The 57127-nt window shown below is 71.5% G+C and carries 46 protein-coding genes and 1 tRNA gene; 21 read left to right on the forward strand and 26 right to left on the reverse strand.

What is annotated here, in order from left to right; all coding sequences use genetic code 11:
- Positions 1-17 precede the first annotated feature (17 nt).
- The 8 genes from I5731_RS08280 to I5731_RS08315 form a co-directional block, all read right to left on the reverse strand.
- Positions 18-431, reverse strand: a complete 414-nt coding sequence (locus I5731_RS08280; RefSeq protein ID WP_197310889.1) for a hypothetical protein — start codon at positions 429-431, stop codon at positions 18-20.
- 332 nt (positions 432-763) lie between these two features.
- Entirely contained in the window at positions 764-2611 is a 1848-nt protein-coding gene (gene ilvD / locus I5731_RS08285) for a dihydroxy-acid dehydratase (protein ID WP_197310890.1), read from the reverse strand.
- Positions 2612-2946: 335 nt separating this feature from the next.
- The gene (locus I5731_RS08290) at positions 2947-3549 is read right to left on the reverse strand and encodes a DUF2585 domain-containing protein (RefSeq protein WP_197310891.1); all 603 of its coding nucleotides are present in this window, start codon (positions 3547-3549) and stop codon (positions 2947-2949) included.
- Complete coding sequence (locus tag I5731_RS08295; RefSeq protein ID WP_197310892.1) at positions 3546-4220, reverse strand: septation protein A; 675 nt, start codon at positions 4218-4220, stop codon at positions 3546-3548. Before I5731_RS08295 ends, I5731_RS08290 begins: the two co-directional genes overlap by 4 nt.
- Positions 4217-5455: a signal recognition particle-docking protein FtsY gene (ftsY, locus tag I5731_RS08300; RefSeq protein ID WP_197310893.1), complete on the reverse strand. Its 1239-nt coding sequence runs from the start codon at positions 5453-5455 to the stop codon at positions 4217-4219. The genes I5731_RS08295 and ftsY overlap by 4 nt, the downstream gene beginning before the upstream one ends.
- A gap of 241 nt (positions 5456-5696) precedes the next feature.
- Positions 5697-6980, reverse strand: a complete 1284-nt coding sequence (gene mtaB, locus I5731_RS08305) for a tRNA (N(6)-L-threonylcarbamoyladenosine(37)-C(2))-methylthiotransferase MtaB (RefSeq protein WP_197310894.1) — start codon at positions 6978-6980, stop codon at positions 5697-5699.
- A 144-nt stretch (positions 6981-7124) separates the two neighbouring features.
- On the reverse strand, positions 7125-9692 hold the full coding sequence (locus tag I5731_RS08310; RefSeq protein WP_197310895.1) for an ABC transporter permease: 2568 nt from the start codon (positions 9690-9692) through the stop codon (positions 7125-7127).
- 2 nt (positions 9693-9694) lie between these two features.
- Entirely contained in the window at positions 9695-10429 is a 735-nt protein-coding gene (locus I5731_RS08315) for an ABC transporter ATP-binding protein (protein ID WP_197310896.1), read from the reverse strand.
- A gap of 257 nt (positions 10430-10686) precedes the next feature.
- Between I5731_RS08315 and I5731_RS08320 the strand changes: the two genes are divergently transcribed.
- Positions 10687-11301 carry an arylesterase gene (locus tag I5731_RS08320; protein ID WP_197311169.1) on the forward strand — a complete coding sequence of 205 codons (615 nt, stop codon included), beginning with the start codon at positions 10687-10689 and terminating at the stop codon, positions 11299-11301.
- 148 nt (positions 11302-11449) lie between these two features.
- Positions 11450-12502: an aldo/keto reductase gene (locus I5731_RS08325; RefSeq protein WP_197310897.1), complete on the forward strand. Its 1053-nt coding sequence runs from the start codon at positions 11450-11452 to the stop codon at positions 12500-12502.
- Between the two features lie 286 nt (positions 12503-12788).
- Here the strand turns inward: I5731_RS08325 and I5731_RS08330 are convergent, their stop codons facing one another.
- From I5731_RS08330 to I5731_RS08355, 6 genes are all read right to left on the reverse strand, one after another.
- Positions 12789-13409, reverse strand: coding sequence for a DsbE family thiol:disulfide interchange protein (locus I5731_RS08330; RefSeq protein WP_328838428.1), 621 nt, complete (start codon positions 13407-13409; stop codon positions 12789-12791).
- Complete coding sequence (gene ccmD, locus I5731_RS08335) at positions 13406-13627, reverse strand: heme exporter protein CcmD (RefSeq protein ID WP_197310898.1); 222 nt, start codon at positions 13625-13627, stop codon at positions 13406-13408. The genes I5731_RS08330 and ccmD overlap by 4 nt, the downstream gene beginning before the upstream one ends.
- Positions 13624-14364, reverse strand: a complete 741-nt coding sequence (locus I5731_RS08340) for a heme ABC transporter permease (RefSeq protein WP_197310899.1) — start codon at positions 14362-14364, stop codon at positions 13624-13626. Before I5731_RS08340 ends, ccmD begins: the two co-directional genes overlap by 4 nt.
- A 71-nt stretch (positions 14365-14435) precedes the next feature.
- On the reverse strand, positions 14436-15140 hold the full coding sequence (ccmB, locus tag I5731_RS08345) for a heme exporter protein CcmB (protein ID WP_197310900.1): 705 nt from the start codon (positions 15138-15140) through the stop codon (positions 14436-14438).
- On the reverse strand, positions 15137-15856 hold the full coding sequence (gene ccmA, locus I5731_RS08350) for a heme ABC exporter ATP-binding protein CcmA (RefSeq protein WP_197310901.1): 720 nt from the start codon (positions 15854-15856) through the stop codon (positions 15137-15139). The genes ccmB and ccmA overlap by 4 nt, the downstream gene beginning before the upstream one ends.
- Before the next feature lie 177 nt (positions 15857-16033).
- Positions 16034-16123 (reverse strand) — tRNA-Ser (locus I5731_RS08355).
- 459 nt (positions 16124-16582) lie between these two features.
- Between I5731_RS08355 and rplU the strand changes: the two genes are divergently transcribed.
- The 4 genes from rplU (at position 16583) to I5731_RS08375 (ending at position 18718) form a co-directional block, all read left to right on the forward strand.
- Positions 16583-16900: a 50S ribosomal protein L21 gene (gene rplU, locus I5731_RS08360; RefSeq protein ID WP_197310902.1), complete on the forward strand. Its 318-nt coding sequence runs from the start codon at positions 16583-16585 to the stop codon at positions 16898-16900.
- A 115-nt stretch (positions 16901-17015) separates the two neighbouring features.
- On the forward strand, positions 17016-17294 hold the full coding sequence (gene rpmA, locus I5731_RS08365; RefSeq protein WP_197310903.1) for a 50S ribosomal protein L27: 279 nt from the start codon (positions 17016-17018) through the stop codon (positions 17292-17294).
- Positions 17295-17420: 126 nt separating this feature from the next.
- Entirely contained in the window at positions 17421-18146 is a 726-nt protein-coding gene (locus I5731_RS08370) for a GNAT family N-acetyltransferase (RefSeq protein ID WP_197310904.1), read from the forward strand.
- Positions 18143-18718, forward strand: coding sequence for a GNAT family N-acetyltransferase (locus tag I5731_RS08375; protein WP_197310905.1), 576 nt, complete (start codon positions 18143-18145; stop codon positions 18716-18718). The genes I5731_RS08370 and I5731_RS08375 overlap by 4 nt, the downstream gene beginning before the upstream one ends.
- A 4-nt stretch (positions 18719-18722) precedes the next feature.
- Here I5731_RS08375 and I5731_RS08380 read toward each other — a convergent pair whose 3' ends face one another.
- Complete coding sequence (locus I5731_RS08380; RefSeq protein ID WP_197310906.1) at positions 18723-20108, reverse strand: transaminase; 1386 nt, start codon at positions 20106-20108, stop codon at positions 18723-18725.
- Positions 20109-20446: 338 nt separating this feature from the next.
- On the opposite strand from I5731_RS08380, the gene I5731_RS08385 reads away from it, so the two are divergent.
- The 4 genes from I5731_RS08385 to eutC all read left to right on the forward strand — a co-directional run bounded on the left by I5731_RS08385 (position 20447) and on the right by eutC (position 29456).
- Positions 20447-22339 carry an autotransporter assembly complex protein TamA gene (locus I5731_RS08385; RefSeq protein ID WP_197310907.1) on the forward strand — a complete coding sequence of 631 codons (1893 nt, stop codon included), beginning with the start codon at positions 20447-20449 and terminating at the stop codon, positions 22337-22339.
- Positions 22339-27018, forward strand: a complete 4680-nt coding sequence (locus I5731_RS08390; RefSeq protein ID WP_197310908.1) for a translocation/assembly module TamB domain-containing protein — start codon at positions 22339-22341, stop codon at positions 27016-27018. Before I5731_RS08385 ends, I5731_RS08390 begins: the two co-directional genes overlap by 1 nt.
- Positions 27019-27180: 162 nt before the next feature.
- A complete protein-coding gene (locus I5731_RS08395; RefSeq protein ID WP_197310909.1) occupies positions 27181-28569 on the forward strand; it encodes an ethanolamine ammonia-lyase subunit EutB in 1389 nt (462 codons plus the stop codon).
- Between the two features lie 110 nt (positions 28570-28679).
- Positions 28680-29456 carry an ethanolamine ammonia-lyase subunit EutC gene (eutC, locus tag I5731_RS08400; protein ID WP_197311171.1) on the forward strand — a complete coding sequence of 259 codons (777 nt, stop codon included), beginning with the start codon at positions 28680-28682 and terminating at the stop codon, positions 29454-29456.
- Between the two features lie 14 nt (positions 29457-29470).
- Here eutC and I5731_RS08405 read toward each other — a convergent pair whose 3' ends face one another.
- Both I5731_RS08405 and I5731_RS08410 read right to left on the reverse strand, forming a co-directional pair.
- Positions 29471-29977 (reverse strand): hypothetical protein, encoded by a 507-nt coding sequence (locus I5731_RS08405; protein ID WP_197310910.1) that lies wholly within the window; start codon positions 29975-29977, stop codon positions 29471-29473.
- A gap of 426 nt (positions 29978-30403) precedes the next feature.
- On the reverse strand, positions 30404-31435 hold the full coding sequence (locus I5731_RS08410) for an aspartate-semialdehyde dehydrogenase (protein ID WP_197310911.1): 1032 nt from the start codon (positions 31433-31435) through the stop codon (positions 30404-30406).
- 410 nt (positions 31436-31845) lie between these two features.
- On the opposite strand from I5731_RS08410, the gene I5731_RS08415 reads away from it, so the two are divergent.
- The gene (locus I5731_RS08415; protein ID WP_197310912.1) at positions 31846-32457 is read left to right on the forward strand and encodes a hypothetical protein; all 612 of its coding nucleotides are present in this window, start codon (positions 31846-31848) and stop codon (positions 32455-32457) included.
- A gap of 63 nt (positions 32458-32520) precedes the next feature.
- Here I5731_RS08415 and I5731_RS08420 read toward each other — a convergent pair whose 3' ends face one another.
- The 7 genes from I5731_RS08420 to I5731_RS08450 all read right to left on the reverse strand — a co-directional run bounded on the left by I5731_RS08420 (position 32521) and on the right by I5731_RS08450 (position 43765).
- Positions 32521-33789 carry a DUF1963 domain-containing protein gene (locus I5731_RS08420; RefSeq protein WP_197310913.1) on the reverse strand — a complete coding sequence of 423 codons (1269 nt, stop codon included), beginning with the start codon at positions 33787-33789 and terminating at the stop codon, positions 32521-32523.
- A gap of 175 nt (positions 33790-33964) precedes the next feature.
- A complete protein-coding gene (gene acnA / locus I5731_RS08425; protein ID WP_197311172.1) occupies positions 33965-36664 on the reverse strand; it encodes an aconitate hydratase AcnA in 2700 nt (899 codons plus the stop codon).
- 898 nt (positions 36665-37562) lie between these two features.
- Complete coding sequence (locus tag I5731_RS08430) at positions 37563-38237, reverse strand: hypothetical protein (RefSeq protein WP_197310914.1); 675 nt, start codon at positions 38235-38237, stop codon at positions 37563-37565.
- Positions 38234-38830, reverse strand: coding sequence for a type II secretion system protein GspM (gene gspM / locus I5731_RS08435; protein WP_197310915.1), 597 nt, complete (start codon positions 38828-38830; stop codon positions 38234-38236). Before gspM ends, I5731_RS08430 begins: the two co-directional genes overlap by 4 nt.
- Positions 38827-39915, reverse strand: coding sequence for a PilN domain-containing protein (locus I5731_RS08440; RefSeq protein ID WP_197310916.1), 1089 nt, complete (start codon positions 39913-39915; stop codon positions 38827-38829). The genes gspM and I5731_RS08440 overlap by 4 nt, the downstream gene beginning before the upstream one ends.
- A gap of 176 nt (positions 39916-40091) precedes the next feature.
- A complete protein-coding gene (locus I5731_RS08445; RefSeq protein ID WP_197310917.1) occupies positions 40092-41759 on the reverse strand; it encodes a reprolysin-like metallopeptidase in 1668 nt (555 codons plus the stop codon).
- Positions 41760-42049: 290 nt separating this feature from the next.
- Positions 42050-43765: a GspE/PulE family protein gene (locus tag I5731_RS08450; RefSeq protein WP_235981640.1), complete on the reverse strand. Its 1716-nt coding sequence runs from the start codon at positions 43763-43765 to the stop codon at positions 42050-42052.
- A 211-nt stretch (positions 43766-43976) separates the two neighbouring features.
- On the opposite strand from I5731_RS08450, the gene gspD reads away from it, so the two are divergent.
- From gspD to I5731_RS08490, 8 genes are read left to right on the forward strand one after another with little or no spacing between them, the layout of a single operon-like run.
- Entirely contained in the window at positions 43977-46208 is a 2232-nt protein-coding gene (gene gspD, locus I5731_RS08455; RefSeq protein ID WP_197310918.1) for a type II secretion system secretin GspD, read from the forward strand.
- Positions 46205-46834 (forward strand): prepilin peptidase, encoded by a 630-nt coding sequence (locus I5731_RS08460; protein WP_197310919.1) that lies wholly within the window; start codon positions 46205-46207, stop codon positions 46832-46834. The genes gspD and I5731_RS08460 overlap by 4 nt, the downstream gene beginning before the upstream one ends.
- Before the next feature lie 49 nt (positions 46835-46883).
- Positions 46884-48095: a type II secretion system F family protein gene (locus tag I5731_RS08465; RefSeq protein WP_197310920.1), complete on the forward strand. Its 1212-nt coding sequence runs from the start codon at positions 46884-46886 to the stop codon at positions 48093-48095.
- Between the two features lie 60 nt (positions 48096-48155).
- Positions 48156-48635, forward strand: coding sequence for a type II secretion system major pseudopilin GspG (gene gspG, locus I5731_RS08470; protein WP_197310921.1), 480 nt, complete (start codon positions 48156-48158; stop codon positions 48633-48635).
- Positions 48636-48643: 8 nt separating this feature from the next.
- Positions 48644-49138 carry a prepilin-type N-terminal cleavage/methylation domain-containing protein gene (locus I5731_RS08475; protein WP_197310922.1) on the forward strand — a complete coding sequence of 165 codons (495 nt, stop codon included), beginning with the start codon at positions 48644-48646 and terminating at the stop codon, positions 49136-49138.
- On the forward strand, positions 49135-49611 hold the full coding sequence (locus I5731_RS08480) for a prepilin-type N-terminal cleavage/methylation domain-containing protein (RefSeq protein WP_197310923.1): 477 nt from the start codon (positions 49135-49137) through the stop codon (positions 49609-49611). Before I5731_RS08475 ends, I5731_RS08480 begins: the two co-directional genes overlap by 4 nt.
- Entirely contained in the window at positions 49608-50414 is an 807-nt protein-coding gene (locus I5731_RS08485) for a hypothetical protein (RefSeq protein ID WP_197310924.1), read from the forward strand. Before I5731_RS08480 ends, I5731_RS08485 begins: the two co-directional genes overlap by 4 nt.
- Positions 50414-51340, forward strand: coding sequence for a type II secretion system minor pseudopilin (locus I5731_RS08490; RefSeq protein WP_197310925.1), 927 nt, complete (start codon positions 50414-50416; stop codon positions 51338-51340). Before I5731_RS08485 ends, I5731_RS08490 begins: the two co-directional genes overlap by 1 nt.
- A gap of 130 nt (positions 51341-51470) precedes the next feature.
- Here the strand turns inward: I5731_RS08490 and I5731_RS08495 are convergent, their stop codons facing one another.
- Entirely contained in the window at positions 51471-52385 is a 915-nt protein-coding gene (locus tag I5731_RS08495; protein ID WP_197310926.1) for a ferritin-like domain-containing protein, read from the reverse strand.
- A 263-nt stretch (positions 52386-52648) separates the two neighbouring features.
- Here I5731_RS08495 and I5731_RS08500 point away from each other — a divergent pair, with 263 nt between their 5' ends.
- Positions 52649-53572 (forward strand): SMP-30/gluconolactonase/LRE family protein, encoded by a 924-nt coding sequence (locus I5731_RS08500; protein WP_197310927.1) that lies wholly within the window; start codon positions 52649-52651, stop codon positions 53570-53572.
- 327 nt (positions 53573-53899) lie between these two features.
- Positions 53900-54766, forward strand: coding sequence for a formyltetrahydrofolate deformylase (purU, locus tag I5731_RS08505; protein ID WP_197310928.1), 867 nt, complete (start codon positions 53900-53902; stop codon positions 54764-54766).
- Between the two features lie 82 nt (positions 54767-54848).
- Here purU and I5731_RS08510 read toward each other — a convergent pair whose 3' ends face one another.
- The gene (locus I5731_RS08510) at positions 54849-57014 is read right to left on the reverse strand and encodes a S8 family serine peptidase (RefSeq protein ID WP_197310929.1); all 2166 of its coding nucleotides are present in this window, start codon (positions 57012-57014) and stop codon (positions 54849-54851) included.
- Between the last annotated feature and the right edge of the window lie 113 nt (positions 57015-57127).

Here is a 57127-nt window from a genome sequence, read left to right on the forward strand (position 1 = left end):
ATCACGGCGGATCGGCGTCAGACCGGCGGGGCGCGGGCCTGGTATCCGGCGGCGGCGCTCGCCGCGGCGGCGCGGGCCGGGGTCTCGCCCGGACGGGCGGCGGGCAGGTCGAGGAAGGCGCCGGCGAGCGTGGGGATGAGCGCCGGGCCGGTGTCGCCGCCCGGGGCGGGCTGGCTGTCGCGGCGCTGCACCACGATCGCGGCCTGCCGGCTTTCGCGCGGCACGAACTGGCGGCCGGCGTCGGCGGTGGCGATGCGGCCGGTCTGGGCGGTGCCGGACTTGCCGCCGAGGCGCAGCAGGTCGGTGGAGCCGGCACCAAAGCCGAGGCAGACCAGCAACGCCGCAAACACCGCCAGCGCCAGCCGCACCGACGCCGTCGGCGCACGCGGCGCCGGCGGGGGTGGCGGAGGGAGGTGGCGGTCGTCGGTCACGCTGGTTCCGGTCTGGATTTGATATCCCTCCCCCTTGTGGGGCTGCGAAGCAGGCAAAGGAGACACGTGGCTCCGTCGCAGGGGTGGCCCGGCCGGAGGCCGGGTCGGGAGGGTACTGCGGCGCCTCGGTTTCGAGAAAGCCGCAGTATCATTATCTTGGCACGCCCTCTCCGGCCGTCATCCCCGCGAAAGCGGGGATCCACCGTGCCGCAGGGGTGGACGTGCGGCGAGACTTCGGCGCTACCACATCGGCCTCACTCGGGGTGAGTTGGATCCCCGCTTTCGCGGGGATGACGGCCGATGGTTCCAAGAACCTCGCCCCCGTCTCCCCCTCACCCCTTCTCCACCTGGCTCACATCCCGCACCGCACCGCGAGCGGCCGAGGTCGTCATCGCGGCGTAAGCCCTGAGCGCCGGGGTCACGTTGCGCTTGCGCGGCGCCTCGGGGCGCCAGGTGCCGGTGCCCTTGGCGGCGCGGCGGGCGGCGAGCACCTCGTCCGGCACCGCGACGCGGATCGAGCGGTTCGGGATGTCGATCTCGATCAGGTCGCCCTGCTCGACGAGGCCGATGGTGCCGCCTTCGGCGGCTTCCGGCGAGACGTGGCCGATCGAGAGGCCCGAGGAGCCGCCCGAGAAGCGGCCGTCGGTGACGAGGGCGCAGGCCTTGCCGAGGCCTTTCGACTTCAGGTAGCTGGTCGGATAGAGCATTTCCTGCATGCCCGGGCCGCCCTTCGGCCCCTCGTAGCGGATCAGCACCACGTCGCCGGGCGCGATGCCGCCGTTGAGGATGCCGTCGACCGCGGCGTCCTGGCTCTCGAAGATGCGGGCCGGGCCGGAGAACTTCAGGATGCTCTCGTCGACGCCGGCGGTCTTCACGATGCAGCCGTCCTCGGCGAGGTTGCCGTAGAGCACGGCGAGGCCGCCGTCCTTCGAGAACGGATGCGCCGCCGAGCGGATGACGCCGGTCTCGCGGTCGGTGTCGAGATCGTCCCAGCGCGACGCCTGGCTGAAGGCGACCTGGGTCGGCACGCCGCCGGGGGCGGCGCGGTAGAACTCGCGCACGCTCTCGGAACTCGTTCGGGTGATGTCCCAGCGATTGAGCGCGTCGGCCATGGTGGTGCTGTGCACGGTCGGCAGCGTCGCATCGATCAGGCCGGCGCGCTCGAGCTCGCCGAGGATCGACATGATGCCGCCGGCGCGGTGGACGTCCTCCATGTGCACGTCGGCTTTCGCCGGGGCGACCTTGCAGAGCACCGGCACGCGGCGCGACAGCCGGTCGATGTCGGCCATGGTGAAGTCGATCTCGGCCTCGTGGGCGGCGGCGAGCAGGTGCAGCACGGTGTTGGTCGAGCCGCCCATGGCGATGTCGAGCGTCATCGCGTTCTCGAAGGCCTTGAAGCTCGCGACCGAGCGCGGCAGCACGCTGGCGTCGTCCTGCTCGTAGTAGCGCTTGGCGATGTCGACGGCGAGGTGGCCGGCCTCGACGAACAGACGGCGGCGGTCGGCATGGGTGGCGAGGGTCGAGCCGTTGCCGGGCAGCGCGAGGCCGAGCGCCTCGGTCAGACAGTTCATCGAGTTCGCCGTGAACATGCCCGAGCACGAGCCGCAGGTCGGGCAGGCCGAGCGCTCGATGGTCCGCACGTCTTCGTCGGAGATGCGGTCGTCGGCGGCGGCGACCATGGCGTCGACGAGGTCGAGCGCCACCGTCTTGCCGTGCATCACGACCTTGCCGGCTTCCATCGGGCCGCCGGAGACGAACACGGTCGGGATGTTGAGGCGGAGCGCCGCCATCAGCATGCCGGGGGTGATCTTGTCGCAGTTCGAGATGCAGACCAGCGCGTCGGCGCAGTGGGCGTTGACCATGTACTCGACGCTGTCGGCGATGATCTCGCGCGACGGCAGCGAATAGAGCATGCCGTCATGGCCCATCGCGATGCCGTCGTCGACGGCGATCGTGTTGAATTCCTTGGCGACGCCGCCCGCCTGCTCGATCTCGCGCGCCACCAGCTGGCCGAGGTCCTTCAGGTGGACGTGGCCGGGCACGAACTGGGTGAAGGAATTGGAGATCGCGATGATCGGCTTGCCGAAATCGCTGTCCTTCATGCCCGTCGCGCGCCAGAGGCCGCGGGCGCCGGCCATGTTGCGGCCGTGGGTGGTGGTGCGGGAGCGATATGGCGGCATGGATCTCGTCCGGTCGGCGGCGGGGCGGCCGATCGTCGGCGCCCGGCCCGGTGCTGCTGGCACGCGCCGGCCGGGTGCCGGCCGCGCGCGAAGTCCGACGCCTATAGCAGAAACACCGGCGCGCGGCGAGGGTGAACGGCGGTGGTGACGGGGGCGTGATGGAGATCCGAGGGCGCCGCCGATCCCTTCTCCCCTCGCGGGAGAAGGTGGCCGCGGAGCGGCCGGATGAGGGGGGCGGCAGCCGCTGACGCCGATGACTCGGTGAGGCTGTACCCCTCATCCGCCCTTCGGGCACCTTCTCCCACAGGGGGAGAAGGGAAAAAGTGGTCGTGCCGTCAGGCGCCGCCTTGCCAGGCTTTCACGGCGTCGAGCGGCCAGAGCAGCATGATGACGTTCAAGGTGAGGTTGTCGCGGATCAGAGCGCCGACGACGAGTTCCATGCCAAGGGCGAGCAGCACGGTGAGCCAGACCGGCAGCCAGCGGGCGAGGAAGAAGCCGGCGAGCATCGCGACGATGTCGGCGACCGAGTTGATGATGCTGTCGCCGAAATAGTCTAGCGCGATGGTCGCCTCGCGGTAGCGGTTGATCACCGCGTCGGTGTTCTCGGTGATCTCCCAGGCGGCCTCGATCACCACGGCGAGCGCGGCGCGGGCGCCGAGGCCGATCGGCCAGCGCTTCGCGAGCAGCCAGGTCGCGAAATAGAACAGGAAGCCGTGGATGACGTGCGACGGGGTGTACCAGTCGGAGAGGTGCTGCGAGTTCTCCGAACTCACCACGACGCCGTGCCAGAGCTTGACCGTGCCGCAGGTGCAGATCGGCACCCGGCCCATGGCGTAGAGGATCGCGGCGGTGGCCGCGATCAGCCCGGCGCAGACGAGCGTCCAGAACAGGGGTCGGCCGGCGGGACGGCCACGCGGAACCGTGCCGGCGAAACTCACGCGCCGCCCCCGCGGCCGTCGTCAGCCGGCTCGGGCAGCGTGTGGCGCATCAGCAACGGCACCTGCGTCGCCGAGAACAGCAGTGTCAGCGGCATGATGCCCCAGACCTTGAAGCCGACCCAGAAGTCGGTGGTCTGGGTGCGCCAGACCACCTCGTTGAGCACGGCGAGGATCAGGAAGAAGACGCCCCAGTTGCGCGTCAGCTTCCACCAGCCGGCGTCGTCGAGGCGGAAGGCGCTGTCGAAGACGTAGCCGAGCAGCGGCTTGCCGAAGGCGAGGCCGCCGAGCAGCACGGCGCCGAACAGCGTGTTGACGATGGTCGGCTTCATCTTGATGAAGGTGTCGTCCTGCAGGAGCAGCGTCAGCGTGCCGAAGACGAGCACGACGACGCCGGTGACGAGCGGCATGATGGCGAGCCGCCGCGTCATCGACCAGGAGATCGCCAGCGACACCGCCATCGCCGCCATGAACACGGCGGTGGCGAGGAAGATCGGCCCGCCGAGCCCGCCGAGTGCCGGCCAGCGCGCGACCAGGGATTCGGCACGCGAGTTCACGAAGAAGAAGATCACCAGCGGCCCGAGCTCGAGCGCGAGCTTCAGCAGCGGGTTTTCCGCCTTGCGTCCCGGCTCGTTCGGACCCGGCTCGATCGTGGATCCCGGCTTCGAGGTCATGATCTTCCTTCCAGGCCCGCGATCGCCTCGGCGAATTCGCGCGCGTCGAACGGCTCGAGGTCGTCGACGCCCTCGCCGACGCCGATGAAGTGGACGGGGAGTTTGTGCTTCGCCGCGATGGCGACGAGGATGCCGCCGCGGGCGGTGCCGTCGAGCTTGGTCATCACCAGGCCGGAGACGCCGGCGACGCGGCCGAATACCTCGACCTGGGCGAGCGCGTTCTGGCCGGTGGTGGCGTCGAGCACCAGCAGGGTGTCGTGCGGCGCGGTCGGGTCGACCTTGCGGATGACGCGGATCACCTTTTCGAGCTCGGCCATCAGCTCGGTCTTGTTCTGCAGCCGGCCGGCGGTGTCGACGATCAGCACGTCGACGCCCTTGGCGCGCGCTTCCGTCAGCGCGTCATAGGCGAGGCCCGCGGCGTCGGAGCCGACGGCGCGCGCGATCACCGGCGTGCCGGTGCGCTCACCCCAGACTTTGAGCTGCTCGATCGCGGCGGCGCGGAAGGTATCGCCGGCGGCGAGCATCACCGAGCGGCCCTCGGCGCGGAATTTCGCGGCGAGCTTGCCGATGGTGGTGGTCTTGCCCGAGCCGTTGACGCCGACGACGAGCAGCACGTGCGGCTTTCGCGCCCCGTCGAGTACCAGCGGGCTGGCGACGGGGCTGAGCACCCGCGTCACCTCCTCGGCGAGCACGGCGCGGACTTCGGCGTCGGAAATATCCTTGCCGAAGCGGCCCTTCGCCAGCGCCTCGGTGATCGCGGTCGCCGTCGTCACGCCGAGGTCGGCCTGGATCAGGACGTTCTCGAGTTCCTCCAGCGTCTCGTCGTCGAGCTTGCGCTTGGTGAAGATCGAGACGATGCCGTCGCCGATGGCGGACGAGGAGCGGGAGAGGCCATCCTTCAGCCGCTGCAGCCAGGAGCGTTTTGGCGCGGGCGGTTCGGCAGCCGGGGCGGGTGTGGGCGGGGCGACGATCGGCGGCGGCGGCGGGGGAGCCACGACGACGGGCGGCGGCGGAGGGGCCGCGACGACGGGCGGAGGGGTGGGGGCGGGTGCTGCCACCGGGGGCGCAACCGGCTTCGGCGCCGGGGGCGTCACCTCGGCCGCGGGCGGGGCGGGGGCTTCGTCGGCCGGCTTGCGGCGGGGGATCGGGTCTTCCTGCGGCGGCGGGCTCGGCGCGGGCTTCGCGACGACGAAGTCCGCCAGCTTCTTGAAGAAGCTGGATTTTTCCTCGCTCATGCGGAGCTCCTGATGAGGGTGTGGATCGGGTCGTGCCGGGTCGCCTCCCCCCTCCCTGTCCCTCCCCCGCTGCGCAGGAGAGGGGACGAAGGAGGCAACTCCGCCATCGCAATCAGCGATGCGGTTCGGCGCAGTCTTCGTTTGGCGAAAGTCCCATCGCCCATCGTCCCCTCTCCTGCGAAGCGGGGGAGGGACAGGGAGGGGGGGAGCCCCACGGCAGGACCCGAACCGAAGAACCCCCTCATGCCGCGCACCCGTCCAGCATCGTCGCCGTCAGCGCCCGTCCGGTATGCCCGGTGATGCGGGCGGTGACGATCTCGCCGGCGTCGCCGCCGTCGATCTCGGTCAGCGTGAACTGCTCGGTGCGGCCGAGGCCGGGCTTTTCGACCAGCACCTTGCGGGTGCGGCCGGCCTCGGACGCGAGGTGGCGGGCGAGGGCCGCGTCGCCGGCGGCGCGCAGGCGGGCGGCGCGGTCGCGGATCACCGCCTTCTCGACGGGCGGCATTTTTGCGGCCGGGGTGCCGGGGCGGGGAGAATAGGGGAAGACGTGCAGGTGGGTGAGGCCGCACTCGTCCACGATGGCGAGCGAGTTCTCGAACATCGCCTCGGTCTCGGTCGGGAAGCCGGCGATGAGGTCGGCGCCAAACACTGCGTCGGGGCGCAGGCGGCGGACGTCATGGGCAAAGCGGATGGTGTCGGCGCGCAGGTGCCGCCGCTTCATGCGCTTCAGGATCAGGTCGTCGCCGGATTGGAGCGAGAGGTGGAAGTGCGGCATCAGCCGCTCCTCCTCGGCGATCGCGGCGAACAGCTCCGGGTCGACCTCGATCGAATCGATCGAGGAGAGGCGCAGGCGCTTCAGCTCCGGCACATGGGCGAGCACCTGGCGCACCAGCCGGCCGAGCTTCGGCGCGCCGGGCAGGTCCTGGCCCCAGCTCGTGAGGTCGACGCCGGTGAGCACGACCTCGGCGTAGCCGTTCGCCACGATGCGCGCGACCTGCTCGACGACGGCGCCGGCCGGCACCGAGCGCGAATTGCCGCGACCATAGGGGATGATGCAGAAGGTGCAGCGGTGGTCGCAGCCGTTCTGGACCTGCACGAAGGCGCGAGTGCGGCCCTCCAGCCCCTCGATCAGGTGGCCGGCGGTCTCGGTCACGCTCATGATGTCGTTGACGCGCACCTTCTCGAAGCCGTCGAGGCCGAAGGCGTTGGCGCCGGGGGCGACCGACCGGTAGGCGGCCTCGCCGAGCTTCTCCTCGTTGCCGACGACGAGGTCGACCTCGTCCATGGCGGCGAACATCTCGGGGGCGGTCTGGGCGGCGCAGCCGGAGACGACGATGCGGGCCGACGGGTTGTCGCGCCGCGCCTTGCGGATCGCCTGCCGCGCCTGGCGGACGGCTTCGCCGGTGACCGCGCAGGTGTTGACCAGCACGGCATCGGTGAGGCCCGCCGCGGCGGCGCGGGCTTTCATGACTTCGGACTCCACCGTGTTGAGGCGGCAGCCGAAGGTGATGACGTCGATGGGCATCGGTTTGCTGGATCCTCGGGCCGCGGCGCGGCGCCGGCGTCGGCATTGGTCGCTATATGGCGGAAAACGGCGGCGATTGAAAGCCGCGGCGGCGCGGGGCCGTTGCCGCGCCGCCGCCCCTGCCGATGCGGCCCGCCGCGGCCGTCACATGTCGCGCAGCACCGGGGCCGCCTTGCGGCCGAGGATGCGCCAGGTGCCGGCGAGGCCGAAACCGACGGTGAGCACGAGCGCGACGAAGGCGGCGCCGATCGCGACGACGGGGTCGAACACCGCGTCGATGTTCATCAGCCCTTCGAGCACGCCGAAGGCGGCGATGCCGCCGGCGACGACGCCGAAGATCGCGGTGGCGAGGCCGAGCAGCAGATATTCCGCCGCATAGGCGCCGAGCACGCGGGCGCGGGTGGCGCCGAAGGTCTTGAGGATCACCGCGTCGTAGATGCGCTGGCGGTGGCCGGCGGCGAGCGCCCCGGCGAGCACCAGCACGCTGGAGACGAGGGCGATCGAGGCGGCGGCGCGGATCGCGAGTGCAAGGTCGGAGACGATGCCGTTGACGGCGTCGAGCACCTCCTTGACCCGCACCACGGTGACGGTCGGGAAGCTCTCGATCACCGCCTTCATCAGGCCGATCTCTGCCGCCTCGCCGGGCTCGTCGGCGAAGGTGGTGGTGGCGAGCACCGAGTGCGGCGCGCCGGCGAAGGTGTTGGGCGAGAACACCATGACGAAGTTGATCGCGAGCGATTCCCATTCGAGGCTGCGGGTGTTGGCGATCCGCGCTGTGATCTCGCGGCCGAGCACGTTGACGGTGACGAGGTCGCCGATCTCGAGGTCCAGCAGCTCGGCGAGCTCGTCCTCGAAGGAGACGAGCGGCTCCCCGGTGTAGTCGGCCGGCCACCAGCTGCCGGCCGCGAGGGTGGAGGCCTCGGGCAGCGCCGCCGAATAGGTGACGCCGCGCTCGCCTTCCAGCGCCCAGCGCGCGTCGGCGGGCGGGGTGATCTGGTCGGTCGGCACGCCCTTCAGCGCGGTGATCCGGCCGCGCAGCATCGGCACGCGCTCGATGGTGACGCCGGGGGCGACCTCGCGCACTCGCGCCTCGAAGGCATCGGCCTCGGACGACTGGATGTCGAGGAAGAAGAAGCTCGGCGCGACCTCGGGGATGGTGCCGGTGAGCTGGCGGCGCAGGTTGCCGTCGATCAGGGCGAGGGTGACCAGCAGCGCGAGGCCGAGGCCGAGCGACAGCACCACCGAGACGGTGAGCCCGCCGGGGCGGTGGATGTTGCGGATCGCGAGGCGGAGTTCCGCCGAGCGCACCGTCGGCGCGCGCCGGGCGAGCGCCATGATGCCGAGCGCGACGCCGTAGAGCAGCAGGAAGGCCCCCGCCGCCGCGCCGACGAAGACGACGGCGACGTAGCGGTCGTAGGCGAGCAGGATGGCGAGGCCGGCGAGGGTGGCGACCGACGCCACCGTCGCGGCGATGTAGATCAGCCGCGGCCGGTGGGTCTCCGGGGCGACGCGGTCGCGGAACAGCGCGCTCACCGGCACGTCGTGGGCGCGGCCGAGCGACCACAGCGCGAAGGCGAGCGCGGTGAGGATGCCGTAGAGCGCGGCGAGCACCAGTTCGACCGGGTAGATGCCGATCACGATCGGCAGGTTGAGCACGTTCGCCAGCGCGTCGCCGCCGAAGTAGGGCGCGAGCACGCCGACGGCGATGCCGATCACGACGCCGACGAGGGTGATCACGAGGATCTGGGCGAGGTAGACCGCGACGACGAAGCCGCCCGGCGCGCCGAGCGCCTTGAAGGCGGCGATGCTGTCGCGCTTGCGGTCGAGGAAGCTCTTCACCGCGTTGGTGACGCCGACGCCGCCGACGACGAGGGCGGTGAGGCCGACGAGGGTCAGGAACTGGGCGAAGCGGTCGATGTTGCGCTGCAGGCCGGGCGAGGCGTTGTCGCGGCTGCGCACGCGCCAGCTCGCCTCGGGAAAGGCGGCAACCACCGCGTCCGCCACCGCGGTGACCCGGTCCGACGTCACCGGCTCGGGCAGTTTCAGCCGCGTCTCGTAGCGGATGATGCTGCCGGGCTGGATCAGTCCGGTGGCGTCGAGCGCTTCGCGCGACAGCATCAGCCGCGGGCCGAAGTCGATGCCGCTGCCGACCTTGTCGGGCTCGGCGGCGATGGAATCGGCGATCCGCACCGTCGTGCGGCCGACCTCCAGCGTGTCGCCGACTTCGACGTCGAGGCGGGCGAGCAGCAGCGGATCGACCACGGCGCCGAAGGTGCCCGCCGCATCGGCGGCGAGGGCCGCGTCCAGTGGGCCGCCGGCGCCGAGCTGCATCGTGCCGGTGAGCGGGTAGGCGTCGTCGATCGCCTTGATTTCGACGAGGGTCTGGGTCGTCGGGCTGCGGGCCATGGCGCGCAGTTCGGCCAGTGTCGAGATCCGCCCGAGCCCGGCGAGGAAGGCGGCTTCCTCGGGGGTCGGCGCGGTCATCGAGCGGTTGAACGACAGGTCGCCGCCGAGAATGGTGCCGCCTTCGGCCTCCAGCCCGGCGGTGATCGCCCGGGTGATCGAGCCGACGCCGGCGATCGCCGCGACGCCGAGGGCGATGCAGGCGATGAAGATGCGAAAGCCGGCGAGGCCGCCGCGCAGTTCGCGCAGCGCAAAGCGCATCGCGGTGGAGAGCGGCGGCTTGCCGGCGACGGGGGCGAAGGCCGCCATGCTCAATGCTCCGCCGCGAGGGCGGTTTCGGCCGGAGTCGAAACGGGATCTGCCTCGCGGCGGACGTCGCCGACGACCTCGCCGGAGCGCATGGTGACGGTGCGGTCGCAGCGGGCGGCGAGCGCCCGGTCGTGGGTGACGAGAACGAGGGTCATGCCGCGCTTGGCGCGGGCCTCGAACATCAGCCGGACGATCTCGTTGCCGGTCTCGAAGTCGAGGTTGCCGGTCGGCTCGTCGGCGATCAGGATCGCGGGCTCGGGGGCGAGCGCCCGGGCGATCGCGACGCGCTGCTGCTCGCCGCCGGACATTTCCGCCGGATAGTGGTCGAGCCGGTGGCCGAGGCCGACGGCGGTGAGCTCGGCGCGGGCGCGGTCGAAGGCGTCGCGGCGGCCGGCGAGTTCCAGCGGCACGGCGACGTTCTCGAGCGCCGTCATCGTCGGCATCAGGTGGAACGACTGGAAGATGATGCCGACGTTGCGGCCGCGGAACCGCGCGAGGTCGTCCTCGCCGAGCGTGTCGAGGCGCTGGCCGGCGACGGTGACGGCGCCGCTGTCGGAGCGCTCCAGCCCGGCGGTGACCATCAGCAGCGTCGACTTGCCCGAGCCGGACGGACCGAGGATGCCGACGGTCTCGCCGGCCGGAACGGTGAGGCTGACACCCTTCAGGATATGGACCCGGGCGGCGCCCGATCCGAGGCTGAGGTCGACCTTTTCGAGCTCGATCACTGGTTTCGCCACGCCGTACCACCCTATATGCCTGCAAGAAGGGCTCGCCGCGCCACTGTGCAGTGCAGCGGGCCCTTGAGCCATATGGGACGGTGGGAGCCCCGGCGCCATTCACGGATTCGTGTCCGGAACGGCGGCCGGGCTCGGCGCCGATGCAAGCGGAGACGACGCGAATGACGATGCGCGACACGGCGCAAACCGGCCGCCCGACTTCCCGCCCGCGGCGGTCCACGCTGCGTGAGGCCGGGGTGGCGGTGGCCGGCTTCGTGATGGTGATGCTCGCCGGCGCCTGCGCCGCGACCGTGCGCGCCGATGCGGCCCCGGTGCGGATCGTCGCCTTCGGCGACAGCCTGACCGCAGGCTACGGCCTCAGCGGCGCGGAGGCGTTTCCGGCCCGGCTCGAGGCGGCGCTGCAGGCGAAGGGGCACGACGTCACCGTCGTCAACGCCGGGGTTTCCGGCGACACGTCCAGCGCCGGCCTCGCCCGGCTCGACTGGTCGATCGGCGCCGACGCCGACGCCGTCATCGTCGAGCTCGGCGCCAACGACGCGCTGCGCGGCGTCGACCCCGACGTGCCGCGCCGGGCGATCGACCAGATCCTCGGCCGGCTCAAGGAGCGCGGGCTCGAGGTGCTGCTCGCCGGCATGTACGCGCCGCCCAACCTCGGCGACGATTACGTCCGCCGCTTCAACGGGCTCTATCCGGAGCTCGCCGAAAAGCATGGCGCGCTGCTCTATCCCTTCTTCCTCGACGGCGTGGTCGGCAATGCCCGGCTGAACCTGCCCGACGGCATCCACCCGACCGCCGCCGGCGTCGACATCATCGTCGAGCGCATCCTGCCGTCGGTCGAGCAACTGGTGGCGCGGGTCGCGGCGAAGCGCTGAGCCGGCGCGCCGGCGCAGGGGAGGGGTGCGGTCCGCGGCGCAGATGCGGGGTTTTCGGCGCGGGCGTGATGGCGTAGACAGCGATCATTCGTGATCGCACGATAATTTCTCCCGCCGTTCCCGCCCGCCCGATTCCCGGAGCCCTGCCATGGACCTGCGCCGCCTCGGCCGCACCGATATACGCGTCAGCTCGATCTGCCTCGGCACGATGACCTTCGGCGAGCAGAACACCGAGGCCGAGGGCCACACCCAGCTCGACCTCGCCGCCGACCGCGGCGTCAATTTCCTCGACGCCGCCGAGCTCTACCCGGTGCCGCCGAAGCCCGACACGCAGGGGCGCACCGAGGAGATCGTCGGCTCCTGGCTGAAGGCGCGCGGCAACCGCGACAAGATGATCGTCGCGACCAAGGTGGTCGGCCGCACCGCGATGACCTGGTTCCGCGACGACGGCTCGCCCGGCCGGCTCGACCGGCGGCAGATCGAGGAAGCGGTCGAGAAATCGTTGCGCCGGCTCGGCACCGACTACATCGACCTCTACCAGCTGCACTGGCCCGACCGCGAGGTCGCCTCCTTCGGCAGCAACGCCGCGCGCTTCGTGCCGCTGGCGCCCGCGCCGGACGAGACCTCGATCGAGGAGACGCTCGCCGTCCTCGCCGACCTCGTCACCGCCGGCAAGATCCGCCACATCGGCCTCTCCAACGAGACCGCCTGGGGCACGATGCGCTTCGTTTCGGCGGCGGAACGCGGCGTCGGCCCGCGCGTGGTCTCGATCCAGAACGCCTACAACCTCGTCAACCGCAGCTTCGAGGTCGGCCTCGCCGAGGTGGCGATGCGCGAACAGGTCGGCCTGCTCGCCTATTCGCCGCTGGCGCAGGGCTACCTCACCGGCAAGTACGAGAACGGCGCGCTGCCGGCGGGCAGCCGCAAGCAGCTGTTCAACCGGCTGCAGCGTTACGAGAAGCCCGGCGCCGCCGCGGCCTTCACCACCTACATCAAGATCGCGCGCGACTTCGGGCTCGATCCGGCGCTGTTCGCCAACGCCTATGTCACCAGCCGGCCGTTCGTGACGTCGAACATCATCGGCGCGACCTCGATCGCGCAACTCGAGGTGGCGCTGGCGTCGGCGGAGGTGGTGGTGACGGCGGAGATGGAGGCGGCGGTGGATGCGGCGCACCAGCTGATCGGCAATCCCTGCACGTGAGGGGTTTTGTTGGGATCTTTTTCAAAGTGCGGGCTGAGTTCGCGGCAGCGCCGCTGACCCCTCCCGACCCCGCTCCGCGGGGCCACCCTCCCCACAAGGGGGAGGGATGTCAGACCCGCGGGCGCTGAGAGAGTGGCAGACGCTGCCAAGTCAGCGGCCTCGATGTCAGAACTCATCCTCGCAGCGGAACCATCCCTCCCCCTCGTGGGGAGGGTGGCCCCGCGGAGCGGGGTCGGGAGGGGTCAGCGGCGGTGCAGCAGTTCACCGCCCTCGCCGCAAATCAGACCTAGGACCCCGCCGTCTCCAGCGGCCGTGCCGCCTTCTCCACCTCCGGCAGCAGCTTCTCCGTCACGTCCTCGGGCGTCAGCGGGCCGATGAACTTGAAGCGGATCAGGCCGTCGGCGTCGACGACGAAGGTCTCGGGCACGCCGTAGACGCCCCAGTCGATGCCGGCGCGGCCGGTGCGGTCGGAGCCGACGGCGGCGTAGGGGTTGCCGAGGTCGCCGAGGAAGCGGGCGGCGTTGCCGGGGTCGTCCTTGTAGTTGAGGCCGACGAGGCGGAAGCGCGGGTCATCCGCCATCTCCATCAGCACCGGGTGCTCATCGCGGCACGGTACGCACCACGACGCCCAGACGTTGACGAGGGTGACGCCGCCGCCGACGAGATCGGCGCGGGCGAGCGCCGGCGTCGGCTGCCCCTCGCGGGCAAGGCCCGGCACCGGCGGCAGGGCGAAGTCGGGCGTGGGGCGGCCGATCAGCGCCGAAGGCAGCGTCTGCGGGTCGCCGGCGTAGAGCTGGACGTAGAACAGGCCGGCGAGGCCGAGGAAGAGGGCGAGCGGCAGGAAGGCGAGCACGCGGCGGCGGCGGATCTCGCTTGCCGTGCGCACCGGCGGGGTCGGCTGGGTCACGGGCGCGGCTCCGGGGCGGCGGTTGCGGTTGCGGCGGCGGCCTCGCCGCGGGCGGCGGCGGAGCGGCGGCGGACGCCGCGGGCCTCGAGCTCGGCGAGGCGGGCGCGCTGGGCGCGGTGGTCGGCGCGCACCCAGAGGATCAGTCCGGCGATCACCGCCAAGGTGATCGCGTAGGACGCGAGGATGAAGCCGGCGTGCGGCCCGAGCAGCCCGGTCATGACGCGGTGCCCGCGGCGGCGGCGAGGCCGAGGCTGCGGATGCGCCGGCGCAGGATCTCGTTGCGCATGGCGTAGAGGTGCAGCGTCGTCAGCAGGCTGGTGAAGGCGAGCGCCATCACCAGCAGCGGCCACAGCATGCTCGGATCGATGGTCGGCCCGTCGAGGCGCATCACGCTCGCCGGCTGGTGCAGCGTGTTCCACCAGTCGACCGAGAACTTGATGATCGGCAGGTTGACCGTGCCGACGAGGATCAGGATCGCGGCGAGCCGGGCGGCGCGGGTCGGGTCCTCGATGGTGCGCCAGAGCGCGATCAGCCCGAGATACATGATGAAGAGCACCAGCACCGAGGTGAGGCGCGCGTCCCAGATCCACCAGGTGCCCCACATCGGCTTGCCCCAGAGCGAGCCGGTGACGAGGGCGAGGAAGGTGAAGGCGGCCCCGAGCGGGGCTGCGGCTTTCGCCGAAACGTCGGCGAGCGGATGGCGCCAGACGAGGGTGCCGAGCGCCGAGACGGCCATCAGCGCGTAGGTGAACATCGCGAGCCAGGCGGCGGGGACATGGATGAACATGATCCGCACGGTTTCGCCCTGCTGGTAGTCCGGCGGGGCGAGCACGAGGCTGCCGTAGAGGCCGACCGCGAACAGCGCGAGGGTGAGCCCGACCAGCCACGGGCCGAGCCTCTCGACGAGGCCGAGAAAGCGGGTCGGGTTGGCGAGGGCGGTCAGGCGCTGGAACATGAGCCCGTATGTAGCCCTGCCCCCGGCGCAAGGCAATGAGACCGGACGTCCCGGTCTGCGCGCGCTGCCGCTCAGTCGAGCCCGCTGCGCAGGGCGGCGGCGGCGGCGATCGGGGCGAGCACCAGGGTCGCGAGCGTCAGGGCGCAGAGCAGCAGGAACGGGGTCGCGAACGGCGCCGGATCGAGCGCCGGGGCGCCGGCCGCCGAGACGCCGAAGATCAGCACTGGCACCGCAAACGGCAGCACCAGCACCGCGAGCAGCAGGCCGCCGCGGCGGAGACTCACCGTCAGCCCGGCGCCGATCGCGCCGATGAAGGTCAGCGCCGGGGTGCCGACGGCGAGCGTCAGCATGGTGGCGCCGATCACCAGCGGCTCCATGGCGAGGAACAGCGCGAAGAACGGCGTCGCCAGCACCAGCGGCAGGCCGGTCGCCGTCCAGTGCGCGAGGCATTTCACCAGCACGACGAGTTCGAGCGGCTGGCCGCTGCCGACGATGATGTCGAGGGCGCCGTCGTCGCGGTCGGCCTCGAACAGGCGGTCGAGGCCGAGCAGCGTCGCGAGCAGCGCCGCGATCCACAGCACCGCCGGGCCGAGCCGGGCGAGCAGGTTCATGTCCGGGCCGACGGCGAAGGGAAACACCGTCACCACGATCAGGAAGAACAGCACGCCCATGAAGCCGCCGCCGCCGATGCGCACGGCAAGGCGCAACTCGCGGCGGTAGAGCGCGGCAAGCGGAGCCAGCAGCGGGGCCGCGCGCTCCGTGGGGGCGTCGCTCATGCGAAGGCCTCGCGCGCCACGGCCGCCGGCCGCAGCACCAGCGAGCGGCCGGGAAGATTGATCGGCAGGTGTGTCGCGGCCATGATCAGTCCGCCGGCCGCGGCGTGGGCCGCCATCAGCGCGACGAGGCGGGCTTCCGAGGCGGCGTCGAGGGCGGAGGTCGGCTCGTCGAGCAGCCAGAGCGGCCGCTGCACCACCAGCAGCCGGGCGACGGCGAGGCGGCGGCGCTGGCCGGCGGAGAGCAGCCCGGCCGGCAGGTCGGCGAGCGCGTCGAGGTCGACGGCGGCGAGCGCCTCGTCGAGCTCGAGGGCCGGATGCCCCGCCCCGGCGCCGACAGGCGGCGGCGCCAGGAAATCACGCCAGAAGGCGAGGTTTTCCGAAACGGTGAGCGCGGTTTTCAGCGCGTCGCGGTGGCCGAGGTAGTGGCAGGCCTCGGCGACTTCGGCCCCCGTCACCGCGCCGCCTCCGGCGGTGAGGCGAATCTCGCCCGATTCCAGCGTGCCGAGCCCGGCGACGAGCCGGAGCAGCGTCGACTTGCCGACGCCGTTCGGCCCCGTGACGAACAGCACGTTGTCGGCGGCCGTGTCCCCGCCGACGGCGAAGCTCGCGCCATCGAGCACCCGCCGCCCGCCGCGGTCGCAGACGAGTTCGGTCGCGAGAAGCCGGGGCGTGATCGGGGCGGTCGAGGGGTCGGCGCTGGTCGGGATGTCGGACATGGCACCGTGGTAGCAACTGCGCCGCAAGGGGTCGAGGCTCTTGATCGCCGCGGATCTGGCCGTAGCAAGGCGCGGGGATAATAGAGAGCGATTACAGAAGCTTCGACAATTCGCGGATGGACCGCGCCGTCGCCCGGCAGGCGAAGATCGGCGGCGTACCCGGAGAAAAGGGAGGAGTGGCGGAGAGGGAGGGATTTGAACCCCCGATGCCCTTGCGAGCATGCCGCATTTCGAGTGCGGTGCAATCGACCACTCTGCCACCTCTCCGCAAAAGAAGGGCCAGACGAACGGGTCGTGAGCGGCGCGGACCATACACAGCGGAGTCCGGCACGGCAAGGGCCGGGGCCGCGAAATTCGGGCACCGGGTTTCGTCGCCGCGGCGAGAGAGTTTCGCGGCTGGCTTGCAAAGCGGTGCGTTGACGCGGGGTTGGACAGCATGTAGAAGACCGCCATCGAGCGAAATGGCGGAAATCCGCCTTCGTAACGCAGCCCGAGGCCATGATGGCGCGGGCGCCGCAGCCGGGCAACGTCCCGGCCGACGCGCCCATCCGCGCCATCGACCCCATGCTTTCCCTCGAAAGCGTTGGAGTCCTCGAAGTCCGCTGCCGTCTCATGGGACGGTCCGCGGCGCCGCAGGGCGCGGTCGAGCGGGAGAACCGGCGGATGCGTCCGCCGTCTCCCGGTCCAACAAGGTGCCGAAAGCGCCGCATAAAAAGGAATACGAGAATGTTCGCAGTCATCAAGACCGGCGGCAAGCAGTACAAGGTCGCCGCCAACGACGTGCTCTCGATCGAGAAGCTCGACGCCGAAGCCGGTGCCGCCATCACGTTCGGGGAAGTTCTCCTCATCGGTGGCGAGGCCGGCACCACGCTCGGCGCGCCGCTGGTCGCGGGTGCCACCGTCACCGCCGAGGTCGTCGGCCAGGTACGCAACAAGAAGGTGATCTCCTTCAAGAAGCGCCGCCGGCAGAACTCGAAGCGCAAGATCGGCCACCGCCAGCACCAGACGGTGGTGAAGATCACCGGCATCAGCGCCGGCGCCTGAGCGATCCGATTTCGGGGACCGGCAGCGCCGGTCCGAGTGCGACAAGCGGCCGTGAACGGTGTGTGGACCAGGGGTCCCGCCGGATCGGCCCAACAGATTCGATAGGAGAATTACGATGGCCCACAAGAAAGCGGGTGGCTCCTCGCGCAACGGTCGCGATACGGCTGGCCGACGTCTCGGCGTGAAGAAGTTCGGCGGCGAAGCGGTCGTACCGGGCAACATCATCCTGCGTCAACGCGGCACGCAGTGGCATCCGGGCAAGAACGTCGGCATCGGCCGCGATCACACCATCTTTGCCCTCATCAATGGCAACGTGTCGTTCGATTCCAAGACCAACGGCAAAGTGTTCGTCTCCGTCCTCCCGACGGCCGCCACGATGGAAGCTGCAGAGTAGCGCCGAATGGTCCAACCGACCCTCCGGCGTCCCACGGACCCGGAGGATCGCGCAAGGTCGTGAATTCCGAGGGGAGGTGGGCCGCCACCTCCCCTCGATTCGTTTTTGCGACCGGAGACCCAAGGCATGACCGGAGATCTCGAAAGACCCGGGGAAAGTCCGTCGGCGCTGCGCGGCGTCCACGGCGAGAAGGGCGCGGCCGGCCCGGGGCGGCCGCCGTCGCGGCCGGTGCTCGAAACCCGCCGCCTGCTGATCCGCCCGCCCGTCGCGACCGACGCGGCCGCGCTGGCGCTGATCGCCGACAATCCGCGCATCGCGCAGAACCTGACGCGCATGCCGCATCCCTACGGCGTCGCCGATGCGGAAGCCTTCATCGCCGAGGACTGCCCGGCCGACGGCCTCAAGCACCTGATCCTCCGCAAGCGCGGCGACGACGCGCCCGAACTCGTCGGCGCGCTGGCGCTCGACCATCGCCGCGGCCCGATCCCGGAGCTCGGCTACTGGATCGCCGAGCCGTGCTGGAACCGCGGCTATGCGACGGAGGCGGCGCATGCGGCGATCGATTTCGCCTTCCTCGTCCACCGCCACCCGCGCGTCAACGTCACCTGCCGCGTCACCAACGGCGCGTCGCGCCGGGTGATCGAGAAGTGCGGCTTCCAGCACACCGGGCAGGACCTCTCGCCGTCGAGCTTCTTCAAGGCGGTGGTGGCGATCGACCGCTTCTCGCTCGACCGGCGCGCCTGGGAGAGCCTCAGGCGCTGGGGCGGGGTCGAGGTGCGCGACGATCCGGAGCGGGCCGAGCCGGCGCCCGGCAATCGCGGGCGGCGCGACGTCGTGCTGGACGGGGCATGAGCGTGGCAAAGCCGGGCGCAATTTCCGGGGCCGTGCCGGGCGTGGCGCTCGCCACGGCACGGCTTTGGCTCGATCCGCCGCAGCGGAGCGACGCGCCGGCGCTCGCCGAAGCGCTCGCGGATCTCGGCGTTGCGCGCTGGCTGTCGCGCGTGCCGCATCCCTACAGCCTCGCCGACGCCTATGCCTTCATCGACGGCTGCGCCTTCGCGGCGATGCTGGGCGAGGCGCACACCTTCGCGGTGCGGCTCGTGGCGGACGGCGGCGCGCGGCCGCTCGTCGGCATGGTCGGGCTGCAGGGCCTGCCGGCCGACCCGGAACTCGGCTACTGGATCGCGCCCGCCCACTGGGGCCGGGGCCTCGCCAGCGAGGCGGCCGCCGCCGTGGTGGCGTTCGGGTTCGAGACCCTGGGGGTTGCGGCGATCCGCAGCGGCGTGTTCGAGGGCAACGCCGCCTCGCTCGCCGTGCAGGCGAAGCTCGGCTTTGCCGTCACCGGGCGCTCGCGCGTCTTCTGCCTCGCCCGCGGCTGCGATCTCGACCACATCGATACGCGGCTCGCCCGTCCCGCCGGCTGAGCCGTCAGGCCGCGGCGGCGACCAGTGTTCCCAGCACCGCGTCGAAGGCGGCGACCAGCCGTTCGCAGTCCGCGATGCTGGCGGCCGGCGAGACGAGCATCATGTTGTGGAACGGCGTCAGCAGGAAACCGCGGTTGAGCAGGGCGAGATGCAGCGCCGCCTCGATGGCGTGCGAGGCGGCGGCGCGGGCGTCGGCGGCGTCGACCAGCGGCGCGGCGCGTAGCACGAGTTCCAGCCGGGCGCCGACGCGGGCAACGTGCCAGGGCAGGGCGTGGCGGCGGAGCGCCGCGGCAAGGCCCGCCTCGATCACGTCGGCGCCGGCGTTCATCGCGGCATAGGCTTCGGCCGTCATCACCTCGGTGAGGCAAGCCTCGAGGCAGGCGAGTTGCAGCGTGCTGCCCGACAGCGTGGTGCCGATGCCCGAATGGCCGCCCGGAACGACGGCGCGCACCGCGGCGAGCCGCTCGGCCACCGCCGCACTCAATCCCCAGACGCTCGCCGGAATGCCGCCGGCGATCGCCTTGCCGACGACGAAGAGGTCGGGCTCCAGCCCGTGCAGGGCGGTGTAGCCGCCGAGGCCGGAGGAGATCGTGTGGGTCTCGTCGATGAGCAGCAGCGTGCCGGCGTCGCGTGTGAGGCGGCGCAGCGCGGCGTGGAAGCCGGGCTGCGGCGCGATCATGCTGCAGTTGGTCATCACCGGCTCGGCGAGGACGCAGGCGATATCGCCGCCGGCCAGCGCCATGGCCAGCGCCGCCTCGTCGTTGAACGGCACCACGGTGGTGGTGGTGGCGAGGTCGACGACCTGGCCGAGCAGGCTCGCCCGCGTCAGCGTCGCGCCGTCCGGCGCCCGGTCGACCAGCGTGTCGTCGACCGCGCCGTGGTAGCAGCCCTCGAAGACGAGGATCTTCGGCCGGCCGGTGACGGCGCGGGCGACGCGGATCGCGAAGCGGTTGGCGTCGGAGGCCGTGGTCGCCACCTGCCAGTGCGGCAGGCCGAAGCGCTGGCTGAGCAGCCGCCCGACCCGGGCCGCGGCGGGGGAGGGCAGCATGGTGGTGAAGCCGGCCGTGGCACTGCGGGCGAGCGCGGCGACGACGGGCGCCGGGGCGTGGCCGAACATCGCGCCGGTGTCGCCGAGGCAGAAGTCGGTGAGGACATGGCCGTCGATGTCCTCGAGGCGGGCGCCCTCTGCTGCGGCGAGCACCAGCGGGAACGGCATCGGCCAGTCGCGCATCCAGTGCAGCGGCACGCCGTCGAGGAATCCCGGGCCGGTGGCCGCGCCGCAATCGCGGCCGACCGGCCGGACCGCCGCATAGGACGCCGCCTCCTCTGCGAACATCGCCGTGGCCGCCCGCTCCAGCGCCGCCCGGTCCAGCGCCTCGCCGCCGTTCATCCCCGTCTCCCGTTCCAGTTCATTCGATTCAGTCTTCATAAAGCAAGCTGGGGCGAAATGGTCGAGCGCCGTCGTTCCGCCCCGTGCCGCTTTTTCGCGGGTCGGGAACGCCGCGTCGCCGCCGGCGTTCTCGGCCTGCGACGGGTCGATGGCATTTGTGCATCAGGTGCGTACCGCCTCGTTCCGGCGGGTGAATTTGAGGTTTGGAAATGGTTCGACCTACCTTAAGTTCGTCCCCCGGGGCCGACGGAAGAGACAACGTGGCGTATTTCGATCGAAACGCAGCCGGTGAGGCGGCATCGGTCTTCGGCAGCGGCCGTGGGCGAACGAGCCGGTTCATGCGGGGCGCGGCCGTCGGGGCGATGGTGCTGGCGGGCGTCGGCGCGGCCTCGCCGGCGACGGCGTTCGAGATCTTCGGCTGGCGGCCGTTCGGCGGCGAGGAGCCGGCCGAGGAGGTGTCGCCCGACGCCCAGCCCTATGCCATCGCGATCGATGTGCGCGGCGTCGACGACGATCTCGCCGGCACGATCCGCGGCGCCTCGCTGCTCTGGCAAGAGCGCGAGCAGCGCCCGCCGCCCTCGACCGCCGCCTTGCTGTCGCGCGTGCGCGCCGAGTATGCCCGCGTCGTCGCCGGCCTCTATGCCGAGGGCTTCTACGGCGGCAGCGTCGAGATCACCGTCGACGGGCGCGATCCCGCGACGATCCTGCCCGACGCCGACTTGCCGAGCCCGGTGCAGGTCGCGATGACCATCGAGACCGGGCCGCGCTTTGCGTTCGGCCGGGTCGAGCTCAGCGGCCGTGCGCCGGCGACCGGCTATCCGCCCGACCAGGTCCGGCCGTCGCCGGAAGGCCTCGGCCTCGTGCCCGGCGGCACCGCGCGCTCCGGCATCGTGCTGCAGTCGGAGCGGGTGCTGATCGACGAATGGCGCGAGCAGGGCTATCCGAAGGCGGCGATCGGCCAGCGCGAGGCGGTGGCCGAACATCCGAGCCGCACCCTCGACGTCGCCGTCGCCGTCGACTCCGGCCCTGCCGCCGTCTACGGCCCGATCGAGGTGACCGGCACCGAGCACATGGACCCCGAGTTCGTCGCCTGGCAGAGCGGGCTGCAGCCGGGGGCGCAGTTCGACCCGGACGACCTCGACCGTGCCCGCCGGCAGCTGCAGCGGCTGCAGGTGTTCAATGCGACCCGCATCGTCGAGGGCGACATGGTTGCGCCCGACGGCTCGCTGCCGATGACGCTCAACGTCGTCGAGCGGCCGCGCCGGGTGATCGGCGGCGGCGTCTCCTATTCGACGATCGACGGCGCCGGTGTCGAGGGCTACTGGGAGCACCGCAACCTGTTCGGCCGGGCCGAGCGGCTGCGGCTCGAGGCGCGCGTCGCCGGCATCGACGGCGTCGACCCGGAGGACTTCACCTATTCGGCCGGGGCGACCTTCACCAAGCCCGGCGTGATCACGCCGCTGACCGACCTCGTCGCCGCGCTCGAGGCGCGCCGCGAGGTGCTCGACAGCTACACCGAAGACACGATCACCGCCCGCGTCGGCCTTGCGCACGAGTTCTTCGAGGGGCTGACCGGCACCGCGGGGGTCCAGTTTTCCTATGCCTCCACCGACGACGCGCTCGGCACCCGCGACCTCCTGATGGCGAGCCTGCCGCTCGGCCTCGTCTACGACGGCCGCGACAACGAGCTCGCGCCGCGCTCGGGCTGGCGCGGCGAGGTCAAGCTCGAACCGTTCCACGAGATCGAGTTCGGCAACACCGGCCTCATCGCCGAGGCGAGCGCCGCGACCTATCTCGCGCTCGGCGACAGCCTGGTGATCGCGGGCCGCGTCGGCGCCGGCTCGATCGTCGGTGCGCCGGCGGACGAACTGCCGGCGAGCCGGCTGTTCCTGCTCGGCGGCAGCACCTCGATCCGCGGCTACGGCTATCGCAACGTCGGCCCGCGCGATGCGAACGGCGACGTCTTCGGGGGCCTGTCCTACGTGCAGGGCACGCTGGAGGTCAGGGCCAAGGTCACCGAGTCGATCAGCGTCGTGCCGTTCGTCGACATCGGCTCGGCGTTCGATTCGAGCTTCCCGGACTTTTCCGAAGACATGAAGATCGGCGCCGGCATCGGCGTGCGCTACGCGACCGGCATCGGGGCGATCCGCGCGGACATCGCGATGCCGCTCGATCCCGGCCCGGACGACCCGTCGTTCGCGATCTACATCGGCCTCGGGGAGACCTTCTGATGCGCCGTCCGCTGCTCGGCGCCCATCGCGCCCTCGCCCTCGCCACGGCGCTCGACCGCATCGCGATCGCGGTGTTTTCCGCGGCGATGCTGCTCGCCGCCGCCTGGTTCTTCGGCTCGGCCTACGCCCAGGAGGACGAGAGCGCCGAGCGCGGCGCCTTCATCGGCTTCGTCGAGAACCAGATCTCCTCGCCCAACATGCGGATCCGCCTCGGGCGGATCGACGGCGCGCTGTCGTCCGACGTGCGCATCGCCTCGATCACGGTCGCCGACCGGGAGGGCATCTACCTCACGATCAACGGCGCCCGTCTCGTCTGGAGCCGCCTCGCGCTCTTGCGCGGCCGGCTCGACGTCGACCTGCTCGAAGCCGAATCGATCGACTTCACCCGGCCGCCGGTGCCGGCCGAGGGCATCGACCCGGCGGCGCCCGCGCCCTTCGCGGTGCCCGAGTTGCCGGTCTCGATCGAGATCGACGCGCTGCGCGTGCCGGTCGTCAACCTCGGCGCGGCCGTCGTCGGCGGCACGGCGGCGACGCTCGCCATCGACGGTGCCGTCAGCCTCGACGGCGGCGCGCTCGACGCCCGGCTCGCGATCGACCGCACCGACGGCGTCGGCGGCCGGCTGGCGCTCGCCGCGACCTACGCCAACGACACCGAACAGCTCGGGCTCGACCTCGACTTCAACGAGCCGCAGGGTGGCCTGCTCTCGACGGCGCTCAACATCGAGGGCCGGCCCGCGATGCAGTTCACCATCAAGGGTGACGGGCCGCTCAACGATTTTGCCGCCGACATCATGCTCGCCGCCGACGGCCGGCGCCTGCTCGGCGGCCAGACGACGATCAACGCCGCAGGCGAGGACGGCCTGCGCCTGCGCACCGACCTCACGGGCACGCTGGCGCCGCTGGTGCCGGCCGCCTATGCCGACTTCGTCGCGGGCGAATCGACGCTGGCGATCGACGCGACCCGCTCGGGCGACGGCACCATCCGGCTCGACCGCGCCAACGTCGTCTCCGGCGTCGTCGCGCTCGACATCGACGGCGCCCTCGCCGCGGACGGCTTCCCGACGGCGATCAATATCGACGGCCGGGTCGGCTCCGCCACCGGCGCGGCGGTCAACCTGCCCGGGTCCGAGCGTTCGAAGCTCGACCGCGCGAGCTTCATCGTCGCCTTCGGCTCCGGCGACACCTGGCGCGCCGAGATCGACATCGACGGCCTCGCCACCGAAGACCTCGACATCGACAGCGCGGTGATCCGCGCCGGCGGCAACGCGCGCAATCTCGCCGATCCGGCGACCCGCAGCCTCGACTTCGACCTCACCGGCCGCATCGCGGGCCTCGCCTCCGACGATCCGGGCCTCGCCCAGGCGCTCGGCGCGCAGTTCGATCTCGCGACGCGCGGCACCTGGACCGCGGGCCAGCCGGTCGAGATCGCGCTGGTCGACTTCAAGAACCCGAATGCCGCCGCCGGCTTCTCCGGCACCTGGGGCGACGAGGGCATCCGGGGCGATTTCCGCCTCAACGCCGCCGATGTCGCCGCCTTCGCCGGGCTCGCGGGCCAGGAGCTCGCCGGGGCGGTCGGCCTCACCGCCTCGGGCCAGGTATTCCCGGTCGGCGGCCGCTTCGCGCTGCGCCTCGACGGCTGGACCGGAAACCTCTCGATCGGCAACGAAACCGTCGACCCGCTGCTCGCCGGACGCACCACGCTCGGCGGCGTGCTGTCGCGCTCGGAGTTCGGCCTGCACTTCACCGACCTGACGGTGGCCAACGAGCAGCTGCGCGCCCGGCTCGAAGGCACCTTCGGCAGCGAGAACTCGCAGCTCGACGTCGACGCCAGCCTCACCGACGTCGGCCTCGTCACCGACCGCGCCAGCGGTGCGGTGGTACTCGACGCCCGCCTCACCGGCTCCAACGCCGCGCCGGTGATCGCCGCCGCGATCAGCTCGGACGAACTGGTGCTCAACGGCCGGCCGCTGCGCAACGCGCGGATCGGCTTCGACGGCACCGCCGGCGCCGAGCGCGTCGACGGCCGCGTCAGCATGGCGGGCGACCTCGACGGCGTGCCGCTCGACGCCGCGGCGGTGATCGCCACCGACGACGACGGCACGCGGCGCATCTCCGACCTGGTGCTCAACGCCGGCGCGACGCGCCTTGCCGGCGCCGTGGCGATGAGCCCGGCCGGGCTGTTCGACGGCCGGCTGACCGCGAACTCGCCCGACATCTCGGTGATCGCGCCGCTGCTGCTGATCGACGCCGCCGGCGCGATCGACGCCGACATCGCGCTCGCCAACGCCGAAGGCAAGCAGGGCGCCGACGTCACCGCCAGCGTGCGGGGCATCCGGGTCGAGACGATCTCGGTCGACGAGGCGGACATCGACCTTGCCGCTGCCGATCTCTTCGGCGTGCCGGCGCTGTCCGGCCGGCTCGGCGCCAGCGGCATCGGCGCGGGGGCCGTGCGGATCGACCGGCTCGACCTCGGTGCGAACCGCACCGGCGACGACACCGACTTCACCCTGACGGCCGATCTCGAACAGGGCCGCCTCGCCGCGGACGGGCGGCTCGCCACCGCCGACGGCGGCTATGACGTCACGCTGTCGGCGCTCAGCCTGACGCGGGCACCCGACCTTGCCGCACGCCTGTCGAACCCCGTCACGGTGGCGGTGCGCGGCAGCGAGGTGACCATTCCGACCGCCGAGCTCACCGTCGGTGGCGCCGGCGGCAGCGGCCGGGTGCGCCTCGGCGGCCGGGTCGGCGAAACGATCGCGCTCGACGGCGTCATCGAGGCGCTGCCGCTGGCGCTCGGCAACGCGTTTGCCCCCGACCTCCGCCTCGGCGGCACACTGTCGGGCACGCTGTCGGCGACCGGCACCAGCGCCGACCCGAGCGCCCGCTTTGCGCTGCAGGCGAGCCGCGTCTCGGCCGCGCCGCTGAGCCAGGCCGGCATCAATGCCCTCGACGTGACGCTGAGCAGCACGCACGCCGGCGGCGTCACCACCATCGATGCGGCGACCGACGTCGGCGGCGGCCGCGTGACGCTCGCCGGCAGCATCGGCGGCGGGCCGGGCGGCGACCGCCTCGGCCTCGACGCGGCGGTGCGGGCGCTGCCCGTGTCGCTGGCGAACGCCTTCGTGCCCGATCTCGGCGCCGCCGGCACGCTCGGCGGCACGGCGCGGATCGCCGGCACCATCGCCGCGCCCGACGTCACCTTCGACATCCGCGGCGAGGGCCTTTCCGCCAACGTGCTGCGCGACAACGGCGTCGCGGCGCTCGGGCTCACCGCCAACGGCCGCTTCCAGAACGACACCGTCACCCTCGAGGCGGCGGCGACGGGCAGTGGCGGGCTGGCGATCCGCGCGAGTGGCACCGTGCCACTCAGCGGCGGCGGCCTCGGCCTCGACGTCACCGGCAGCCTGCCACTGGAGGCGGCGAACAACGTGCTCGCCACCCGCGGCGCCCGCCTCGCCGGCACCGTCGCCGTCGACGCGCGCGTCACCGGCTCGCTCGCATCGCCGCAGGTGAACGGCCGCGCCACCGCCTCGGGCGCGAGCTTCATCGACCCCGACACCAACACCCGCATCGGCGACATCGCGATCGCGGTCGCTTTCACCGGCGAGCGCGCGGTGATCGAGCGCTTCTCCGCGGTGACCCAGGGCGGCGGCACGGTCTCGGTGTCGGGCTCGGTGGGCTTTGCCGATCCGACGCTGCCCGCCGACCTCGCCATTGCGCTGCGCAATGCCCGCGCCTCGGACGGCAACATCGTCACCGCCCAGCTCACCGGCGACCTCACCGTCACCGGGCCGCTGCTCGGGCGCTCGACGGTCGCCGGCCGGATCACCATCGACCGGGCGGAAATCACCATCCCCGAAAGCTTCCCGACCAGCGCCGCGCTGCTCGACGTGCGCCACGTGCTGCCGCCGCCGAACGTGCAGCGGACGCTGGAGCGGGCGCGGCTGACGGCCGAAACCCGCGAGCGCGCCAGCGCCGGCGGCATTTCGCCGGTGCTCGACGTGCGGATCGACGCGCCGGCGCGCATCTTCGTGCGCGGCCGCGGCGTCGATGCCGAACTCGGCGGCAGCATCACGCTGCGCGGCGTTCTCACCAACGTGGTGCCGATCGGCAGCTTCGAGCTGATCCGCGGCCGGCTCGACATCATCGGCCAGCGCGTCACCTTCGACAGCGGCAGCGTCACTCTCGCCGGCGATCTCGACCCTTATGTGCAGCTCTCCGCCAGCACGCGCGGCAACAACATCACCGTCACGGTGACGGTGGAGGGCCGGGTCTCCGACCTGTCGATCCGGCTGTCCTCGACGCCGGAGCTGCCGCAGGACGAGATCCTGGCGCAGTTCCTGTTCGGCCGCAGCATCGACGACCTGTCGCCGTTCCAGATCGCGCGCCTCGCGGCCGCGGTGGCGCAGCTCGCCGGCGGCGGTGGCGGCGACATCATCGGCTCGATCCGCAGCGCCACCGGCCTCGACGACCTCGACATCGTCACGGAAGACGACGGCGGGGTCGGCGTGCAGGCCGGCCGCTACATCGCCGACAACGTCTACCTCGGCGTCACGGCGGGAACCTCGGGCGCCCGCGTCTCCGTCGACCTCGACATCTCGAACGACGTCAAGGCACGCGTCGAGGCGGGCGGTTCGGGCGAGGCGAAGGCCGGCATCTACTACGAGCGGGAATACTGAGAAGGGGGCCGGCCTCGGCCCCCCGGCCGCATCCCTGCCCTGCGCCGGCGCCATGCCCGCGCCGGCATGTCCCTTGCTAAGAAACACCGGTCACAGACACGAAACTTCGCCCGCTCCTCCGGCCCGGAGGCGCGGGCCGTCGCCGTTTGCCGGGGTATGAGGATGATCCGACGTCACGTCGCAGGAGGCCGCAGCTGGGTCTTCGCCGATCTGAAAGAGCTGATGGCGAAGGCGACGCCGCTGCGCTCGGGCGACCTGCTCGCCGGCATCGCCGCAGGATCGGCGGAAGAGAGCGTCGCGGCGCGGATGTGCCTCGCCGAGGTGCCGCTGAAGGCGTTCCTCACCGAAGTGCTGATCCCTTACGAGACCGACGAGGTGACGCGGCTGATCATCGACAGCCACGACGAGCGGGCGTTTTCCTCGATCGCCCACCTCACGGTTGGTGATTTCCGCGACTTCCTGCTCTCGGATGCGGCAACGCCCGAGCGGCTCGTGGCGATCGCCCGCGGCGTGACGCCGGAGATGGCGGCGGCGGTGTCCAAGCTCATGCGCAACCAGGACCTGATCCTCGTCGCGCGCAAGTGCCGCGTCGTCACCCGCTTCCGCAACACGATCGGCCTTGCCGGCACCATGGCGGTGCGGCTGCAGCCGAACCACCCGACCGACGATCCGCTCGGCATTGCCGCCTCGACGGTGGACGGCCTGCTCTACGGCTGCGGCGACGCGGTGATCGGCCTCAATCCGGCGACCGACAGCGTGCCCGGCCTCACCCGCCTCGTGCACCTGCTCGACGAGGTGATCCAGCGCTTCGAGATCCCGACGCAGTCCTGCATCCTCACCCACGTCACCACCTCGATCGAGATGGTGGAGCGCGGCGCGCCGGTCGATCTCGTGTTCCAGTCGATCGCCGGCACGGAGAAGGCGAACGCCTCGTTCGGCATCGATCTCGCCGTGCTCGGAGAGGCGCAGGACGCCGCCCGCTCGCTGGGGCGGGGCACCGTCGGCGACAACGTGATGTACTTCGAGACCGGGCAGGGCTCGGCGCTGTCGGCCGACGCGCATTTCGGCGTCGACCAGCAGACGCTGGAGGCGCGCGCCTATGCGGTGGCGCGGAAGTTCGAGCCGCTGCTGGTCAACACGGTGGTGGGGTTCATCGGGCCCGAATATCTCTACGACGGCAAGCAGATCATCCGCGCCGGCCTCGAAGACCACTTTTGCGGCAAGCTGCTCGGCCTGCCGATCGGCTGCGACATCTGCTACACCAACCACGCCGAAGCCGACCAGGACGACATGGATACGCTGCTGACGCTGCTCGGCACCGCGGGCGTCACCTTCATCATCGGCGTCCCCGGCGCCGACGACGTGATGCTGAACTACCAGTCGACCTCGTTCCACGACCAGCTCTACGTGCGCGAGGCGCTCGGCCTGAAACGGGCGCCGGAGTTCGAAGCCTGGCTGCAGCGGATGGAGATCACCGACGTGGCGGGCCGGCTGAAGCCGCAGACGGCGCGGTCGTCGCTGCTGTCGCTCACCCGGGGGATGGCGGCATGAGCGCGGGTCCGGTGCGCCCGGCCGAGGACGACGGCCGGCCGGTGACCTCCCCAGCCGGTGAAGACCGGCCAGCCTGTGTTCTTTCCGGCGATGCCCGGCCGGTGTCGGGCATGCAGGCCGACCCCTGGCACGACCTCGCGGCGGCGACGCCGGCGCGGATCGCGCTCGGGCGCAGCGGCGGCAGCCTGCCGACGCGCCAGGTGCTCGACTTCGGCCTCGCCCACGCCCGCGCGCGCGACGCGGTGCATACGCCGCTCGACGTCGCGGCGGTGACCAAGGCGATCGAGACGCTCGGGCTTGAGACGCTGCTGATCGACAGCGCCGCGCCGGACCGGCCGACCTATCTCCGCCGCCCCGACCAGGGCCGCCGGCTGTCTGCCGCCGGCCGCGCCGCGCTGACGGCGCGGGCCGGCGCCGAGATCGAGCCGGCGCCCGATATCGTGTTCGTCGTCGCCGACGGGCTGTCGGCCGCGGCGATCCACGCCAATGCGGCGGCGATGCTGGCGGCGTTCCTGCCCGAGGCGCGCCGGCGCGGCTGGCGGGTCGGTCCCGTGGTGATCGCGCGGCAGGCGCGGGTGGCGCTCGGCGACGAGGTCGGCGAGATCCTCGGCGCCCGGCTCGTCGTGATGCTGATCGGCGAGCGGCCGGGCCTTTCCTCGCCCGACAGCCTCGGCCTCTACCTCACCTTCGCGCCGAAGCGCGGCCGCAGCGACGCGGAGCGCAACTGCATCTCCAACGTGCGCAGCGGCGGCCTCGGCTTTGCCGAGGCGGCGGCGACGCTGAGTTTTCTCGCGCAGGGCGCGCTGCGACTCGGGCTGACGGGCGTGAAGCTGAAGGACGCGGGCGGCGACGCGCTGCCGGCGCCGGACGCCAGCCCGGTCCTGTAATTGACGGCCCCGTCTCAGGCGAACTCGTCGGCGTAGCGGCCGAAGCCCGCGAGGCTGCCGACGAAGCTGCGGCTGACGGAGAAGCTCTGCACGAGCGCGACGCCGTCGTCGGTCTCGACGCGGGCGAGGGTCAGTTCGGCGGTGGACTGGTAGATGCCGTCCGGGCCGACCTCGAGGGTCGAGCGCGAGGCGGTGGCGGCGAAGCCCTCCTCGGTGACGGTGATCGCCGTCTCGCGGTTCTCAGCGGACAGCGTGGCGGTGCCGGCAGGGGCGGCTTCGGCCTTGGTGGCGGACGGCTTTGGCCGGTCGTAGGTCACCTTGCGGTCTTCGCCGCGTTGGGCGCGCACCGCGGCGTCGAGGGCGTCGACCACCACCGCGGTCTCCTCGGCCGCCTTGGTGGCGACCTCGAGGGCGGTGGGCACGGCGGAGTTGCCGGCGCTGCCGGATGTCGACTGTCCGGTCGCCGACATCAGCATCGCGGCCGAGCGGGCGACGGATTCCGTGGAAGAGGCGATCTGCATGGCGGGCCGACCCGGGCTGGCGGCGCCGGGAGGCGCGGCGCGTCCCCGATCAGAGCCACGGCATGGTTAACGCGAGGTAAACGGGGACTCCGGGGGATGGGCGAGGGGTGGATTTCGGGGTGAGGCCCTGGGTGGGCCCGTCGTGGGGCTTACCCCTCTCCCTGTCCCTCCCCCACAAGGGGGGAGGGGACGCAGGAGGTGAGGCTACCGCGGTCACCCACGCTGTGCCCCGGCACGACGATCGTTTTGCGAAAGCCCCATCGCCCATCGTCCCCTCCCCCCTTGTGGGGGAGGGACAGGGAGAGGGGTGGGGCCGCACGGCACACCCCCACCAGCCCAGCGCCAATCACGCCCGCATATAAAAAAGGGGCGCGGCCACCGTCGCGGCCGCGCCCTCGCATCAGTCCATCAAACTCTTGCGTCCGCTCAGGCGGCCTTCGCCGGCTTGATCAGGCCGCGGTTCACCAGCACTTCGGCGATCTGCACCGCGTTGAGCGCGGCGCCCTTGCGCAGGTTGTCGGCGACCACCCAGAGGGCGAGGCCGTTCTCGACGGTCGGGTCTTCGCGGATGCGGCTGATGTAGGTGGCGTCCTCGCCGGTCGCCTCGTAGGGGGTGACGTAGCCGCCGGGCTCGCGCTTGTCGATGACGAGGCAGCCGGGCGACTCGCGCAGGATGTCGCGCGCCTCGTCGGCGGAGATCGGGTTCTCGAACTCGATGTTGACCGATTCCGAATGCGAGACGAACACCGGCACGCGCACGCAGGTGGCGGTGAGCTTGATCTTCGGATCGAGGATCTTCTTCGTTTCCGCCATCATCTTCCACTCTTCCTTGGTGAAGCCGTCTTCCATGAAGACGTCGATCTGGGGAATGAGGTTGAAGGCGATGCGGGCCGGGAAGGTCTTGGTCTCGACCGGGTCGGAGACGAAGATCGCGCGGGTCTGCTGGAACAGCTCGTCCATCGCTTCCTTGCCGGCGCCGGAGACCGACTGGTAGGTCGAGACCACGACGCGCTTGATCGTCGCCTTGTCGTGCAGCGGCTTCAGCGCCACGACGAGCTGGGCGGTCGAGCAGTTCGGGTTGGCGATGATGTTCTTCTTCGAGAAGCCGGTGATCGCGTCGGCGTTCACTTCCGGCACGATCAGCGGCACGTCCGGATCCATGCGGAAGGCGGAGGAGTTGTCGATCACGACGCAGCCGGCGGCGGCGATCTTCGGCGACCACTGCTTCGAGGTCTCGCCGCCCGCCGACATCAGGCAGATGTCGATGGTCGAGAAGTCGACGAACTCGAGCGCCTGCACCTTGAGCGTCCGGTCGCCGAAGGAGACTTCGCGCCCGAGGCTGCGCCGCGAGGCGACGGCGATGACTTCGTCGGCCGGGAAGCCGCGCTCGGCGAGGATGGAGAGCATTTCCCGGCCCACGTTGCCCGTGGCGCCGACGATGGCGACCTTGTAGCCCATGATTTTGAGATCCTTCAGGATGATGACCGTCTGATCTCCCCGCCCGGCACGTTTCGGCGGGTTCGGGCGAACCGCCGCACGCTCCCCCTCAGGACCCGGGGGAGACTGGTGCGGGTCGGAGAGGGTCGATCACGTCGTGGTCGTTTTCGTCGTGGCGATCGTCTTCGTGCGCATGGCGAGACCGTCGCGGCGCGAGGCACCGGCGCGGGTCGGGACAATGCGGCAGAAGGAAAACAGGGCCACGGCGACCATTCCTCTCGAACGGGCGATGCTATGGGCGAGGACGCCGGCAAAGTCAACGCAAATGCGCCAATTCCCGCGGCGCGGATGTAGGATCGGCGGACCGTAAACCGGGGCGACGGCGGGATGGCGCGCGCCGCGCGGCAGGTCAGGCGGGGGAGGGACGACCAATGATCAAGAACTGGATCGGCACGGTCCGATCGAAGGGCAAGCTCAGGGTGGCGGCCGAAGGTCTTTCGGGGGGAGCCTGGGGGACGATCTTCGACAAGGCGCTGAAGAACTTCAATCAGCTGATGAAGGACAAGGGCATCAACCTCGAACTGGTGGCGACGACCAAGGAAGCGCCGGCGGCGGATGTCACCGTGCGCAGCGCGGCGAAGCAGGCGAGCTTCAACTACTCCGGCGGCAGTTATTCCAAGGCCTTCGACGGCAACGGCAAGCACGGCCTCACCGTCCAGCTTTCCGATTCCATCACCAAGGAGATCACCGAGGCGCATATCTTCGTGCCGGCGACGCCGCGGATCACGTCGTCGGATCCGAAATCGCGACTGCTCGGTGCCGACGGATGTCTCTTCATCCTCGTGCACGAGCTGATCCACGCCGCCGGCCTCGACAACGACGAGCACACCCTCGACGACGTGTTCTGCTATCCGGGCGAGCTCGTCGAGGGCAAGACCGCCGCCGACGACAAGTTGCAGCCGTGGGGCGGCCTCGGCAAGCCGATGCCGCCGTTCGTACTCTCCTCGAAGACCATCGCCAGCCTGCAGCAGGCCTGGCCCTGAGGGGGCGGCAGGGACCGGTCTGAAGGTGGTGGCCGTCGCCGTCGTCAAGACGGCGCGGTCGGCTCAGTTCGACATATTGACGATGATCTTGTCGAACCGGCCGGCCGCAAGGTCTGCCTTCTTGATCGTGACGACGAGATCATCGACATCGCCAAAAACCCAGCCGAGCAACTGGCTGCTCGGCAGTTCGAGCAGGATGACATCGACGGCGGGATCGAAGCCGTCCACATAGTTGGTCGGCTGATCGCCCATCGATGCCATTTCATGCGCGGCGACGTCTCGCCAGAGCGCCTCGAAGTGATTGCGGACGGCCGGTGGCAGCGCCTCCGGCGCCTCGACGTAGAGGTGCTTCGCGCGGTCGAAGCGCAGCATCTCGTTGTAATAGTTCCACATCAGCGTTTCGCTGTTCTGCAGGGTCAGCGGAACCGGCCCGCTTGGCGTCATGTGTTCGACTGCCGCGAGCTCCCGCATCACTCGATCGATGGTCGCGTTCGGTGCAAGTCCTGATGCCGACTCGGCGCGTGCGCGGCCGGCAATCTCCCTGACAGCGGTCAGCGCCCGCGGTACCACCGGTTCCCGTCGTTGGAGAAACTCGATCCGGGACACGAGAGAGGCGGCTTCCGCCTGTAATGCAGAAAGATCGGGCGACGACCCGGTGGCTGCCGCCGTTGCCATCTTGTCGTCAATATCGGCAAGCTTCCGCCGGAGATCTGGCTCCGCGTCGGAAGCCGCGAACTTCGACAGGTTCAATTCCGCAAAATCGAGCATTTCCAGCAGCGTCTGCCAGTCGAATGGGCGATACGCCGGATCCGCGACATCATAGCCGGATTTGAGAAGTTCCCACGACCGTTTGCTGAAGCCGGGCTTGCGCGCGTATGGATCGCCTTCACACACCGCTACGAGATCGGCTGGCCAGTACGGGTGAGCCCGCTTCGGTCCGTGGGCCTGTTTCCGGAACAACAGCGCATGGTACCAACAATTCGCCCAGTCATCCTGGTCATCGCACCACTCCGGCGCGGTGCGACGGGTGCCGAGTTCGAGAGTATGCAAAACCCACATCTCGGTCTCGGACGGATCGATATAGGCGACCTCCGTTGGATTGATGAAGAAGAGCAGCCAACCATCGCGCGGTCCAAGCCCTTCCCAAAGGCCGGCAGGCAGGTCGGCGCAACAGATCTGGCAGAGGAAACGCGCGGGTCGCCGGCCGACGGGCCACTCGACATCGTGGGGCAGAGACGGGCGTCCGCCGAGCCAGCTGCGGGCGTCCTCCCCGTCGCGAAGCGGGATCTGCGGCATTATCCGGACCACGACGGGTGGAGTAGCGATGCTCATCGTTGCAACCGGCTAGGGAAAACCGGACGATTTCAGCAGTTTCGGCATCGACGCACCGGCACGATCGTTGAGGCCTGCCCGCGTGCGCTGATCCTGTGCCTGCCGAGTTCCGGGGAAGCCGGCACAACTGTCTACCGGCTTCCCCGTTCTTTTCCGCCGCAACCGGCGCCAGCCGTCAGGCCGCGAGCTGGCGCAGCACGTAGTGCAGGATGCCGCCGTTCTTGTAGTAGTCGAGCTCGTCCAGCGTATCGATCCGGCAGAGCAGCGGCACGGTGAGGGTGCTGCCGTCGGCGGCGGTGATCTTCGCCTCCAGCGTCTGGCGCGGCTTCACGTCGGCGAGGCCCTCGAGGGTGACGGTCTCGTCGCCCTTGAGGCCGAGGGTCTGCCAGGAGGTGCCGTCCGCGAAGGTCAGCGGCACGATGCCCATGCCGACGAGGTTGGAGCGGTGGATGCGCTCGTAGGACTGCGCGATCACGGCGCGGACGCCGAGCAGGTTGGTGCCCTTGGCCGCCCAGTCGCGCGACGAGCCGTTGCCGTACTCGACGCCGGCGAAGACGACGAGGGGAACGCCTTCCTCCTTGTACCGCATGGCGGCGTCGTAGATGTACATCTTCTCGCCCGACGGGTGATGGATGGTCCAGCCGCCCTCGACGACGTTGCCGTCCGGACCCTTCACCATGAAGTTCTTGATGCGGATGTTGGCAAACGTGCCGCGCATCATGATGTCGTGGCTGCCGCGGCGGGTGCCGTACTGGTTGAAGTCCTGCGGGCGCACCTGGCGTTCGGTCAGGTACTTGCCGGCGGGGCTCGCCGCCTTGATCGACCCGGCCGGCGAGATGTGGTCGGTGGTGATCTTGTCGCCGAACAGGCCGAGGATGCGGGCGCCGACGATGTCGGTGACCGGCTTCGGCGTCTTGGTGATGCCCTCGAAGTAGGGCGGGTTCTGGATGTAGGTCGAGGTGTCGTTCCAGCGGTAGGTCTTGTCCGACCCCGCCTCGACGGCGCGCCACTTCTCGTCACCCTTGAAGACGTCGGCGTACTTCGACTTGAACATCTCGTTGGTGATGTAGGTCGCGACGAAGTCGCTGATTTCCTTGTTGGTGGGCCAGACGTCGCGCAGATAGACCGGCTGGCCGTCGCTGCCCGTGCCTAGCGGGTCCTTCGAAAGGTCGAGCTGCACCGAGCCGGCGAGGGCGTAGGCGACGACCAGCGGCGGCGAGGCGAGGTAGTTCGCCTGCACGTCGGGCGAGACGCGGCCCTCGAAGTTGCGGTTGCCGGAGAGCACGGCGGCGGCGATCAGGCCGTTGTCGTTGATCGCCTTGGAGATTTCCGCCGGCAGCGGGCCGGAGTTGCCGATGCAGGTGGTGCAGCCGAAGCCGACGAGGTTGAAGCCGAGCGCGTCGAGGTCCTTCTGCAGGTCCGCGCGGGCGAGGTACTCGGCTACGACCTGGCTGCCGGGCGCCAGCGAGGTCTTTACCCAGGGCTTGGTCTTCAGGCCCTTGGCGAGCGCCTTGCGGGCGAGCAGGCCGGCGCCGATCAGCACCGAGGGGTTCGAGGTGTTGGTGCAGGAGGTGATCGCCGCGATCACCACGTCGCCATGGCCGAGGTCGAAGTTCCGACCCTCGACCGGCACGCGCGCCGCGATCTCGGCGGCCTTGCGGTATTCGGTCTCCATGGCGGCGGCAAAGCCGGCCTTGGCATCGGTCAGCGAGACGCGGCCCTCGGGGCGCTTCGGGCCGGCGAGCGAGGGGACGACGGTGGAGAGCTCGAGATCGAGCGTGTCGGTGAACACCGGGTCGGGCGTCTCGGCGAGGCGGAACATGCCCTGCGCCTTCGAATAGGCCTCGACGAGTTCGATGCGGTCGTCGGTGCGGCCCGACATGGTGAGGTAGGCGATCGTCTCGTCGTCTACGGGGAAGAAGCCGCAGGTGGCGCCGTATTCCGGGCCCATGTTGGCGATCGTCGCGCGGTCGGCGAGGGAGAGGTTGTCGAGGCCGGGGCCGAAGAACTCGACGAACTTGCCGACGACGCCTTTCTTGCGCAGCATCTGGGTGACGGTGAGCACGAGGTCGGTGGCGGTGACGCCCTCGTTGAGGCGGCCGCCGAGGCGGAAGCCGATCACTTCCGGGATCAGCATCGACACCGGCTGGCCGAGCATCGCGGCCTCGGCCTCGATTCCGCCGACGCCCCAGCCGAGCACGGCGAGGCCGTTCACCATCGTGGTGTGGCTGTCGGTGCCGACGCAGGTGTCGGGATAGGCGGTGACGCTGCCGTCGGCCTCGGTCTTCGTCCACACCGTCTGCGCCAGGTACTCGAGGTTGACCTGGTGGCAGATGCCGGTGCCGGGCGGCACGACGCGGAAGTTGTCGAAGGCGTTCTGGCCCCACTTCAGGAAGTTGTAGCGCTCGCCGTTCTGCTCGTACTCGCGGGTCACGTTCTGGGCGAGGGCGGAGGCGGAGCCGAAGTAGTCGACCACCACCGAGTGGTCGATGACGAGGTCGACCGGCACCAGCGGGTTGATCTTCTCGGGATCACCGCCGAGGGTCTTCATGCCGTCGCGCATCGCGGCGAGGTCGACCACGGCGGGCACGCCGGTGAAGTCCTGCATCAGCACGCGGGCCGGGCGATAGGCGATCTCGACGTCGGCCTTGCCCCGATTGTCGATCCAGCCGGCGACGGCGCGGATGTCGTCGGCGGTCACCGTGCGGCCGTCCTCGAAGCGCAGCAGGTTCTCGAGCAGCACCTTCAGCGAGAACGGCAGCCGGGAAATCCCCGGAAGACCGTTCGCCTCGGCATCGACGAGGCTGAAATAGACGTAGGTCTGATCCCCCACGTTCAGCTCTTTGCGGCATTTGAAGCTGTCGAGCGACTGCATGGACACGGCGGAGATTTCCTCGCGGTTGGCGGCGGCAGGCCGATAGGGTCGGATGGGATGGCGACGTGGTGCGGCCGCGTCGTCGCGCTCTCCATCCGAAACGCGTCACCGGGCGGGCGCCCGGAGGAGCGGATGACGGTTTCGGCCGCTGTCGCGCCGGCCTTGGGCCGGACGATCGTTGGCTTGTCCGCGGCCGGCCGGGCCGTGCGGACGACCCCGAGTCTATAGGGAATTTTGCACTGCAATGCCAGCATCGGAGCCGCCGCAAAACGGCTCAGACTGGATTTCTTCCAATTTATGTGCACGGCCGCCGGGATGGCGCGACGGCTGGTGCGGACGCGGCGCCGCCGCCGCGCAAGGCGGCCGCGGGCGGATTCGCGCCGATCGTGACGGGCGGCGGCGTGAGCGCGCTATTCCGGGCGGAGCGTTACGCAAGAGGATCGGCCGGACGCCCGCCGCGGCGGCGAGGGCCGGGGGTTTTGCGCTGCAACACGCGAGGCCGAGGGCGGGCCGGCCGCCGCAGGCGTGCGGAGGACAGGAGTGTCCAGCGGAGTGCACGTCGCGTGGCGGAGGAGGCGTTTCCCTCCCCCCCTCCGTCGTCATTGCCGGGCTTGACCCGGCCACCCAATGGCCGTGCCGCTCGGCCTTAGTCATCGGGTCGAAAAACGCCGCGATCAGAGCGCCCCGACGTCGCTCGCCGCGAGGCTAGTGGGTCGCCGGGTCAAGCCCGGCGATGACGATCGAGGGGGAGTTGCCCGGCGGAGCGGCACCCCCCGGAGAGGGGGAGCCGCGCGGCGGAGGGGTGTCGCGGGGCGGAGGGGGCGTTACCCGCGCGCGCAATCTCTCCATGGTCCTTGCCGCGCCAGGCCCCGCCGAACCGGCAAATACTCTCGCCCGCTCACCAGTCGCTGGCGGGATCGGGCTGGTCGGCTTCTTCGCTCCAGTCGTCGTCGACGGTGCCGTCCTCCGGGCTGTCGCCGGGGGCGCGCCATCCGCTGCCGGGCGGCGGGCGGTCGAAGGCGTCGCCGGGGCCGGCCCCCGGCGGCGCCGGCTCGCCCGGCACGAAGATGCGCAGTTCCTGGCTTTCCGTGCCGTCCTCGAGGCGGATGTGGTCGGCGGCGACGGCGGCGAGCCGCCAGCGGCCGAGGCTTTCGCCGAGGCGCAGCGACGTCACCGTGCCGGCGTCGAGATCGCGCACCACGGCAAAGGCGGTCGGTCCCGCCTCGACGATGCCGACGAGCGCGAGGTTCGGCGGCGGCTCGGGCATCGGCTCCTCGGGTTCCGGCTCGACGTAGGCCGGTTCCTCGATCACCTCTTCGACGAACGGCGGCGGCGGTCGCCGTGTCGGCGAGAACAGCGGGCGGTCGCGGAAACCGGCGAGGTCGTCCGCGCCGAACGCCGCCAGCGGATTGAGCAGCAGCAGGTCGGCGGCGTCGGCGGCGTCCGCCCCGTCGCCGGCGGGCTCGGTGTCCTGCGCGCGCGCAGCAAGGCTCGAGAGCAGGGCGAGGACGAGGACCGCGGCCGCGGCGGCGCGGACGGTCCGGAAGGGGGAGAGCCTTCGCGGCATCGTCATGGCGCCGCCGCTTTCCAGTGCGCGCCGATCACGAGGTCGACCCGCAGCAGCGGATCGGCGTCGTCGTCGGCGCCGGTGCGGGAGAGGCGGCGGATCTGCAGCTGTTCGACGGTGAGCAGCGGCAGGCCGCCCTCGATGGCGGTGAGCAGGGCGAGCAGGTCGGCGTTGGCGGCGTCGAGGCTGACGCGGAGCTGGACGGTCTCGTCGGTGGGCGCGGCGGCCCCGGCGGGCGCGGCGCGGCTGAGGTCGACGAAGCGGTCGAGCGGCTGCGTCTCGATCAGCCGCACGCCGGCGGCGTCGGTGAGGCGGATCACCAGTTGCTGCAGGGTGGCGGCGGCAAGTTCCGGGGTCGGCGCGGCAAGGTAGATCGCGCCGGTGTCGATCTGCCGGCCCTCGCCGCTGATCGCGGCGGCGAGGCGGCGCTGCAGCTGCGCCACGGTGGCGGCCTGGCGCGCGGCGAGCACCCCGGTCGCCTCGGCCTGCAGCAGGAGCCCGCCGGCGGCGGCGAACAGCGCCAGCGGCACGCCGATGAAGACGAGCACCGCGAGCGCGCGCAAGGTCCGTCCGGCGGGGGCGGCGGGCGCGGGGGTCACGGGGCGCCTCCCGCCGGGACGCTGCCGGCATAGGGGTCGCCGGCCACCGGCTCGGCCGCGGCATCCGCGCCGCCAACGCGCCGGGCGGCGATGTCGAAGCTGTAGCGGCCGTCCTCGCCGCGGGCGACGGGGGCGGAGAACCGCACGTTCTCCAGTGCCGGGTCGGCGTCGATGCGCGCGATCAGCGCCGCGGCATCGCCGGCGCTGCCGACGAGGCGGACGTCCTCGGCGCGGATGTCGAGCTCGTTGAGGAAGGTGTCGTCGGGCAGGGCGCGGGCGATCCGGTCGACCAGCGTCACCCCGGATGTCTCGGGCCGGCGCGCGGCGATGATCGCGAGCGCCCGGGCCTCGCCGTCGCCGGCGCCGAGGGTGCGGCCGAGGGCCGCGCGCTGGGCGGCGAAGCGGCGCTCGACCGCGGCGAGCTCCTCCTGCCGTTCGCCGTGATACCAGAATGCGGCCGAGACCGCGGCGATGCCGGCGATCCAGAGCACGGCGAGCAGCCGGGCCGAGGTGCGGCGCAGGCGGCTGCGGGCGAGACTGCGCGTGCCGCGCAGCAGGTCGATCGGGGCGGGCGTTTCGGGCGCGCCGGCGACGGCGGCGAGCCGGGTCGGGCGAAAGCCGGCGGCCTCGGCGCGGGCCAGCGCCGCGTCGGCGATCGTGCGCGAGGTGGCCTGGACGTCGACGGCGATGGTGCCGGCCGGGGCGTCGGCGGCGGGGTCGGCGACGGCATAGCCGTAGACCACCTTCTCCGGCGGCCAGGGGGTGAGCCGGTCGAGCCGGTGCTCGACGATGGCGCCGAGATAGTCGCGCGCGGCGGCGGGCAGGTGCAGCCGCTGGCCGACGGCGACGGCGGGATCGAGGCGGAGTTCCACCGGGCGCAGCCGGTCGGCGCGGCGCGGGCCGGCGTTGTCGGCGCGGCGGCGGGCGGTGGCGCCGTCGACGTCGAACACCGCGGGCGGGCCGCTGCCGTCGTCGGCGAGCACGATGCGCCGCCGCGGCTCCCGGCCGCCGACCAGCGGCGCGACCGCATCGACGAAGGCTTCGTGCAGGCGCTGGAGCTGCGCGGCGGCGGATCCGAATTGCAAAGGCGGACGATCCTCGTGCCGGCTGCGGGACGTCGCCGCCGCGGGTGGCGGTCCGCGCCGGCGCGCGGGTTGGCGCGCCGGCAGGTTGCCTCGCCGCGAAGGGTAGTCGCGGCGAGGCGCGCGTCAAGTCCGGCGTCGGCTTCCGTGACGGGCCACCACGGCAGGGCCCGTCGCCGTCAGCGGGCGGCGACGGTCGTCGCCGGGGCGGCCGCGGGGGCGGCGGGGGCGACGAAGCGCAGGCGCACGTTGCCGGTCGCCCCGTTCTTGCCGCCGATCTGCAGGTAGTAGAGCGTGTTGGCGGTGGCGACGAAGCGGAGCCGGCTCTGGGTGCCGTTGCCGCCGTCGTCGTCGACCGCGACCGTCGCCAGCGTGGCGACGTTGTTGCCGCGGTAGAGGCCGAGCGTGGTGTCGAAGGTACTCTGGTTGGTGTCGATCACCCAGACGCCGGCCGCGCCGGTGCGGAAGCGGTACCAGAGGGTGGCGCCCGCCGCCTCGAAGGGCTCGCCGGTCTCGCGGGTGGCCCCGGCGTTGGTGAAGCGGAAGGCGCGGGCGGTGCCGGGCGTCACCGAGACGGTCTTGGCGGTGGCGAAGGTGTCGTGCGGCGGCGGCGGCAGCGTCGGCGTGCGATAGGCGGCGATGGCGAAGCGGGTCTCGTCGAGGCGGCGGGCGGCGTCGGAGGCGCCGGCGGTGCCTTCGGGAATGCCGGTCGGCCGGCCCTCGTAGGCGACGTCGGGATTGGAGAAGTTGTTGAGCCGGGCGCAGCGGATGTTCGCGTCGTTGCAGCGGTTGGCGTAGGCCATGATGGTGCGGAACTGGCCGGGCACGCTGGCGAAGCCGTAGTTGTACTTCGTCGCCGGCGCCGCGGGCTCGACGTAGCGGTCGTGGCGCAGGCCCATGTTGTGGCCGGTCTCGTGGGCGAAGGTCTCGTTGGTGACGCAGCCGACCGTGGTCACCGACATGCCGTAGCGCGCCTCGATCGCCGCCGGCTCCTCGACCAGCCAGGCCATGCCGCAGTATTCGGGCCGCTCGATCAGCAGGGCGACGAGATCGGCCGACTTGGCGTCGCGGTCGGCGTGCACATGGCGGAAGGGGCCGCTCGTGGTGCCGTTGGTGAGATCGCGCAGCACGCTGTCGTAGCTCGGCTGGCTCTGCTCGTCGTAGCCGACGACGAGGCGGGTGCCGACGAGGCGGAAGCGGATCTGGACGTTGCTGCGGGCAAAGGCGCTGTTGGCGCGCGAGATGGCGAGGTTCGACTGCGCCACGATGTCGGCGACGGCGCCGCGGGCGCGGTTGGTGTAGGCGATCAGCACGGTGATCTCGGTGACGGCGGCCCGCGCCGCCTCGTCCGGCTGCGGCGCCGGGGCCGCCTTCGTCGGTTTCACCGGTACCTGGACGTCGACGGGGAACGCGCTCTGGTCGACCTCGGTGATCCGGTGCAGGCCGGCCGCCGGCAGCGGGTCGATGCGGTAGCGGCGCGAGCCGACCGTGACGATGCCGGAGACGGCGCCGCCGCGCACGACGAGGTCGGCCTCGGCCGGGCGGCCCTCGGTGTCGGCGCCGGCCCAGACGAAGCCGCCGCCGGTCGCTTCGGAGATCGCGGTGCGCTGGAGATCGGCGACGATGCCGGGGAAGAGCTCGATCCGCACCGGGGCGGCCGGCGGGGCGAGGGCGAGCCGGTCGGCGGCCTGGTCGGTGCCGAGCGGCGCGATGCGCGATGCGAGATAGGCGGGATCGAGGACGACGTCGCGGCTGCGCCGCGCGGCAAAGCCCGCCGCGGCAGGCGCGGCTGCGGCGCTCGTCGCCGCGCCGGAAAACAGGCCGTCGGCCGCCGCCGGGCCCGCCATCAGACACAGTCCCAGGGCGGCGCCCGCAAGCCGCCGCGTCATCGTTCGAAACATGATGCCCCCCAGCAAGAAACGTCTTTGCTCCGGCGGGTCGTCGCCCGGTGTCTCCCGGCGCCTTGCGCCTTGGAGGCCCGACTTGCGGTCCTGCCGTCGTCGATCATCCCGCGAAACCGGCATGACGGCAGGCATTAGCGCATGAATATGTTTCGAAATACGGAATCATGTCGAAAGACGCCCGTGGTAACCTTCGGTTTACCTTGCGAGGGGCCGTCCGGTGTGATTCGGGATCGTCAGCCGGTGGCGCGCAGCACTTCCTCGACCGAGGTGTGGCCGAGCCCGGCCTTGGCGAGGCCGTCCTCCAGCATCGTCGTCATGCCCGCGGCGCGGGCGGCGGCGAGCACCTTGCCGGGGTCGGGCTCGACGCGCAGCAGGCTGCGCATGCCGTCGTCCATGCGCAGCACCTCGAACACGCCGATGCGGCCGCGGTAGCCGGTGCGGCCGCAGGCCTCGCAGCCGACCGGCTCGTAGTAGACGTCGGCCGGCTCGCAGACGAGGCCGCGGCCCTCGACCAGCTTCTCGACGCCGGCGCGCACGGTCGGGTCCGGCCGGCGGCAGCGCTCGCACAGGCGGCGCACGAGGCGCTGGCCGAGCACGCCGCGCAGGCTGGCTGCGATCAGGAACGGCTCGACGCCCATGTCGGTGAGGCGGACGAGGGCGTCGGCGGCGGTGTTGGTGTGCAGGGTGGTCAGCACGAGGTGGCCGGTGAGGGCGGCCTGGATGCCGATGCCGGCGGTCTCGCCGTCGCGCATCTCGCCGACCATGATCACGTCGGGGTCGTGGCGCAGGAAGGAGCGCAGCGCCGAGGCGAAGTCGAGGCCGATCGCCGGCTTGATCTGGGTCTGGTGCACGCCGGGCAGCTGGTACTCGATCGGGTCCTCGACGGTGACGATCTTGCGCGCCGGGTCGTTGAGCAGCGAGACGGCGGTGGCGAGGGTGGTGGTCTTGCCGCTGCCGGTCGGGCCGGTGACGATGATGATGCCGTGCGGTTCGGCGAGCAGGCCGCGGAACGCCGCCTGGTCGGCGGCGCCCATGCCGATGCGGGCAAAATCGAGCAGGCGGGTGTCGCGCGGCAGGATGCGCAGCACGGCGGTCTCGCCGTACATGGTCGGCGCGACGGCGACGCGCAGGTCGGCCTCGGCGTTGCCGATGCGCACGTTGGCGCGGCCGTCCTGCGGCAGGCGGCGCTCGGCGATGTCGAGGCTGGCGAGGATCTTCACGCGCGAGATGACCGCCGGGGCGATGGCGCGCGGCAGCGTCGCCTGCGGGCGGAGCTGGCCGTCGATGCGGAAGCGCACGCGCAGCTCGTCGCGGCCGGTCTCGAGGTGGATGTCGGTGGCGCCGAGCTCGAAGGCGCTTTCGAGCATGCGGTCGATGGTGCGCACGATCGGCGCGCCGCGGGCGAGGTCCTTCAACTCGTCGACGCTGCCGGAGAAGGCGAGCGTCTCGCCGTCGCTGCTGGCCGCCGCGGCCGGGGCCGCCTCGGTGGGCTCGCCCGCCGCGCGCTCGAACAGGCGCTCGATCTCGTCGAAGCCGGCGACGACGAGGCGGAGCGGGCGGCCGAGGGCGAGACCGACGGCGCGAATCGCATCCGCGCGGGCGGGATCGGCGGCGGCGAGCCGCGCGGTGCCGTCCAGTTCGTGCGGGTAGAGGAAGGCCTCGCGCAGGAAGCGGCGCGACAGATCCTGGAACAGCGGCCGCCCGGCGGCGGCCTCGTCGTAGCTGGTGCGCGGCAGGTCGTGCACGGCGGCGATCGCGTCGGCGAGGGCCGTCGCGGCGATGCGGCCGCCGCGCCAGAGCGCTTCCGGCTCGTCGGCGTCGCCCGCCCGGCCGTCGTCGGCAACGAGGCCGAGACGGCGGAGTTCCGCGCCGAGCCCGGCGCGCTGCGCCTGCCGCGAGGCCGCCGGTTCGCCTGTCGTACCGGTCCCGGACATGATCGTCGCGGCCATCGCCCGAGCCTCCCTCGCACCCCGTCGCGGCAGATATTCCGCCGGCGGCGGGGATGAAACCACAGATCCCGTCCGTCTGTCCCGATGCAAGCGGGCAACGCTCCTGTGGGCGCAGTCGTTAACCGAAGCTTAGCGCTTGGAAGGCGGGGCGGCGCGTGTATAACGGATGAGGTATTCTGTGCGCGTTTTGAGGGGCTTTGGGCGTCGGGTGATGTGGCCTTTGCGGATCCTGTTCGTCCTGGCGACGGTCCTTCTCGGCGCCTGCGCCGCGCAGGAAGCCGATAGCGGCGGCACCGGTGCGATCACGTCGGACGTCTTCGGCGACCTCCGGGCGCGGCAGCCACGCAGCGACGTCACCGGCTCGGTGCAAGGGGTGGTCCGCGTCGACCGGACGACCGGCGCGAGCTACAACTTCGGCCCCGCCGGCAGTCCGGACTTCGGGCCGGCCGGCAGCGCCTCCTCGGGTTCCGGTGCGGGCGGCAGCGACGGCGGCTACCGCATCAACTTCGAGAACGCCGAACTGCGCGACGTGGTGCGCGCGGTGCTCGGTGACGCGCTCGGCGTGCCCTATACGATGAGCCCCGACGTTGCGGGCATCATCACCGTCTCCTCCCCCCGCCCCGTCTCGCGCGACGAACTGCTGCAGACGCTGGAATCGGCGCTGCAGACGCAGGGCTTTTCGCTCAGCAAGACCGGCTCGGGCTACACGGTCGCGGCCGGCACGATCGGCGCCGGTGTGGTCGACCGGGCCGGGCGCACGACGCCGGGCTACGGCATCACCGTGGTGCCGCTGCGCTACGTCTCGGTCCGGACGATGAGCCGGCTGCTGTCGGGCTTCATCGTCGATGCCGAGGGCGTGCGCGTCGACACCGCGCAGAACGCCGTCGTCATCCGCGGTCCGGGGCCGAAGCGCGAGGAAGTGGCGCAGGCCGTGCTCTCCTTCGACGCCGACTGGATGCGCGACCAGTCGGTCAGCATCTTCGAGGTGCGCCGCGCGTCGCCGCAGGCGATCGTCTCGGAACTCGAGGACGTCTTCTCCGGCAGCAACGGCGTGATCCAGTTCAAGCCGATCACCCGCCTGCGCGCCGTGATGGCAATCTCGAAGAACGCCACCCTGATTCGCCGCGCCGAGGACTGGGTGCGGCGCCTCGACCAGCAGAGCGAGGCCGCGGGCGAGAACGTCTTCGTCTACCGCGCCCACTACCGCGACGCCCGCGAACTCGCGCGCATCCTCGGCGGCATCTTCGGCGCCGGCGGCGGCGACACCGGTGGCGCGGCGACCCCGGCGCAGCCGACTACGCGCACGGCGTCGGCCAGCGGAACCGGCGGGGCGGACGACGGCAGCGGCTTCGGCGATGCGGACGCCGACATGGGCGGCGGCGACGGCGCCAACCGCGATCCCTTCGGCAACGGCGGCGGCACCGGCGATTTCGGCGGCGACCAGGATCCGGCGGCGGCCGGCGGCACGGGCGGCGCTGCGGCGGCGGGCGGGCTCGCACCGGCGACGATCGACCTCACCGGCGGCAACCAGGGGCAGGGTCCGTCGATCCGGATCACCGCCGACGCCTCCAACAATTCGGTGATCACCTACACCGACGGCGAAACCTGGCGGAAGGTGCTCGCGGCGCTGCGCCAGCTCGATTCGACGCCGCTGCAGGTGGCGATCAACGTCACCATCGCCGAGGTGCGGCTCAACGAGGAACTGCGCAACGGCGTGCAGTATTTCGTCAAGAGCTCCAACGTCGGCCTCGGCGACGACAACGGCTCGGTCGGCCTGTTCAGCCGCGCGGCGAGCACGCTGCAGCGCGAACTGCCGGGCTTCAACTTCGTCGTCGGCACCAATTCCAACCCCGACGTGATCATCTCGGCGCTCGACCAGATCACCGACGTGCAGGTGCTGTCGTCGCCGTCGCTGGTGGTGCTGGAAAACCAGCCGGCGATGCTGCAGGTCGGCGATTCCATTCCGGTGACGGTGCGTCAGGCGCAGGACATCTCCGACAGCGACGCGCCGATCGTCAATCAGGTCGAGTTCCGCAACACCGGCATCATCCTGAAAGTCACGCCGCGCATCGGCACCAACGACGCGGTGACGATGCAGGTCGAGCAGGAGATCTCCAACGTCAGCGACGGCGCCAACACGCTGACGCCGACGATCTCGAAGCGCGCGGTGTCGAGCACGATCTCGGTGATCAGCGGCCAGACGGTGCTGCTCGCCGGCCTGATCAGCCAGGGCCGCGACCGCGGCCAGAGCGGTATTCCGGGCCTCAACCGGCTGAAGGGGATCGGCAACCTGTTCGGCGAGCGGGCGCGCGCGTCGAGCCGCAACGAGCTCGTGATTCTGATCCGGCCGGTGGTGGTGCGCAACGGCGAGGACGCCCAGTCCGTCGCCGAGGAGTTCCGCTCCAAGCTCTGGTCGGTGAACGGGTCGGGCGGCAACCAGTGACGGACGACGCGGCCACCGCGCCGCACCGGCGGGCCGAATGGGCGGTCGCGGTGCTCGCGGTGCTGGCGGCGATCGGCCTCGTCGCCGCCGCGGCCTACGGCGTCGCGGTGCCGGCGGCGGCCCCGGGCGCGGGCCTCGTGCTGCTCGCCGGCTGGATCATGCGCGAGGATCTCGTCCGCCTCGAGATTCCCGACGGGGCGGTGCTCGCAATCGGCCTGCTCGGCGCCGCGGTGCGGCTCGGGGCCGCGCTGCCGGACGGATTGCTGGCGGATGCGGCCTATGAGCTGCTGCTCGACGGGATTATCTGCGGCGGCGGCCTCTGGCTGCTGCGCGAGGCGCACTACCGGCGGCGCGGCTTCGACGGCATCGGCCTTGGCGACGTCAAGCTCGCCGGAGCGGGCGGGCTGCTCGTCGGTACGGCCGATTTCGCCGTCGCGCTGCTCGCGGCGAGTCTCGCCGGGCTCGCGATCTTCGCGCTGCGGCGGCGGCGGGCGGGGCGCGCGGCGGATCCGGAGCCGGTCGCGGACGAAGGCGCCGCGCCGGGCGCGGAGCAGCGGCTCGCCTTCGGCGCGCTGCTCGCGCCGATCCTCGCCGGGCTGTGGTGCGTGCGACAGGCGGGATTTTGAGGGGAGCCGGCGGCGGGATGATCCGCCGGCATGGGCAACGGGGCCTTCGATGGCGACCTTCGAATATCGCGCGATCAACCGCGCCGGCGCGATGACCACGGGCACGATGGACGCCGCGTCGATCGCCGAGCTGTTCGAGCAGCTCGATCACGCCGGCTATACGCCGCTGAGCGGGCGCGAGGTGGCGGCGGCGGCCGGGCGGAGCTGGCGCGACCTCCTGACCCCCGAGCCGCGGCCGCAGGACATCACCGGCTTCACCCTCGACCTCGCCATGCTGCTGAAGGGCGGTGTCGTCCTCGGCGAGGCGCTGCAGATCCTCGGCGACATGGAGGAGAAGCGCTGGCTCGCCAAGCTGCTGCGCCAGCTGCACGTCGAACTTGCCGGCGGCAAGAGCTTCTCGCAGGTGCTGGCGATGCACCCGGCGCTGTTTCCCCCCGTCTACGTCAAGATGGTTGAGGTGGCGGAGGCGGGCGGGCGGCTTGAGCAGGCGCTGACGGGCATTGCCCGCGAGCGCCAGCGCAACGAGCAGCTGCGCAGCCGCTTCCTGTCGGCGATCACCTATCCGCTGTTCCTCGTCTGCGCGGCGATCGGCGTGTTCTTCTTCGTGATGCTCTACGTGGTGCCGCAGTTCGAGGGCGCGCTGCAGGGGTTCCGCGACCGGATCGACCCGTCGGCGCTGGTCGTGTTCGAGCTGTCGCGGGGCCTGCGCGACAATCTCGACCTCGTGGTGCTCGGGGCGGCCGCGGTGCTCTGCGCCGTGCTGGCGGCAAAACTCATGCTGCGCGGGCGCTCGGTGTGGATCTCGCTGTTCGCCCGGCTGCCGATCACCCGGACCATCGTCTCGCACGACCTGACGCTGACCTTCTGCCGCACGCTGTCGGTGCTCGCCGCCACCGGCGTCGACATCTCCACCTCGCTCGGGCTGATCCGCGGCGTGCTCCGGGCGCCGGGGGCGGGGGCGGAAATCGACCACGTCATCGCCGACGTGCGCCAGGGCAGCCGGCTCTCCACCGCGCTGTCGCGGCGCACGCTGCTGCCGCGCCATGTGGTGCAGCTGCTCAGGGTCGCCGAGGAGGCGGGAAACCTGCCCGAGGCGGCCGAACGGATATCTTTTTTCTACGAGGCGAAGCTGGATAGCTCCCTCGGACGTCTGATAGCAGTGGTGGGCCCCTTGATGATGGTCGCGGTCAGCATGCTCGTCGCTTGGCTGATCATCTCGGTGATGACGGCGCTGATCAGCATCAACGACCTTCTCGTCTAGGGCGCGGATGCGGCCGGGCGGCCTGCCGACGTCGTTTCGAACGGATTCCAGGTGTTCTTCATGCAGCCGACGCAGATCCAGACCCAGACTTCCGCCGCTCGCCCGGTGCCGGCGCGCGGCAAGCTGCGCCGCGACCGGCGCGGTGGCTTCACCCTCGTCGAACTGCTCGTCGTGCTGGTGATCCTCAGCCTCGTGATGGGCCTCGTCGGCCCGCGGGTGCTCAACTATCTCACCAGCTCGCGCGAGCGGGCGGCGACGCTGCAGATCCAGTCGTTTGCGGCCGCCCTCGATCTCTTCTTCCTCGACAACGGCCGCTATCCGTCGAACGCCGAGGGCCTGCGCGCGCTGGTCGAGCGGCCGACCTCGGCGCCGACCTGGGCCGGGCCCTATGTGCAGCAGTCGGAGATCCCGGCCGACCCCTGGGGCAATCCCTACGTCTACCGCCAGCCGGGACAGGCCGCGCCCTACGTCATCACCTCGCTCGGCTCCGACGGCCAGCAAGGCGGCGAGGCGGACGCGGCGGACATCTCCAACGAGTGAGCCGCCCGATGCAGCGCGCCGGCCTGCCTTCCCGGTCAATCCCCGCGCCGCGCGCCGCGCGCCGCGCCGGTGGGCCGGGACGCGACCGGCGCGGCGGCTTCACGCTGATGGAACTGATGCTGGCGATGGTGGTGATCGGCCTGCTCGCCGCGCTGGCGCTGCCGCGGGCGCCGCTGTCGGGCGGGCGCGGCGCCGTCCGCGCCGACGCGGCGCGGGTGGTGGCGCTGCTGCGCGCCGACCGCACGGCGGCGCTGACGCGCGGCGAGGCGGTGGAGAGCCGCTTCGATTTCGACGGCGGCCGCTTGGCGTCGGGGGCCGGCGGGCCGGTGATCGGCCTGTCACGCGGGGTCCGGCTGACCCCGGCCGGCGAGGGGGCGCGCAGCGTCGTGTTCACGCCCGACGGGCGCTCGTCGGGGGCGATCCTCGGCCTCAGCGGCCGCGGCGCGTCGATACTGGTCACCATCAACCCGGTCACCGCCGCCGTCGAGGTGATGGTGCCGTGACGCGCGCCGCCGCGATCCCGCCCTCGCCCCGTCCGTCACCCCGTCCGCCGTCGCCGGGCCGGTCGCCGCGTGCCGGCTTCACCCTGATCGAGGCGCTGGTCGCCTTCACCGTCGTCGCCCTGCTCGCCATCGCGGCGCAGCGCGCGGTGGTGACGGCGCGCAGCGGCATCGAGCGCACCGCCGCCTTCACCGCCGCCGAACAGGTGGCGCGCGACCTGCTCGACCTTTCCCCCGAGCCCGGCTGGCTCAGCGCCGGCGGCGTCTCCGGCGAGACGCTCGGCCGGCGCTGGACGGTGCGCGCCGAGGTGCTCGGCCTCGCCGCCCCGCCGCGCCCGCAAGGCGCCGGGAACGGGCCCGACGCGGGGGCGCGGGCCGAATGGCGGCCGCTGCGCGTGTTCATCCGCGTCGACACCGGCGGCGGGGTGCTGGCGGTCGAGACCGTGCGGCTGCTCGACGCGGCGGTGGTGCCATGAACCGGCGCCGTCCCGCACCGCTCGCCATGCGCCGGCGACGCGACCGGCGCGGCGGCTACCTGCTCGTCGAGGCGATCGCGACGCTGGCGATCGGGGCGATGATCCTCGCCGGGCTCGCCTCGCTGTCCGGCCTGCTGCTGCGCGCCGGCGACCGGGCGGCGTCGCGGGCCGGCGTCGTCGAGGTGGTCGGACGCACCGTGGCGGCGCTCCGGCGCGACATCGCCCCTGCCGCCCGGCTGCGCTGGGCCTCGCCTTCCGGCGCCGAGGCGAACGCCGGCCTCGGCGATTTCATCTTCACCGGCACGTCCTCCCGGCTGATCCTCGCGCGCGACGTGACGGGGCCGGACGGGCTCGCCGCCGCCGTGGTCACGATCTTCGAGGTCGACCGGCGCGACCCGCGGCGGCGGTTGCTCGTCGCCGAGGCGCCGCTGCCGCGCGAGGCGACCGGCCCGCGCGGGCTGACGCTCGGCCCGGTGCGCGAGGCTTACGCCGGGCCGCTCGACCTCCGTTTCGGCTACGAGGGCCGCGGACCGGACGGCGTGCCGGTGCTGCGCGAGAGCTGGACGGATCCGGCGTCGATGCCGGCGGTGGTGGTGATCGACATTCTCGACGCCGCCGGCGCGCCGGCCTATCCGCCGGTGCGGATCCCCTTGCGCATCACCGCGGAGGCCGCCTGCATCGACATCACCAAGCCCGGCTGCAGCCTCGCCCCGGCTGGGTCCGGTGCCAACCCGGCGGCCGGCGAGCCCGCGCAGGCGGAGCCCGCCGAGCGGCCGCCCGGCGCGCCGCGGGAGGGGGGCTGATGGCGGCCGGTCCCGGCGCATCCGGCAGGACCGCGCCGCGACGCCGTGCCGCGGAACGCGGCTCGGGGCGGGGCGGCTTCGTGCTGGTGTCGGTGCTCGGCATTGCGGCGCTCGCTACGGCGCTGGTCGCCAGCCTGCTGCTGTTGTCGCGCGCGGGCCTCGGCGATGCCGCGCTGCGGCGCGACGATCTCGTCATCGAGGCGCTGCTCGGCGCGGGCGTCGAGACCGCGGCCTACCAGCTCTTCGCGCAGCAGGTGTCCGCGGCCGGGCTCGACGGCCAGGAGATCCGCTTCGACGCCGGCCGCGTCACCCTCGCGGTCACGGCGCAGCGCGGCCTCGTCGATCTCAACGGCGCCGACCCGGCGTTGCTCGCCGCCGCCTATGCCGCGGCGCGCGGCCGCTCGATGCGGCCGGACGAGTTCGCCGGGCTGGTCGCCGACTGGCGCGACGGCGACGACGAGGACCACCGCGGCGGCTCGGAGCGCGACCGCTACGCCGCCGCCGGCCTCGCCTATGGCCCGGCCAACACGCGCTTCGCGCGCGTCGCCGACCTGCGCCTGCTGCCGGGGCTCGCCGCCGAAGACGTGGTCGCGCTGCAGCCCTTCGTGACGGTGTTCAATCCGAGCGGCCGCATCGACCTCGGCGCCGCACCCCGCGCCGTGCTGGAGATCCTGCCGGGGGTCGGCCCGGCGACGGTGTCGCGGCTGATCGAGATGCGGCGGCGGCTCACCGAAGCGGTGGCGCAGCAGATGCTGGAACTGATCGGCGACAGCGCGCGCTTTGCCGGCGCCGGCGGCCCGGCGGCGTTCGAGGTGACGGTCGCCGTCACGCCGCGCGCCGGCCGGCCGCGGCGGGCGGCGGTGATGCTGATCCCCGGCGTCGCCGAGGGCAGCCTCTATCACGTCGCCGAATGGACCGACCGCTGAGGCGGCGGCACGCGACCGGCGAGCCGCGGATAAAAAAAGGCGGCGGTGGTTTCCGCCCGAAGGCCGGTTCCGTTCCGCCGCCAGAGTTCCGCAGAGGCTTCAGGTCAGTGTGGGCCGGCTATGCCGCCGCTCAGCGCAGGCCGCCGTTGAGGCGGTTCGGGAAGAAGCCGTTGTTGGCCGCCTCGCCGCCGAGGTAGACGATCGACAGCACCTGCGCCGGGGTACGGCTGTAGACGATGCCGTTGGCGTCGGCCGGGACGATGTTGGCCTTGCCGAAGCGCAGGATGCCCTGGTCGCGGATGCCGGGGCCGTCGGCGTTGTCGCGCAGGCGCGAGATCGCGAAGGCCGGGTCGCTGAGGCCGCGCTGCAGCAGCAGCGTGCGGATCTCGCCGGCGTGGTAGGCCTCGACGGCGAGAATGCCGGCGGCGGCCTCGAGGAAGTCCTTGTTGTTCAGGAAGCGGGCGGCGCCCTTGTAGGCGGTGACACCGACGTCTTCGAAGATGAACGCCGCGAGCAGGAAGTTGGTCTCGTTGGCGAAGGCGTCGAAGCGCTGGCCGGGCTCGATCAGGCCGGCGGCGAGGGCGGCGGCGGTGAAGCTGTCGCGCAGGTCGATGCGCGGGCGCGCCACGGCGGCGGTGCCGAGACCGGCGCGCAGGAACTTGACGTGCGCCTCCTCGTCGGCGGCGATCTCTTCGGCGTATTCGCGCACCAGCGGCGTGGTGAACGGAACGCGGCGGCCGCCGGCGACCGGGCCGAGGGTGCCGACGCCGGTGGTGTCGGCGTCCGCGAGGCCGCTGCCCTTGACGGCACGGAGGTAGAACTCGGCCTCGAGATATTCGAGGTTGAGCGCGAAGTTGAGGATGTCCGCATCGTTGATGCCGGCGGACTGGGCTGCGGCGGTATCGCTCGCCGCCACGCCACCGACCAGCGCCGCGGCGCCGGCGGCCATCAGGCCGGAGCTGCGCAGGAAGGCGCGCCGACCCGCATCGAGCGCGTCCTTGCCGATCGTCAGCCCTTCGAGGCTGGTTTGCTTGATCTCGCCCATGGTTTCGTTCCCTTGTTCGTGACGATGCTGGCCGGACGGCCATGGCGCATCGTCGATAATGACGGCGACGCGCTTCGCTCACGGGGGGACTACTGTCGGCGTATGCCAAAGGTTTCAGCCGGCGGCACTTTATTTCGGCAGCGACCGGATCCGGCTGTCGGCGCCGGCGCCGGGCCGCGGGTGGATTGACCGGCGCGGGCCGCCGTGGTCCTCGTGACGGCAGCGATTCCGCGACGACACCCTGCCCCGGAGCACCGTCCGCCATGCCCGATATCGAGAGCTTCGACCCGCGTTTCGGCCCGTTGGTGATCGCGAGCGCGGCGCTCGAGCGGCTCGCCACCGGCTGCCGCTGGGCGGAGGGGCCGGTCTACGTGCCGGCGGCGAAATCGCTGCTCTGGTCGGACATTCCGAACGACCGCGTGCTGCGCTTCGACGAGACCGACGGCTCGGTCTCGGTCTTCGAAAGCCCGTGCGGCTATCACAACGGCCACACGCTCGACCGCCAGGGCCGGGTGATCGCCTGCGAGCACGGCGCGCGGCGCCTCGCCCGGCTCGGCCACGACGGCCGCTGGACCGGGCTGGTCGACCGGGTGGGCGGGCAACGCCTCAATTCGCCCAACGACGTCGTGGTGCGGTCCGACGGCACGATCTGGTTCACCGATCCGACCTACGGCATCGACAGCGACTACGAAGGCCACGCCGCGACGAGCGAGATCGGCGCCTGCCACGTCTACCGCTTCGATCCGGCGACACGGACCGCCGCGGCGGTGGTGACCGACATGGTGCGCCCGAACGGGCTCGCCTTCTCGCCCGACGAGCGGCTGCTCTATGTCGCGGAGACCGGCGGCACCCATGTGACGGGCCTGCCGGCGACGATTCGGGCTTACGATGTTGCGGCGGGCGGCACCGCCGTCGGCGGCGGCCGGGTGTTCGCGACCTCGCCGGCCGGCTTCTTCGACGGCTTCCGGGTCGACCGGCACGGCAACCTCTGGACCTCGAGCGGCGACGGCGTGCGCGTCTATGCGCCGGACGGGGCGGCGCTCGGCCGGATCGCGGTGCCGGAGCCGGTGTCGAACCTCTGTTTCGGCGGGCCGAAGCGCAACCGGCTGTTCGTCACGGCGACGACATCGCTCTATGCGATCTTTATCGCGACCGGGCCTGCAACTTATCCCGGCGGCAGACCGTAAGCATCGGTGGGTGCCCCGTTCGGGGGCAGCCGTTCCGCTGCCGGGCGGCAGCGGGCCGGCAGCCCGATTACGACATCCGACGATTGCCGAAGCGATCTTTCTTCAAGTCGTTCATCGATGTCATTGCTGGCCCGGATGCCGCCGACGGCGGGGTCCGGGCCGCTTTTTTGCCGGGGCGCCGGCAGGGTTTCCCATCAGGAAAACATGTTGCCGCCGGATCAATTTACCGATTGACGGCGCCGATGAATGCGGCGAAATGACACGGGTTTTCGTCGGCGGCGGCGCTCCCAACCCGCGGCCGGTCCCTCGTTCCCTCGTCGGGGTGCCATGACTTCCGAAACCTTCCGCCTCACGCTCGCCTGCCGCAACCGGCCCGGCATCGTCGCCGCCTTCTCCGACTACCTGTTCCGCCAGGGCTGCAACATCCGCGAGTCGCGCCAGTATGACGACGCCTCCGGCGACGGGCGCTTCTATGCGCGTGTCGTCTTCGACGGTGTCGACCGTCCGATCGACCCGGACGGCATCGCGGCGGGCTTTGCGCCGGTGGCGGAGAGCTTCGGCATGGAGTGGGCGATCCGGCCGGAACGCCGGCCGCGGCGGGTGATGATCCTCGCCTCGAAGTTCGACCACTGCCTCGTCGACCTGCTCTACCGCCGCCGCATCGGCGAGCTCCAGATGGACGTCACGGCGATCGTCGCCAACCACGGGCCCGAGACCTACGCCGGCATCGATTTCGACGGCGCGCCGTTCCACCACCTGCCGGTGACGCGGGAGACCAAGGCGGCGCAGGAGGAGAAGCTGCTGGCGCTGATCGAGGCGACCGGCACCGAGCTCGTCGTGCTCGCGCGCTACATGCAGGTGCTGTCCGACGACCTCACGCGCCGGCTCGCGCAACGCTGCATCAACATCCACCACTCGTTCCTGCCGGGCTTCAAGGGCGCCAAGCCGTACCACCAGGCGTTCGAGCGCGGCGTCAAGCTGATCGGCGCGACGGCGCACTACGTCACGGCGGACCTCGACGAGGGGCCGATCATCGAGCAGGACGTCGAGCGCATCAGCCATGCCGACGATCCCGAAAGCCTGATCCGCAAGGGCCGCGACATCGAGCGGCGCGTGCTCGCCCGCGCGGTGCGCTACCACATCGAGGATCGGGTGTTCGTCAACGGCGCGAAGACGGTGGTCTTCGCCGACTGACCGGGCGTCCCGCAGCCGCGCGCAAACGAACAGGGGCGCCCCGAAGGGCGCCCCTGCTGTCGTTCGGGCAGCGCCTTGCCGGTCAGCGCCGCGTCGCGACCAGGTCCACGCTCGCGGAGCTGTTCGACGGATTGGCGATGCGCAGCGTGAAGTTGCCGGTGGAGCCGTTAAAGCCGCCCACCTGAACGTAGTAGAGCGTGTTGGCGACGGCGTTGAAGCGCACGAGGCTGTTGACGCCGTCGCCGCCGTCGTCGTCCTGGGCGATGGCGGTCAGCGCATTGACCGCGGTGCCGCGATAGACGCCGAGCTTGGTGTCGTAGTTGCTACCGTTGGTGTCGATCTGCCAGGTGCCGGCGGCCGCGGCGCGGAAGCGGAACCAGACGGTCGCGGTGCTGTAGGGCTCGCCCGATTCGGCCGACGAGCCCCTGTTGCTGCCGGTGAGCGAGAGGATGCCGGCGGCCGGGATCGTCAACGTCCGGGCGGCGGCGAAGTTGTCGTTCGGCGGCGGCGGAACCGTGCCGACGGTCGAGATCACCACGTGGCCATAGGTGCTCGCGCGGAGGCTGCCGACGGCGACATAGTAGAGCCGATTGGCGACCGTGTTGAAGCTGACGCGGCTCGCGAGCTGCGTGGCGCTGACGTTGTTGTTGCTCGCGACCGGGGTCGACAGCGTCTCGAGGGTGGTCTCGTCATAGACCGCGAGCACCGTGTCGAAATCCGATCCCAGCGTGTCGATGGTGACGAGGCCGCCGGTCGCGCGGAACTTGTACCAGAGCGTCTTGTCGTCGGTGGAGACGACGTGGCGCCGCTCGCCGGTCTGCCGGGTGGCGAAGGCGTTGTTGGTCGACAGCGACGCGTTGATCGGCAGCGTCAGGGCGCGGGCGAAGGCGTCGTTGCTCGGCGGCACCGGGTTGAGCAGGAACAGCCGGGCGCGCTCGAGCTTGATCAGCGGCTTCTTGTGGATCGTGTCCTGGATCAGCTGGCCGGTCTGCTGCAGCGCCGCGAGGATCTGCGGCGCCTTGGCGGCCGGGAACAGCTGCTTCAGCGCGGCGAAGGCGCCGGCGACGTGCGGCGAGGCCATCGAGGTGCCGCAGAAGGCAGCATAGCTGTTGGTCTGCACCGACGAGACGATGCAGTCGCCGAACTCGCCGCCGGGTGCGAACAGGTCGGTGGTCTCGTTGATGTCGGTGAAGGTCGAGGGCACCGAGGTCTTCGACACCGACGACACCGAGATCGCCGTGCTTATGCAGCCCGGCGCGCCCATGAAGTCGTTGCCACCGCCATTGCCGGCCGAGATCATCACCGGGACGTCGCGGTTGCGCAGCCGGGTCAGGATCGCCTTGGTGTTGGGGAAGTTGTCGTCGCACTGCCCCGACGAGCCGCCGCCGCCGATGCTCATGTTCACCGAGGCGATGCGGTGGGTGTTGTTGTTGGTCAGCACCAGATCCTCGACGTGCTCGAAGGCGCGGTCGAGATTGGAGAACGCGGTGCCGCTGAACGGCCCGAACACGTTGATCGGGATATAGCGCGCGGCGCGGGCGACGCCGAGGCGGGGGTTGCCCGCGAGGGTGTTGCGGCCGATGGCGATGCCCGCGACGTGGGTGCCGTGGCTCTGGCCGGGCTTCGCCTCGGCGGCGCCCGCACCGATCTGCTCGCCGGTGCCGTTCGGGCACCCGGTGGTGCCGGCGATGAAACAGGCCTCAGCGGCGGCGATGTGGCGGTTGCCGAGGAAGGGATGGCTGCGCTGGGCGCCGTCGTCGATGATCGCCACGGTGCGGCCCGAGCCGGTGCCGCCGGCCGACTGCAGCGTGTTGGCCTGGATCTGCGGAATGCTCTGGGTCAGATCCTTGAACACCGGCACGTCGTAGTTGATGGCGACGACGCGCGGATCGGTGGCGAGCGCCTTGATCTCCGCCGTGGTGAGTTTCGTCGCGAAACGCGGCGAGGTGGTGAGCTTCAGCACCGCCTTGCCCGGCACGAGGCCGGCCACCGCCGCGTCGAGCGTCGCCGCGATCGCCGCCTTGGCGGCGCCGCGCGTCGCCGCGTCGTCGAGCTGGGCCGTCACCGCGTCGGCGGAGGCCAGCGCCACCGTCACCACGACCGGGATCGGGGCGGTGCCGTCGAGAAGTTTGGCGAATTCCTTGGTGACGACGATCTTGCCGCCCGTCTCGTCGGCGCTGGCCGCGCCGGCGAAGGTCATGGCAACGGCGATCGCGATCGCCGATACCAACCTCGTCCTGTCAATCATGACCGATTCCCCCGACTAAAAAATAAATGCAAAGGCCCGGCAGACCGCCAAAGTACAAAACGTACCTGGCGTCATGGCGGAGTCATCGCCCGAAATAAGCAGGCGATGGACGA

The organism is Methylobrevis albus (genome assembly GCF_015904235.1).
Lineage (GTDB): Bacteria > Pseudomonadota > Alphaproteobacteria > Rhizobiales > Pleomorphomonadaceae > Methylobrevis_A > Methylobrevis_A albus.

What these genes read in the sequence shown, in the direction of transcription:
- I5731_RS08390 (WP_197310908.1), top strand. Translation starts at nt 22,339, where the DNA reads ATGCGCCGTCCGCTGCTCGGCGCCCATCGCGCCCTCGCCCTCGCCACG.
- ilvD (WP_197310890.1), bottom strand. Translation starts at nt 2,611, where the DNA reads ATGCCGCCATATCGCTCCCGCACCACCACCCACGGCCGCAACATGGCC.
- I5731_RS08380 (WP_197310906.1), bottom strand. Translation starts at nt 20,108, where the DNA reads ATGAACGGCGGCGAGGCGCTGGACCGGGCGGCGCTGGAGCGGGCGGCC.
- mtaB (WP_197310894.1), bottom strand. Translation starts at nt 6,980, where the DNA reads ATGCCCATCGACGTCATCACCTTCGGCTGCCGCCTCAACACGGTGGAG.
- I5731_RS08320 (WP_197311169.1), top strand. Translation starts at nt 10,687, where the DNA reads ATGGTGATGCTCGCCGGCGCCTGCGCCGCGACCGTGCGCGCCGATGCG.
- I5731_RS08490 (WP_197310925.1), top strand. Translation starts at nt 50,414, where the DNA reads ATGGCGGCCGGTCCCGGCGCATCCGGCAGGACCGCGCCGCGACGCCGT.
- ccmD (WP_197310898.1), bottom strand. Translation starts at nt 13,627, where the DNA reads ATGACCGGGCTGCTCGGGCCGCACGCCGGCTTCATCCTCGCGTCCTAC.
- I5731_RS08295 (WP_197310892.1), bottom strand. Translation starts at nt 4,220, where the DNA reads ATGACCTCGAAGCCGGGATCCACGATCGAGCCGGGTCCGAACGAGCCG.
- I5731_RS08340 (WP_197310899.1), bottom strand. Translation starts at nt 14,364, where the DNA reads ATGTTCCAGCGCCTGACCGCCCTCGCCAACCCGACCCGCTTTCTCGGC.
- acnA (WP_197311172.1), bottom strand. Translation starts at nt 36,664, where the DNA reads ATGCAGTCGCTCGACAGCTTCAAATGCCGCAAAGAGCTGAACGTGGGG.
- eutC (WP_197311171.1), top strand. Translation starts at nt 28,680, where the DNA reads ATGCAGGCCGACCCCTGGCACGACCTCGCGGCGGCGACGCCGGCGCGG.
- gspG (WP_197310921.1), top strand. Translation starts at nt 48,156, where the DNA reads ATGCAGCCGACGCAGATCCAGACCCAGACTTCCGCCGCTCGCCCGGTG.
- I5731_RS08385 (WP_197310907.1), top strand. Translation starts at nt 20,447, where the DNA reads ATGCGGGGCGCGGCCGTCGGGGCGATGGTGCTGGCGGGCGTCGGCGCG.
- I5731_RS08445 (WP_197310917.1), bottom strand. Translation starts at nt 41,759, where the DNA reads ATGGCGGGCCCGGCGGCGGCCGACGGCCTGTTTTCCGGCGCGGCGACG.
- ccmB (WP_197310900.1), bottom strand. Translation starts at nt 15,140, where the DNA reads ATGAGCGACGCCCCCACGGAGCGCGCGGCCCCGCTGCTGGCTCCGCTT.
- I5731_RS08450 (WP_235981640.1), bottom strand. Translation starts at nt 43,765, where the DNA reads ATGGCCGCGACGATCATGTCCGGGACCGGTACGACAGGCGAACCGGCG.
- I5731_RS08500 (WP_197310927.1), top strand. Translation starts at nt 52,649, where the DNA reads ATGCCCGATATCGAGAGCTTCGACCCGCGTTTCGGCCCGTTGGTGATC.
- I5731_RS08395 (WP_197310909.1), top strand. Translation starts at nt 27,181, where the DNA reads ATGATCCGACGTCACGTCGCAGGAGGCCGCAGCTGGGTCTTCGCCGAT.
- I5731_RS08485 (WP_197310924.1), top strand. Translation starts at nt 49,608, where the DNA reads ATGAACCGGCGCCGTCCCGCACCGCTCGCCATGCGCCGGCGACGCGAC.
- ccmA (WP_197310901.1), bottom strand. Translation starts at nt 15,856, where the DNA reads ATGTCCGACATCCCGACCAGCGCCGACCCCTCGACCGCCCCGATCACG.
- rpmA (WP_197310903.1), top strand. Translation starts at nt 17,016, where the DNA reads ATGGCCCACAAGAAAGCGGGTGGCTCCTCGCGCAACGGTCGCGATACG.
- I5731_RS08405 (WP_197310910.1), bottom strand. Translation starts at nt 29,977, where the DNA reads ATGCAGATCGCCTCTTCCACGGAATCCGTCGCCCGCTCGGCCGCGATG.
- I5731_RS08370 (WP_197310904.1), top strand. Translation starts at nt 17,421, where the DNA reads ATGACCGGAGATCTCGAAAGACCCGGGGAAAGTCCGTCGGCGCTGCGC.
- ftsY (WP_197310893.1), bottom strand. Translation starts at nt 5,455, where the DNA reads ATGAGCGAGGAAAAATCCAGCTTCTTCAAGAAGCTGGCGGACTTCGTC.
- purU (WP_197310928.1), top strand. Translation starts at nt 53,900, where the DNA reads ATGACTTCCGAAACCTTCCGCCTCACGCTCGCCTGCCGCAACCGGCCC.
- I5731_RS08325 (WP_197310897.1), top strand. Translation starts at nt 11,450, where the DNA reads ATGGACCTGCGCCGCCTCGGCCGCACCGATATACGCGTCAGCTCGATC.
- I5731_RS08495 (WP_197310926.1), bottom strand. Translation starts at nt 52,385, where the DNA reads ATGGGCGAGATCAAGCAAACCAGCCTCGAAGGGCTGACGATCGGCAAG.
- I5731_RS08310 (WP_197310895.1), bottom strand. Translation starts at nt 9,692, where the DNA reads ATGGCGGCCTTCGCCCCCGTCGCCGGCAAGCCGCCGCTCTCCACCGCG.
- I5731_RS08375 (WP_197310905.1), top strand. Translation starts at nt 18,143, where the DNA reads ATGAGCGTGGCAAAGCCGGGCGCAATTTCCGGGGCCGTGCCGGGCGTG.
- I5731_RS08415 (WP_197310912.1), top strand. Translation starts at nt 31,846, where the DNA reads ATGATCAAGAACTGGATCGGCACGGTCCGATCGAAGGGCAAGCTCAGG.
- I5731_RS08410 (WP_197310911.1), bottom strand. Translation starts at nt 31,435, where the DNA reads ATGGGCTACAAGGTCGCCATCGTCGGCGCCACGGGCAACGTGGGCCGG.
- rplU (WP_197310902.1), top strand. Translation starts at nt 16,583, where the DNA reads ATGTTCGCAGTCATCAAGACCGGCGGCAAGCAGTACAAGGTCGCCGCC.
- I5731_RS08430 (WP_197310914.1), bottom strand. Translation starts at nt 38,237, where the DNA reads ATGACGATGCCGCGAAGGCTCTCCCCCTTCCGGACCGTCCGCGCCGCC.
- I5731_RS08475 (WP_197310922.1), top strand. Translation starts at nt 48,644, where the DNA reads ATGCAGCGCGCCGGCCTGCCTTCCCGGTCAATCCCCGCGCCGCGCGCC.
- I5731_RS08510 (WP_197310929.1), bottom strand. Translation starts at nt 57,014, where the DNA reads ATGATTGACAGGACGAGGTTGGTATCGGCGATCGCGATCGCCGTTGCC.
- gspD (WP_197310918.1), top strand. Translation starts at nt 43,977, where the DNA reads ATGTGGCCTTTGCGGATCCTGTTCGTCCTGGCGACGGTCCTTCTCGGC.
- I5731_RS08465 (WP_197310920.1), top strand. Translation starts at nt 46,884, where the DNA reads ATGGCGACCTTCGAATATCGCGCGATCAACCGCGCCGGCGCGATGACC.
- I5731_RS08420 (WP_197310913.1), bottom strand. Translation starts at nt 33,789, where the DNA reads ATGAGCATCGCTACTCCACCCGTCGTGGTCCGGATAATGCCGCAGATC.